Origin of the sequence: Acinetobacter sp. S4400-12, assembly GCF_024129495.1 — a bacterium.
In the GTDB taxonomy this organism is placed as follows: domain Bacteria; phylum Pseudomonadota; class Gammaproteobacteria; order Pseudomonadales; family Moraxellaceae; genus Acinetobacter; species Acinetobacter lwoffii_C.
In genome coordinates this window covers 1-57,671 of sequence record NZ_JAMXYB010000003.1, presented here as the reverse complement: position 1 = coordinate 57,671, position 57,671 = coordinate 1, and the positions used below count along the sequence as shown (strand labels likewise).

Genomic DNA, 57,671 nt, shown 5'->3' with positions numbered 1-57,671 from the left:
AGAAAAAAGAAATTTCCCATTCGGTGTCCTAAATGATGGCAAAATCAGGCAATACTAGGTCGCGGGTTCACTTGAAATAAAAATTGAAAAAGCAAAATATTTTAACAAAACAAGTTTAATCTGCTTTTATTGAAAATTGAGTTAAGTTTTTTTGCAATTCTTACAAATGCCGATTTAATATACACCCTAGAACCCCTCTTTACTTTCCTTCTGTTTTGAAATCTTCTCCCATGCATCAAACTGTTAAAACCATCTTTCGCCTGTGTTTTGCTGCGGTTATTTTTATCGTTACGCTTTCCCTTGTTTTGACCTGTTTTATCAAGGTCCGGGACATCATGAATGCAGAACAGCACTATCAGCAAGCCACCCCTCTTTCCTTGAAAAGTGATCCTCACACCCAGTACGTGCTGCTGTCCAATAATCAAAAACCGGACAATACGATTTTTATTTTGATCGCCGGAAATGGTTATATTGCCAAAATCAGTTGTGATCATTATCCGGCTTTATGTACGGATGATTATAACCAGTCGCACACCCGTCAGATTCAGACTATTGATTTAATTAAAGCCGGTAATTTTTTCTATATTAAAAATATTCAGTACCGGGAGAGCCGCAGTGGTCAGGTGAGTCACTTTAATTACTCTCCGCAGGAGCTACAGCAGTTTTATAAAAATGATATTTATCATTTAAAGTTTATCGTCGTAGTGGTGGCTTTATTTGCTTTGGCCGCTCTATTTGTAAGTCTGAAAATTTTAAGAAACTTCCGGCAGTTTCTCAACAAATGAAACAAGGGAATCAGCATTCCCTTGCTCTTCGTCATTAGATCGCCTGATTAAAGGTATCACAGTTGGCCAGTTGACCAGATTTCAGACCGGTATTAAACCAGTGTACACGCTGTGCACTGCTACCATGCGTAAAACTATCAGGGACTACTTGTCCACGTGCCCGCTTTTGTAAATAGTCATCGCCAATTTTATGTGCTGCGTCCATCGCTTCTTCCACATCTCCTGCCTCAAGAAACTGGGTGCGCTGCTGATTATGATGCGCCCATACACCCGCCAGGCAATCAGCCTGTAATTCCTGTCGTACTGAAAGCTGATTACCCTCAACTTCACTGCTTTGACGGCGCGCCTGCTGAACCTGGGAGGAAATACCTAAAATGGTTTGAATATGGTGTCCCACTTCATGAGCCACTACATAGGCTTGGGCAAAGTCGCCCGCCTGATCCGTACTAGACAGCTCGGTAGTATTCTGTTCACCACTAATGCCCATCTGGGTACGCATATCTTTAAAGAATGCTGTATCAATATAAACCTTCTGGTCGGCCGGACAATAAAATGGTCCCATGGCAGATTGTGCAGTACCACAACCTGAATTCACCACCCCATTAAAAAGCACCAGTTTCGGCGGCACATATTGTTGATTCAGCTGCTGCTGAAATACCTGATTCCAGGTATCCTCAGTATCGGCCAGCACAGTGCCCACAAAATCTATCGCTTCCTGCTGCTCAGGCGTAGGATGCTCCAAGCCTTGGGTTTCAGCCGGCTGGGATTGGGAGGTTACTTGCTTGGTGGCTTGATAGGCTTGTTGAGGATCAACACCAAAGAATTTCCATGCCACAAAAGCCACTATCAACCCTAAAATACTGATGCCGCCCGCTTTAGCCCCACCACCACCGCGACGGTCTTCCACATTCGTACTGACACGACGTCCTTTCCAGCGCATAGGAATTTTCCTTTTTTTCTAATTCACTGTATGTTATCGAATTTATAAGGATTATGCTTGTTTTGATTTGGGCCAAATTTTCTGAATCCCAGCCACCACACCCAGTACAACCAAGCCAGCTATAAAGCCAATCACCAAGTTAATCAAGGTCGGTGTTAATGCTCCCACAATAGTACCCACCGTTGGAATATGCTCAGCATAATCAACCGAGCCTTCCATGAAATGATGTAATAAAGGTACCCCGTGACTAATAATGCCACCACCTACCAAAAACATGGCGATGGTGCCTACAATAGTTAGGGTCTTCATCAGTTTTGGTGCAAAAGCCAATAAGCCACGCCCAATACTTTGCTTTACTGAAGAGGCTTGCTCTGTTAAATACAGCCCTAAATCATCAATTTTGACAATCATTGCCACAAAACCATACACACCGACGGTCATCAAAATTGCAATGACTGACAGCACCATCACTTTGGTACCAAAAGTAGCTGTAGCCACTGTTCCTAATGAAATCACCACAATTTCCGCAGACAAAATAAAATCTGTTCGTACCGCCCCTTTAATTTTGTCTTTTTCAAACGTCACCAGATCGGTTTCTATGGTGGCTAATTCTTGGCTAGCAGCTTCTCTGGTTTTGGCTTTTTTGTGCTGTATGCTATGCAGGACTTTTTCCACGCCCTCATAACAAAGAAATAAGCCACCTATCATTAGCAGTGGTGTAATCAGCCAGGGAGCCACTACACTAATCAGCAGGGCAGCAGGAACAAGAATAAGCTTATTGACAAATGAACCTTTGGCAACAGACCACACCACCGGAAGTTCACGGTCTGAACGTACCCCACTGACTTGTTGCGCATTGAGAGCTAAATCATCTCCCAACACCCCTGCCGTTTTTTTCGCTGCCATTTTGCTCATGACAGCCACATCATCCAGGACCGTAGCAATATCATCTAATAATATAAGTAAACTGCTCGCCATATTTATTATCCTTATCCTATTTCAAATTATTTTAATCACAATTCTAAAAAAAGATTGTATTCACTTGTTTAATTAATAAGATTTTTTTATTCAGGCTTTTTAGTGGCTGACATTCAAAAACAGAATGCCGTACAATATTGCCATTCATTCATATTTAGAAGTCATACTGACTACCCTTTTGGAATAAAAAATGAGTAATCAAGATAATCGTCCAGTGATCCTGACTGGCGACCGTCCTACCGGACAACTTCACCTCGGTCACTTTGTCGGTTCATTACGCTCACGTGTCGGCTTGCAAGACTCTCATCACCAGCATTTATTACTCGCTGATGCTCAAGCTCTGACCGATAATGCAGATAACTTTGAAAAAGTACGCCGCAATATTATTGAAGTCGCAACGGATTATCTGGCAGTCGGGATTGATCCGACCAAAACCACAATTTGTGTTCAGTCATGCTTACCAGCCTTGAATGAACTGACCATGCTGTATTTAAACTTTGTGACGGTTTCCCGTCTGGAGCGCAACCCGACCATTAAAGCTGAAATCCAGCTGCGTGGTTTTGAACGTGATATTCCGGCAGGTTTCCTGTGCTATCCGGTAGCTCAAGCGGCCGATATTACTGCATTTAAAGCCACTGTCGTTCCAGTCGGTGAAGATCAGATTCCGATGATCGAACAGACCAACGAAATCGTACGTCGTTTGAACCGCCAGATTGGTCATGAACTCTTACCAGAATGTAAAGCTCTGCTGTCTAACATGAGCCGCTTACCAGGTTTTGACGGCAAAGCGAAAATGTCAAAATCTCTGGGCAATACCATTGTGCTGGATGCCTCAGATAAAGACATTAAAAAAGCCGTAAATGCCATGTATACCGATCCAAACCATCTGCGTATTGAAGATCCAGGCCAAGTGGAAGGTAATATCGTATTTACTTATCTGGATGCGTTTGACCCAAATAAAGAAGAACTGGAAGAGTTAAAAGCGCATTATCGTCGTGGTGGCCTGGGCGATGGCACCGTGAAAAAGCGTCTGGAAGGGATTCTTAAAGAATTGATCGGTCCGATCCGCGAACGCCGGATAGAGCTAGCGAAAGATCCGGATTACATCATGGATATCCTGAAAACCGGTACAGACAAATGCCGTGATATTACTCAGGCCACACTAGATGAAGTAAAAGCAGGCCTAGGCGTATTCCGCTTCTAATTCATGCTGCAGGTTTAAAGAAAAGCTCTTCCCCAGGAAGGGCTTTTTTTTACCGCCTAAATCACCACTGAGCTATGGGTTTACCCACATATTCTCCATAATTTTTACCTTATTTAACATCTATTAACATGAATACTGATGAGTCATCTTAGGTTGGGCTTTACTATAAATCACATAGAAGGAATCAAGCTTAACTCTCTCCACAGTTAGTTTTGGTTTGTTTAAAAGGACATTCCTTTTTCTACGCAATGACAACCCCAATCATTGCGTTTTTTTTGTCTGTTATTTTTATAGGCGTGTATGGGCTAAAAAATCCAGCCCGATTGGCAGGATTTTTAAAGCTCAAGTCTTAAAAATTAATACTTAAATAAGCCATGCTCCACAGTAATTTCAATGCTTGAAGATACTTCGCCATCCGGCTATTGACGTCAGAATCACCGAGCCAAGCATTCATTTTAAGTGGCAGATCCTGACGAATACAATAGCATGAGATCAAGTGCCTTCATTTCATCATCAAAAGCAAAGGCAGCATTGTTTTCTGCGCTACGCTCTGACTGGTTGACCTTAGCCAACAAGACGTCCTGATAAACGGTTCATCCGCTCAAAACGAATCTCGGCACCTGCGGAAATCATTTTTCAGCTTCACCATAATCGCTCATGTTAATTTTCAGCGATTAAACTGTGGTTTTTTACTCAGGCAACAAGTCCTATTTTCCCAAAAAATAACCCACGCGAAGGTGGGTTATTAGAATAGATCAGCTATTAATTTTTATGACGCATATGCGGGAATAAAATCACGTCGCGGATACTTGGTGCATTGGCGAACAACATAACCAGACGGTCAATTCCAATCCCTTCACCTGCTGTTGGAGGCAAGCCATATTCCAGCGCTTCAATAAAGTCAGCATCATAGTGCATGGCTTCATCATCGCCAGCATCTTTCTCAGCCACCTGTGCCTGGAAGCGTTCTGCCTGGTCAATCGGGTCATTTAGCTCCGAGAAACCATTGGCCAGCTCACGACCACCAATAAAGAATTCAAAACGGTCTGTAATATGCGGATTATCATCATTACGACGTGCCAATGGAGAGGTCTCCGCTGGATATTCCGTAATAAAGGTCGGCTGACGCAGTTTAGTTTCAACAGTTTCTTCAAACACAATTGTTTGCAATTTACCCAAACCAAAACCAGGTTTCACCTGCTCTTTTAATTCCTCTTGAACAAATTTTGCCAAGAACTCACGATCATTGACATTTTCAGGCGTGAATTGCGGATTATGCTCAAGAATGGCATCGAACATCGAAATTTTCTTGAATGGTCCTTTGAAGTTATAAACTTCATCACCATAAGGCACATCAGTTGTACCCAGAATATCAATTGCCAGCTTTTCCAGCATTTGTTCGGTCAATTCCATCAGGTCTTTATAATCTGCATACGCCTGGTAGAATTCAATCATGGTGAATTCCGGATTATGACGTGTCGACACCCCTTCATTACGGAAGTTACGGTTAATTTCAAACACACGCTCAAAACCACCGACCACCAAACGCTTTAAGTACAGCTCGGGTGCAATACGCAAGAACAGCGGCATATCTAGGGCGTTGTGATGGGTTTCAAACGGACGTGCAGATGCTCCGCCTGGAATCACGTGCATCATTGGTGTTTCGACTTCCATATAACGTTTTTCAGTCAGGAAGGCACGAATCCCTGAAACCACCTTGGCCCGAATTTCAAAGGCTTTACGTGTTTCTTCATTAACGATCAGGTCAAGATAACGTTTGCGATACTTAACTTCAGTATCATTCAGACCATGGAATTTGTCTGGCAGTGGACGCAGAGATTTGGTCAATAATTCAAATTGTTCGATATGAACATAGAGATCGCCTTTTCCAGAACGGCCAATATAGCCTTCTACTGCGATGATATCCCCCAGATCAAGTCCTTTGATGGTGGCCAGTACATCTGCAGACAGCTCTTTACGGGCAACATATAGCTGGATACGACCGGTCATGTCCTGGATCACGATGAATGATCCACGGTTTAACATTACACGGCCCGCAACTTTGACATATACCTTTTCACCAGCTTCAATTTCTTCTTTAGATTTATCAGCAAACTGGATTTGCAAATCTTGTGCATAATGCTCGCGCTTAAAGGTATTTGGCCACGGACTCTTGCCATTTTCTTGAGCTTGGCTTTCGATTTGCTTTAACTTGGCATGACGCTGTGCAATTAAATCGTTTTCGGAAATGATTTGTTCAGAAGTCGATTGAGCGTTATTTTGCGTCATCTCTGCCTCGAATAAAAATAGTTGAAAAATAGAAGTTACATAGAATAGCAGATTCCCCGGTCGAATCGTAGCTTAAAGACTGGGTGGAATTGGCTTTTCTGAAGAAAATTTGCAGTATATAGCTCTTTTTATTTTTTCTCTTTATCGCTTTTTAGTCCGGCTCTCGTTCATTTTTGAAAGCGATTTCTTCTTTTATTAAAGCCAAGCTGCATATATTCAATAGCAGCCTCGATTGCGGCGGCTATCTTTCCTGAAATTAGACCAATAGCTAACTGTTTTTTATGCTGCCAGCTTTTAAGCTAGTACCCAGATTGAAACTCATCTTTCAATCACGAACTAATGACTTTGGCATGTCGGATAAGAATGAGTAAAAAATATGTCTAAAATCTTATTTTTGCATGGCTTGGACTCTTGTAAAAAATCTTCGAAATTTCACGCAATTAATACAACACAAAAATACTGTATTGATGTGGATTACCGTAATCTGAGCTATAGCTCCGTGGCCGATTTTTATCATGACACTATTAAAATGATTAAGCCGGATATTCTGGTTGGCCACAGCCTGGGAGGATATTGGGCACTCAAAATGTCACAGGCCCATCAACTTCCCTGTATCGTAGCAAATCCGAGTCTGCAACCAAATTTCCGTGATGATTATCCGATCATTTCTGATCAGGATTTACAGCATGATATTCCACAGTTTGCCTATCTTGAACTGGGCGATGAGATCCTGGATATGCATGCTGTACAGATCTGCCTGGAAGACTATATGCAAATTCAGGCAATTGAAGGGGGTCATCATCGTCTAGCACACCCCGAACAGCTCAATCAACTGATTCAGGAAATCGAAAAGCACTTTATCAGGCAATAAAAAAGCTCCTCGTTCATCCGCCTTCCCAAAACTGGACGGTTTGACTGAGGAGCTTTGATCTGGAAATCCAGATCTATTTAACTTAAGCCACCGCAACCTTAGGTTGAGATTTATCATCCAGTACTGACCAGATCTCTAAGCCCAGGTTTCCATGCGAATCAGGCAAATCGAGAAAAACACTAGCACCCAGTACTTCATGCTGACATTTTTTAGCCAGTTCATTTACTGCCTTTAATGTACCGCCAGTCGCCAGAACATCATCTACAATAATGATTTTTTGTGGCTCAATTTCAGCAGACATTTCCAGACGGTCCACCCCATACTCCAGGCTATACCCCACCCCAATCACTGGAGGCGGTAGCTTGCCAGCTTTACGCACTAACAATAAGCCCTTTCCTGTACGCTGTGCCAATAAGCTGGCCAGTACAAAGCCACGCGCTTCTACGGCTAGAAAGCTATCTACTGCTGCCAGTTTGTCGGCCGGAATGCTCTCGATCAACGCATCAGTGAGTTGACTAATATCGCTGGTGAATAAAGGTGTCAGGTCAAAGAAACAGATCCCCGGTTTTGGGAAATCCTGAACAGTACGAATGTTAGACCACAATGAAGTAGACAAATTGCTCATGGGAGATTCTTAAACATGAAAATGAATAGTTGTATATTAGACTAAAGGGTCAAAACAAACAAGGACAAACGCCTAAATATAAGACAATATTAAATTATAAGATTTTGATATTAATAATTTAATTTATTTTTTAAAAATATTTTCTAAAATCGTGCAAATTGATTAAAAATACATCAAGTCAGAATACTTCAAGAAATATACAGTCTCCTGAATACTTTGGTGGGTTTTGATTTTAGGCTGAATCGTGCTGCTCTGACCGTATGCTTGAAATACAGATTTAGCCCTTTCATCGATAAAATTTGGCCTGAGTTGCCATTCCGATCTTAATTTCACTGTTTAAACTCTTATTCGCTTTACTTTCTGAACGGAACTGCGTAAAAATTTAGCCCAATATGTTCACTATTAAAGTCATATTATTTTAGAGTCGTGCACGTTATAGTTTTTAGCTGACTCCTACAGTTGGTCAGTTTTGGAGAGTTACATGAAAAAATATCAATGCATCGTATGTGGATGGATTTACGACGAAGCACTGGGGTGGCCTCAGGATGGAATTGTGGCCGGTACCAAATGGGAAGATATTCCAGATGACTGGACTTGCCCAGATTGTGGCGTATCAAAAGCTGATTTCGAAATGATTGAAGTCTGATCATGTCCTCTTAAAGACCATGCTGAATGGTCTTTTTTTATGTCCTTTAAAAAATTTATAAATTTAATTTTAGAAAGTCTGGAGAATATTATGCATCCTATCGTCATCATTGGTTCCGGAATGGCCGGTTATGCCGTCGCACGTGAATTTCGCAAGCTTAATCCAGACCATGAACTTGTTATGATTTGTGCTGATGATGCGATCAATTATGCAAAACCGACTCTTTCAAATGCACTGGCAGGGAGCAAGGCACCTGAGCAGATTCCTTTAGGGGATGCTGAAAAAATGTCGGTACAACTCAATATGCAAATCCGGCAACATACCTGGGTAAAAGCGATTGACCCAGAACAGCATCAGCTACACTTAGAAAAAGATGGACAGGAAAGTCTGCAACCTTACTCAAAACTGGTTCTGGCGGTGGGGGCTAATCCAGTACGTTTGGCAATTGCCGGCGATGCCAGCGACGAAATTCATGTGGTTAACAACCTGAACGACTACAAAGCATTCCGCCAAAATCTGGCCAATCGTGAAGACAAACGTGTGGTAATTCTAGGTGCTGGTCTAATTGGCTGCGAATTTGCCAATGACCTGCAACATACCGAACATCAGGTGACTGTTATTGACCTTGCACCTCGACCACTGGGCCGCCTTTTACCTGCGCATGTGGCTGAAGTGTTCCAGCAGCATCTTGAAGAAACAGGTATACATTTTGTGCTGGCTACCACAGTTGAAAAAGTCTCCAAAATGGACAATGCAGATTATCTGGTCACGCTGGCGAATGGTCAATCACTGGTCGCCGATGTGGTTCTGTCTGCGGTAGGCTTGCAGCCAAATATTTCTGTCGCGAAAAAAGCTGATATTCATAGCAGTCGCGGGATTCTAACCAATGCCCTGCTAGAAACCAATCAGCCGGATATTTATGCTGTCGGAGACTGTGCTGAAGTAAACGGCATCCTGTTGCCTTATGTCATGCCCATCATGCAACAGGCACGTGCTCTGGCCAAAACCTTAAATGGCGAGCATACCGCAGTGCATTATCCTGCCATGCCGGTTGCAGTAAAAACACCAGCAGCACCATTGACCGTATTAGCTGCACCTGCTGAAGTCAATGTGACTTGGGAAACGGAAGAGCTGGAAGATGGCATGATTGCCAAAGCAATAGATGTAGAAGGTGTATTGCGTGGTTTCGTATTATTAGGGGCGACAGCAGCCAAGCAACGCCTGACCCTGAGCAAACTTGTTCCTGACTTGATTCCAGCAACTCTTTAGATGTTTAATATATGAAGGACGTTTTTTAAACGAAATGTCCTTTAATTAGGAAGCTTATCATGCATAGTGCGCTGCAGTTTAACCACTCCCCTTATACATCTTTTATGCGTGAAACCAAGGTTGATCTTGGTAATGGTATTGAATTACATGTAGAAGTAGGCGGAGAACCGGATCACCCCCCTATTTTGCTGATTATGGGACTCGGTGCACAGATGCTGTACTGGCCTGACTTTTTCTGTAAATCGCTGATTGATCAGGGCTATTATATCGTTCGTTTTGACAACCGCGATATTGGTCTGTCATCCAAGATCCATCATAAAGGTCCGCGCTTGAATACCTTTAAAATGATGAGCCGTTTTATGCTCGGTCTGGGCAATCAGGGAGCACCTTATAACCTGTATGACATGACTGAAGATGTTAGCCTGCTGATCGATAAACTGGAGCTTGGACAGGTCTATGTGCTGGGCGCTTCGATGGGCGGCATGATTGCACAGATTCTGGCAGCCCGCCACCCGGAGCAGGTCAAGAAACTCGGCCTGCTGTTTACCAGCAATAACCAGCCGCTATTGCCTCCTCCTTTTCCAAAGCAGCTCTTTAGTTTAATTGACAAACCGGCCTCAACAGATGAAGATGGCATCGTAGATCATAGCCTGAAACTGTTTAAGCTGATCGGTTCGCCGGGTTATGTCAATCACGTGGAAGCGATTCAGACAGCCCGCAAGTTGTATAAACGGAGTTACCATCCGGCGGGTGTACTTCAACAGTTTTTAGCAATATTATGTACAGGTTCATTGCTGCAACTGGACAAGCAAATCAAGCAGGATACCCTGGTGGTTCATGGGGCTCGTGATCGATTGCTACCTCCTAGTCATGGCAAGGCTGTTGCCAAAGCAATTCCAGGGGCTAAATTTGAATTAATTGAAGGAATGGGGCATGATATCCCCCCTCATTTTATTCCACATCTTAGCGAATTATTTGCTGATCATTTTAAATCATAAATATTAGGACACTATGGCTGCATTACCATCCCTAAGACAGCTGTCATACCTTGTAACACTGTCAGAGACGCTGCATTTTACAGAAGCTGCTCGCCGTTCATTTGTGACCCAGTCAACCCTGTCTGGTGGTATTATGGAACTCGAGCGTTTACTGGGTGGCGTACTTGTTGAGCGCGACCGTCAGAATGTACGTTTAACTCCTCTTGGTGAGCAAGTGGTTGCACGTGCTCGTGTTCTATTAGCTGATGCCCAGGACTTGATGCGTTTAAGTCGTGAGATGAGTGAACCCCTTACCGGCGATTTGCATCTCGGTGTCATTCCAACCATTGCACCGTTTATTCTGTCGCAATTACTGGATGAAGTTCATAAACAGTTGCCAAAAATCCAGCTGCATCTGCATGAAGCACAAAGTGAGAGGATTGTAGAGAAACTGGAACACGGCAATCTGGACATGGTGGTACTGGCACTGCCTTTTGATACACGCGGCCTGAAAGTAGCCGAGATTAATAAAGAAAATCTGTATCTGGTGCACCATAAGTCTGATCAAGCTTCGGCTCAAGCAGATAAGCTAGAAAATCTGGATCTGTCACGTCTGATGCTGCTTGAAGAAGGTCACTGTTTACGTGATCATGCACTCAGTGCCTGTCCGATCGGCGAACGTAAAAATGATCATCGCTTAAAAGCCAGCTCTTTACCGACACTAATCGAAATGGTTTCTGCAAATCTTGGTTTTACCTTGCTGCCTGAAATCGCGCTATATAGCAGTATGATCAAGGCCAATCCTGAGTTACAAGTTAAAGCCATTCAGGCGGCGCCTAGCCGGACCTTGGCCTTAGTGACTCGCAAAAGTACACCGCTACAAAGCGAGTTCGACATGCTGCTACAAATTTTGCAAAAGATTACCCAGCACCCGGCGGACTAAGACAAGATTCATTATCTGTACATAAAAAGGAGCTTACATCGCTCCTTTTTTTATTGGAACAAGATTTAATAAACCAGAATCTCTGATAAAAAACAAAAGAGACTGTATTTACAGTCTCTTTTTATCCGCTGCTTTATTTAAAAATTTCCAGCAGTTCACGCTGGGCATTATGCAGCTTTTCTCCTTCGGCTGGCTGGGCGCGAATCCAGGTGCCATCGCCTTGTAACAGCCAGGCTTGCTGGTTATCTTTCAGATAGTTCAGTAAACCTTGCTGATAAATCCGCTTTTTTAAGGCTTCATCTTCAACGGGGAAACAGGCTTCTACCCGGTTAAACAGGTTACGATCCATCCAGTCGGCACTTGAACAATAAATTTGTGCATTGCCATTATTAGCAAAATAATAAACCCGCGTATGTTCCAAGAAGCGGCCTACAATCGAACGTACCCGAATATTTTCCGACAGGCCTGCCAAGCCAGGACGCAGGCTGCAAATTGAACGGATAATCAGGTCAATCTGTACCCCTGCCTGAGATGCTTCGTAAAGCTTATTGATCAGCTGCATCTCGGTAAGCGCATTGACTTTGACAATAATCTGCGCTGGCTTGCCTGCCTTGGCATGGGCAATTTCATTATCAATATAGTTAACTAACTGGGCATGCAAGGTGAATGGTGCATGCAGCAGCTTTTTCAGCTTGGCCATTTTCCCCATACCGGTCAGTTCCTGGAAAATGCGGTGTACATCTTCACAGAGCTCTTTATCCGTTGTTAATAAACCGTAATCGGTATAAATCCGCGCATTACCCGCATGATAGTTGCCAGTTCCCAGATGTACATAACGGACCAGTTTGTTATTTTCCCGGCGCACCACCAGAATCATTTTGGCATGGGTTTTATAGCCAACAATCCCATAGACCACGACGGCCCCGGCTTCCTGCAAAACATTGGCCACAGCAATATTGGATTCTTCATCAAAGCGAGCACGCAGCTCAATTACCGCTGTTACCTCTTTGCCATTTCGTGCAGCCTCTGCCAGCACCTGGACAATTTCAGAGTCGGGACCACTACGATACAATGTCTGTTTGATGGCTAGTACTTTCGGATCACGCGCTGCCTCACGCAACAAAGAAATGACAGGGGCAAAAGACTCAAAGGGATGATGCAGCAAGATATCCTGCTTTTGCATGGCACTGAAAATATTTTCATATTTTCTCAGTGCTTTGGGAATGATCGGAGTATGTGAATCATAACGTAAATGGGGACGTTTAAAATTCGATAGCAGACGCGCCAGATTGACCGGCCCTGCCACTTTATACAGCTGCTCTTCTTCCAGATCAAATTCGTTGAGCAAATAATGATAAATATGCTGCGGACAATTTTCTGTCACTTCCAGACGTACGGCACGACCAAAACGGCGAGAACTGAGTTCGCCTTTCAGCGCTTTGGCCAAATCTTCCACATCTTCATTTAAGGCCAGATCGGCGTTACGGGTCACGCGAAATTGATAACATCCCGTCGCGGTCATACCGGGGAACAGATCGGACACATGCTCATGAATAATGGCGGAAAGCATGACATGATGTTCCTTGCCATCTGTCAGCTCATCTGGCAAACGCACGACACGCGGCAATGAACGTGGCGCAGGCACCACAGCCAGATCAATTTGACGGCCAAAGGCATCTTTGCCTTCCAGCGTAACAATAAAGTTCAGTGACTTGTTTACCAGACGCGGAAATGGATGTGCCGGGTCTAGACTGATGGGTGTCAGGACAGGCGCAACCTGCTCCTGAAAATACTTTTTGACCCAGGCTGATTGAGCCGGGGTTAACTCGCCACGGCGCAGAAAACAAATATCTTCTTCGCGTAATTTTGGTAAGATTTCTTCATTTAAAATACGGTATTGACGTTCAATTGCAGCATGTGCCGTCTTGGAAATCTGATCCAGTACCTGCTTGGGCGTCAAACCATCCGGGCTGCGACTTTCATTGCCCAGATCAAGCTGCTCCATAACTCCGGCAACGCGAATTTCAAAAAACTCATCCAGATTGCGCGAAAAAATCAGCAGGAAGTTCATGCGTTCGAGCAAGGGGTGTAAAGGATCGACAGCCTGTTCCAGTACACGTAAATGGAAGTCCAGAATAGACAATTCACGATTGATGTAACGATCATTATATGTATATTCAGTCGGTGCCGAAGTGGTTGTGGCTGCCGTATTCATATGAAACCTACGCTATTTTAAAATTTTGCTTATCTGCTTTAGTATGCTTCAATTTGATGTCACTTTGATAAAAACGCCCAAAAAAATTAGGCTTTATTTCAAATTATAGACCTAAGGTAATTCGGCATAATTCATATAGCGTTGAATCATACGTTTGCGTGCTTTCAGGGCCGATGAATGGCGATGGTCCTGAAAGTATTTTGGATTGGTCAGAATCGCTGCCAGAAAAACCGCCTGATCACGGCTAAGGCTTTGTGACGTTTTACCAAAATAATGTTTGGCTGCGGCTTCAACCCCATAAATATTGTCACCAAACTCGATTGAGTTTAAATAGACTTCCAGAATGCGTTCCTTGGACCACATGCGTTCCATCATCCAGGTAGCGATCGCTTCCTGACCTTTGCGTACAAAGGAACGCTTATTTATCAAAAAAAGATTTTTTGCCAATTGCTGGGAAATGGTTGACCCCCCTGCCACCACGCGGCCTTCATTCTTGTTACGGTTTAATGCGGTCTGGATACCATCCCAGTCAAAGCCATGATGATGAATAAATTTCCCGTCTTCTACCGTAACAATGGCACGCTTTAGGTTCAGGCTAATTTCGTCATAAGGCCGCCATTGGTGCTGAATGGGCTTGGAAGGCTCAGTCCAGTAATCAATCCGCATCATCATGGTGGTATTCACCGGATTGGTGCGCCACCAGACCAAACTTGCAAAAATCCACAACTGTATAAGTAAAATCACACTGACGATGATTAAAATCGTGCGGATCAGAAAGGCTTTCATGTCAGTGCGTTACTCCTGAATATTTGATTTTTCGTGTTAAGCTTATGCGAAATATACACTCATCGCAAAAAAAATAGCATGTCTAAATACTCTCCACCCACCTCCTATCGTAAACCGGAAGTACAACTCTGGTGGATAACTGCGCTCCTGATTGGTATCAATGTCGGCTTATTTGGCTGGCAGGTGCTAAGTGGCATGGATATTAGCCAGCCTAGTTCCAGAGATGCCATTTCCTGGGGAGCGGACTATGCTCCCTTAACTTATCTGGCGGAACCCATACGCTTGTTTAGCAGCATGTTTTTCCATTTTGGCCTGATTCATCTCATGCTGAATATGTGGGCACTGTATATTTTTGGTAGCGTTGCTGAGCAGCTGTTTGGCCGTTTTTACTTTATTGGGCTCTATCTGTGTGCCGGCCTGATGGGTAGCCTATTTAGCGGTTACATGAACATTCAGGATACTTATGCCTTAATTGAAGGTGGCGTAGCCAATCCCGAGCTTTTACCCAGCGTGAGTGCTGGCGCTTCTGGCGCTGTCATGGGGCTGGGTGCAGCCCTGACGGTCTTGTCCATATTGCCCATACTGCCTCAACAGCGCTTTATTCTGGACAAGAAAACCCTGATCATGATTATGGGCCTAAACCTCGTGATGGGATTTATGATCAGCGGGATTAATAATGCTGCCCATATCGGCGGCATGATCATGGGTGCCTGCCTGACTCTGCTCTGGTATCTGCTACAACGACTGCAATGGGGCAAACTGATGCAACTCATTGCCCTGATTCTGGGCGTGGTCGTGTGTGGCCTGCTCTATCAATATAATCTGGCCTTGCTGGAGCCAATCCGTCCTTTCTGGCAAGACATTCTCCGCCTGATGCAACAGCAGCTGCACATTTAAAGCCACAAAGAAGATGAATCTTACTGGTTCATCTCGCGCAGGCTTTGCAAGGGGGGAATATCGGACAGATAGCTGAGTCGATAACGCCCCACCAGCGCACAAAGCAGCGTCATCAAGACCGGTAAAATCAGCCAGATTTCCCAGTGTGGCTGAATCAGGAGATCCATTTTATAACTGGCAATGGCACTGATGACTTCGGCAAACAAACATGCCACCACGCCAGCAAACAGGCCGATAAAACCAACTTCCAGACTCATCAGGGTTTTTAGTTTGCGCTTGGAACTGCCAAAAGAACGCATTAAAGCCACTTCTCGTTTGCGCTCATCCATGAGCAGATTCAGACAGGCCATCAATACCAGAAAGCCGGACACACTGACCAGCATCGCCAAAATAGTAATGATCTGCACCAGAACATTTACTATGCGTTTGATTTCTTCAAGAATCAGACTGACATCAATAAAAACCGTATTGGAAAACCGCTGGATGATAGAAACCAGTTGATCTTTGTCTGTTTCAGGCACATAAAAACTGCCCAGATAACTGCCGGCATTGGCATCCATGCTCTGGGGTGCAAAAATAAAGAAGAAGTTCGGACTAAAGCTTTCCCACTCCACGGTTCTCAGATTCACCACTTTCGCTTCCAGCCTACCTTCAGGCAGACTAAAGCTTAGTTTGTCGCCGAGCTTGATGCCCAGCTCCTTGGCAGTCTGCGCTTCGACCGACACTTCGCCCGGCTGTTTTAATACCGTTTCGCCCTGAACAATGACATTATCCTGAGGATAACGGTCTGACTGGGTCAGATTCAGTTCACGTCTTAGAGTATTGCTTTGCTTAATCAGTTCAGCGTTAAAAGGCTGGTCATTTTTTGCCACCAGGCGCCCGCGAATATTCGGATAAAGTGGTGTGCTGTTCCAGCCATTCTGTTTGAGCTGGGCTTTCAACTCAGGCATCTCATAAGATGGCAAGCCATACACAAACTGGTTCGGTGTACCTTCAGGCAACTGTTGCTGCCAGCGTTCCAGCAGATCGGTACGCAGTACGGTGAGTACACTGATCAGGCTCAATCCGAGAGCCAGTGCGGTAATTTGCAAAGCCGTCTGATACGGCGTACGGACATAAGCCGACAGGTTAAATTTCAGGTTCCGTAGCAGTTTTAACGTGCTCCAGACCGTAAAATACAGCACAGCACACAACAGGACAATTGCCCCAATCACCCAGGCGGTGAGCACAATATTTTCAGTCAGAATCACGCTAAAAACAATCAGGCCCAAGGTCCCGCACAGTAACATCCATAGCATGGACTGGACCGACTTTTCCTGCTGGCGAATTACCCGAATAGGTGGCGTATTTAACAGCTGAAACAGGCTCGGCATAACAAAACCCAGCAAGACAATCGCACTGGTCAACATGGCAACGGGTAAAGGGCCCAGCAACATCTTCATCACAGAAAACTCAAGTTGCAGGTTGGGAATCAGCTGCAACATTAACTGTAACAATCCATATCCCAGACTGATCCCAATGAGCGTCCCGATCAGCATGGCAACCAGTAGCACAACTCCAAGCAAGGCCAGATAAGCGGCCAGAATCTGGTGCTTGGTCGCGCCTATACAGCGCATCAGCGCGATATGATCCTGATTCTGCTGTACATAACGTTGTGCTGTTAAAGCAATTGCAATTCCGCATAATAAAATGGTCAGGATATTGGCCAATTGCAAAAAGGTATCCAGATTGGCAATCGGACGCATTAAACGGGTATTGCCCTCGCTGGCATTACGTAATTTTAGACTACCCTGCTCCTCAAACTCCTGCCCGTCTACTTCGGCGACTGGTGCATCCATTTTCTCTTTTTTAGATTTTATCTGCTGTTTGAACCAAGCTTCATATTCTTGCGTCTGTTCAGGATTACCAGCCAGCAGCAAACGGTAGTCAATCCGGCTGCCCACCTGAATGGCCTGAGTTCGTGCAACATCTGCCTGAGAGATGATGACGGTAGGCGAAAATCCGGAAAAACCAAGCTCCTGATTGGAGTCTTTTGCAATTTGAGCGGTGAACTTAAATTTTGCATCAGCAATATTCAGCTCATCTCCCAACCTTACATTGAGCAGATCCATCGCTCGGGGACTGAGCCAGATTTCACCGGGTTGAATGGTTGTTTTTGCGGGTTGGGTTTGCAATTGACCACGCAGCGGAAAGGCCTGATCAACCGCCTTGACATTGACCATGACAAACTGTTCATCGGTAAAAGCCATGGTATTAAAGAAGGTTACCTCAGACTGCTGTAAATCCAGCTGTCTGGCCTGATCACGCCATTCTTCTGCCAAAGGTTCATTATCTGACAGCACCAGATCAGCTGCCAGCATCTCCGCGGCCTGCAAAGCGACCGCATTTTGAATCTGTTCATTACTGAACTTCAGCGCAGTCGTGGCACTAATGGCCAAGGTCAGGGCAATAATCAGCAGATAAATACCCGTGCTTTTAAAACTTTGTGTGAGTAAGGGACGAAATAGCTGCTGCATATCATCCTCCGCTGGCATGTTCAACGAGCTGACCATCCAGCAGCTCAAAATGCCGCTGACATTGTTGGGCCAGTTTTGGATCATGGGTCACCAGAACCAGCGTGGTGCCCAGTTCACGGTTGAGCTGAAACAGTAATTGCTCGATCTCATGCGCCGTTTCACCATCCAGGTTGCCTGTAGGTTCATCTGCAAAAATGATTTTAGGTGCACTGACCAATGCCCGGGCAATTGCTACCCGTTGCTGCTCTCCCCCCGATAAGACTTTTGGCGTTTGCTGGGCCTGCCGGTCCAGACCAACTTTTTTCAGCAGCAGCAGTGCCTTCTGCTCTGCCTCGCTATATTTAAAACCCGGCTGCAAACGCAACGGTAACATGACATTCTCTAAAGCTGTCAAATGTGGCAGCAACTGAAAGGACTGAAATACAAAACCGATATTTTTTAAGCGGACTACAGCACGTTGCTCTTCACTTAAATTCGACACCTGTTCGCCACATACCATCAGCTGACCAGAACTGGCCTGATCCAAAGTCGCTAAAACTCCCAGTAAAGTCGACTTCCCCGAACCCGAACGACCAGTAATCGCCACCTGTTCCCCAGCCTGTATGTCTAGTGAAAGATCCTCAAAAATCGTCAGCTGTTTTTGTGAAAGCTGTATCTTTTGTGTCAGCTTCTGGGCAGAAATAATTGCTTGTGGCATGATGGTCGAATCGTAACTGCTTTGAATCATACGTGTCCTATATGAAAGATCGAGTTCAGAAAACCCGTGTATTGCCTTGCCTGATCCTGTGGAGTATATGCCTGATTCCTTTCGGCGTGTCGGCAAAGACCATTATGATTGTGGGTGACAGTCTAAGTGCAGGTTATGGTATTCAACCACAGCAAGGTTGGGTAAGTTTATTGCAAAAACGCTTAGACCAACACTATCCGAAACAGCACAAAGTGGTCAATTCAAGTATGAGTGGCGAAACCACCAGTGGTGCAGTGGCAAGACTGCCTAAACTGTTACAGACTCATCGTCCGGATATTGTCGTGATTGAACTGGGTGGTAATGATGGCTTGCGCGGGCAGCCACCGCAAATGATCCAGAAAAATCTGGCCAATCTGGTGCAGCAAAGCCAAAAAGCCCAGGCCAAAGTGATTGTATTTGGCATGAAAATGCCACCGAATTATGGTCAGGCGTATGGCAGGGCATTTGAAAATAATTATAAAGTGGTAAGCCAGCAATATAAGGTCAAATTATTGCCTTTCTTTATGCAGGGTGTGGCCGGCCATAAAAGTCTGATGCAGCAGGATCAGATTCATCCGAATGCCAAAGCACAAACGATTCTATTGAACAATGCCTATCCCTATATTCAAAGTGCGTTGTAAAATGCATGTTTGAAAGTATTTTCCCGCCTTGTTGACGAGAAAAAAACTCTTGTAAATTAAAGTTAGTTCAACAAAAAAACTCTCCTTTTTTAAAGGAGAGTTCGGAAGACTTAAAAACTGATCTTTAACTCTTAGAAATCAAAAAAAACAACTTCTCCGGTTTCCAGTGAGTATTCTGCTCCCACCACTTTTAACTTGCCTTTGGCAATCAGACCTTCAATCACGGCCGAGCCATGACGCAACTGGTTCACTGAGGCAAAGACATTGGATCGTACTGCATGCTTGGATAGTTTAGCCAGATCATCTTTCAGTTCAGTTTGCAGCAGCGTTTCAACGGATGGACGTACCCGGTTTACAATCGACATCAGATTATTGGATGGTGGACAATCTGGGCAGGTTAAGGTATCAATCGTGGCCTGAATAGCGCCACAATGATTATGACCTAATACCACCACCACCGCACAGTCATAACGCTCCGCGGCAAACTCTACGCTCCCAACCTGTGAGGGTGCTACGACATTGCCTGCCACACGAATGACAAACAGATCCCCCAGGCCTTGATCAAATACCATTTCCGCAGGGACACGTGAATCCGAACACCCCAAGACAATCGCAAAAGGGTTTTGATCCTCTGCCATTTCTGCTCGCTGTTGATGGCTCAATTGCCTTGGATGAGAGGTATCGCCCGTAACAAAACGTTGATTACCCTGTTTAAGACGTTCTAGCGCTTCCTGAGCTGTGAGCATTTTTTACCACCACTGTATTGAGTTGGAATATCTTACTGCTAGATTTTTTGAAAGTCACTTGCAAAAAAAATTAGCTGTTTAATTTTTTTGCAGTTGAATTGTTTCAGCTCTGGCTGGCCATTTATGCAAATCTGGTCACATTTCACCTCATATTTATTGTCTTAAACAAAAAATTCATAGATGAACAATAGCCAATAATCCTTTAAAATAAACCAAAGATGAGAATAGATTCATTCATACTTTTTAAATTTAGAACATGGAAGTATTTTTGGGGGGCGATTTGCCCGATCATTTAATTTGAGGAAAGTAGCAATGACGAAAATAATAAAGTTGCGCTCAAATATGTTTTGTTCGGCTTTACTCAGCCTGAGTCTGACTTTACCTGGACTCAGTTATGCACAAAATTTATTTACCGGAACCAAGACTGAAAAATCAACACAGCTCTTACAGCAATATTTGATCCAGGAACGCCATCAGGCTGGCCTTCAGTCTAAAACACTTAAAATTGGTGATATTAGCTGGAGTTATAGTGAAGGGGGAGCCAAACATAAACCTTCTATTTTACTCATTCACGGACTGGCCGGAACCCGGGATAACTGGAATCGTGTCGCACAGTTTCTTACCCCCTATTATCATGTGATTATTCCTGACCTGCCCAGTAATGGCGAGACCAGGGTTCCTGCCAACTTTGATGTTTCAGTACCGAATGTCACCTCTCAACTGCGCCTGTTTGCTGAAACCTTAGGCATTGAGCAGGATCTGCATGTGGCCGGACACTCTCTCGGCGGCTCTATAGCAACCGTCTATGCTGCACAATATCCATTTGATACCCAAAGCCTTTTTTTAGTCAATAGTGCCGGGATCTATAAACTGGGTAATACCCCTTATACCAAAGATCCACATGCCTTAAAGGATCTGATTGTCACCAAACCTGGAGATCTGGAAGGTATATCCAAACAGCTGATGCAAAATCCGCCTGTTGTGCCCTATCAATTAAAATATGCCCAGGAAAAACTGCTGATTTCACGTTCTGAGCAGACCAGTAAATCCATTGATCAGGTTGTCATGCTCAACCGGATTTATACTCCGGAAAGTTTTGCACGCCTCACCCGGACAGTTGAAGCTCCAACACTTATCTTGTGGGGTAAGCAGGACCGGATTATTAATGTTGAAGTGGTTAAAGAGCTTTATTCTTTGCTTAAACGTGCCGAAACGCCGGTCATTTTAAATAATGTTGGTCATATGCCGATTTTGGAAGCAGAAAAACAGGTTGCCCAGAGCTATTTGCCTTTTCTGGCCAAGACACAGACCCTAAAAAACCCTCTAGCTGATAAACTCATCCCTTTAAACTAAGTTCAGAGATACCATGCAGAAACATCCCATGATTGAGCAATTGATCGATGCCCAGCTTGATTTTCTGGAGCAGACATTTGCTCAGGCTGATACCATTCAGACCGAGTTTCATGAGTTCTATCTCTGGTTCCGTAAACACCCCTTAAAAGAGTTGTGGAGCTGTGAACTGATTAGCCAGTTACTGCAAAAACAGATTTTAGCTACAGCAGCCACAACTTTTCTGGTCGAGCAGATTGCTGAACATATTCGTTTTGCACTGGTGCATCCAGCCAATGACCAGACTAAAATTGCTGATGTTATTCCCGTATTAACCGTTGATAAGATCGCACAATATGTGGCCAGCAAAAGCGGACACCGTCAGCGCCTGATCAAAACCGTGGTCAATAATCCGGCATTTTCAGCCATGATTACGCAATTGATTCAGCACTCCATTCAGGACTATCTTGATAACTCCGTGATTGCCAAAAGTGTTCCCGGCGTTTCCCGTTTCATGAAAATGGGCAAATCTGTTCTGGAAAACGTCACGGATAGCAGCTTAGATGATACCGTTGCCCGTTATCTGCAAAAAAATATTCTGAAACTCAGCCAGATGAGTGAACATGTACTGAACCAGCATTTTGATGATGAAAAGCTGTACCATTTTCAGGCCAATCTCTGGCATAAGGTTAAAGAAATGCCGCTGTCGGTACTGAAAAACTATATTGAAACCCAGGATCTGCCCCATACCGTCGGTTTGGCCCATGAAATCTGGGATCATTTACGACAAACCGAATATATGCAGCAACAGATTCATGATGGAGTATATACCTGGTACATCCGTAATCAGACCCATACTTTTGACCAGTTATTGCGTGACCTGAATATTGATGAAGCCCTGATCCAGCATGAGCTGAATGAACTGCTCGTTCCGCTCATTCAGCTCATGCTTTCCCAGCAGCATCTGAGAACACGTGCCCGTAAATATCTTGAACAGTTTTATTATCGTGAAGAAACCTTAAAAATCTTGAATGTCTAGATAGAAAAGCCGCTTGCAGTTTTTATTCAATTGCCCAAAACCTGCCAATAGAATTCATGTCATTGCATAAAAAAATCCCTCGGCTAACCGAGGGATTTTTTTCGCTTTTTCACTCAAATATTATTTGAAATAAGCGCCTTCTGCCTGACTATGGTCAGTCTGGTCAACCACCTGCATCAGTTCAGGAACATGCTGTTTCAAGGTGGTTTCAACCCCTTGTTTCAGGGTGACATCAATAGCTGAACAGCCTTGGCAACCACCACCGAATTTAAGTACAGCAGTTAAACCATGCTCAGGATCTTCAACCACTTCGACCAATGCACAGTTCCCGCCATGGCCTGCAAGACCCGGGTTAATTTCAGACTGAAGTACGTAAGTAATACGCTCTTCGATTGAAGCATCAGGGCCTACGCGCGGCACTTTTGAATTCGGTGCACGGAAGGTCAACTGGCCGCCAAAACGGTCTTTGTTGTAGTCAATGACCGCATCTAACAGGTACGGAATTGAAGGCGAATCAATAAATGCAGGAAAATCTGGATATTCTTGCTTGTAATCTGTGGGAACAACTTCATCCGGGGCGCTATATGCCATACAACATTCAGCACGCGGTGTACCCGGATTTTCAACAAAAACGCGCACACCAATACCTGGCGTATTCTGTTTTTCCAACAAATCCTTTAAATACTCTTGGGCAGACGGTGTAATCAATAAATTCGGAATATCTTCAACCACTGCAGTGCTGCTGTTCTCAGTCGACATAACAATCATTTCCTCAAGCTGAAGTTACTATTTTAACTGAAGATGCGGGGTAAAGATAAAATTTCAACTAAAATTGTCGGAATTATTATAAAAGTGCTCCCTAAATACCAGATTAATGGCAAGATTGAGCATTATTATTCAGAATGAGAACGACCTGTTATGCTGCATTTACCTTTTAATCATACTGTTAGCCTCATTCTGATTACCTGCATTATTTCTTTTATTGCTTTTTCCAAAGAGCGTGTCATGAACCGCCTGATCTTCTGGCCACCTGCCATTCAACGCGGTGAATATGATCGTTTCATTTCACATGGTTTTATTCATGCAGACGGCACTCACCTGCTGTTCAATATGATTACCCTGTTTTTCTTTGGCAGTATTATTGAAAGTTTTTATCGCCAGTATCTCTATGACCTTGGCTTTGTACTGTTCTATCTGGGCGGTTTAATTGCTGCAATTATTCCTAGCTACCTGCACCATAAAAATAATCCACGCTGGGCAAGTTTAGGCGCTTCGGGTGCAGTGTCTGCGGTTCTGTTTGCCTATATTCTATTTGAACCTTGGAAATTGATCTTTGTGTTTTTTATCCCGGTGCCCGCCATTATTTTTGCAGTCCTATACGTGGCCTACAGCATCTGGTCTGGCAAGCGCGGTAACTCTAATATTAACCACAGTGCCCACCTTTGGGGTGCAGCTTATGGAGTGATCATTACTATTTTGATCGAACCTCGACTCATTCCACACTTCCTGAATAAACTGTCGCAGCTGCCTTTCTAGCATGGTCCTGAGCTTGGGGATAGTCGCTACACTTCTATCCCTAGGTAGCAAAATAAATAATCAAATACCTAAATGGCTAAAAATCCTGCTTCCCTAAGGCAGCGTTTTATACAACCCAACCCACCCCAACCCAACTCCAAAATGACTCATTGCGATCACTCTTTCACCGCGCTCAGCACTTCACCTATTTAAATAAAATGATTCAGCTGATCGACGTCACTACTTGACTTGCCCGAGTCTATCAACCTGGCCTCAATTGAAACATCTGGTAATAATTTTGACATATAGGATGGCAGTTATTGCCAACCTCAGCAGCAAGTTCACAGCGATAATGTATACATCTGTATATTAATTATGTTAAGCCACGAGATATTTTGCATGTCCACATCTTTAGACGGTCTACAATTTCCACGCCATACCCAACAACAAAAACCAAGTACCTCCAAAGTCGGACGTGAATTACTGGCTCATGCACTTTCTGCTGTCAATCCGCAACATGCAGCTGCAGTACAATCTGAAAAAAACTGGCGCAAACACTATCCTGTTCATTTTAAACGTCTGGTTGAAAATGGTTTAAAAAATGCTGAAGCAGCTATTAGCATTGCAGAACATGGGCTAAAACAGGCGCATGAAAGTTTTGAGTTTTACCGTGATGGTCAAAAGTATGCTTTGAACCAGGTCATGACGTTGGCCGCCGTCCCGCTGCATACCTTCAAAATCATAGGTCAGTCAGCAGCAGCACCAGAATGGTATGTGCCCTACCAAGGCAAAAAGTTGCATGGACCCGCCTTACTTGAGCAGATCCAGACCTGGCAAGATCAAGGCATTGTCGAAGCCAGCCATGCCCAGGCTCTGCGTGCCTGTGTGGCTCATCCAGAATGGTTCGATCTTTCGGACCGTACCACCGTGTTGTTTGGTGCTGCCTCTGAAGCCGGGCCACTGACCTGGCTGTCCAGATGGAAAGCCAATATTGTGGCCATCGACCTGCCCAATACTCGGGTCTGGGGCAAAATTATTGAGACTGTCCGTCAAGGTAATGCCACACTGTATGCACCCTCAAGTGAAGCTTTAAATACCGATACAGCAGACCACATCCTGAAAGAAAAGCTCGGTGCCAATTTATTAACCCAGATTCCTGAAATTGCCCAATGGCTGGCGCAATTTGAGCAGGATCTGGATTTGGCTGCGATTGCTTATCTGGATGGTGAAAAACATGTGCGTGTATCTATGGCAATGGATGCCATCATGAAATACGTCAGTGAACAAAAAACCAAGACCAGTCTGATGTATATGTGTACCCCAACAGATGTGTATGCTGTACCGCAAGATGTGATTCAGGCGGCCCAGCTTAAATACCAGCAGCGCTCCAAAACCGAAGGTTTGATTGCTAAAGGTATTTCTACCCTGTCCGGCCAGTATTTCTTTAAAAAGAACAATACAGACCTGATTCACTCGGCTCAGGGTCAGGCCTATGGCATTGCGGACTGTCTGGTGGTAGAGCAAGGTCCGAACTATGCTTTAGCAAAACGCATCCAGCAATGGCGCGCCACCTTGGCACGTACCCAGGGTCAACGTGTCAGTATCAATATTGCCCCCTCCACCACAACCTATTCGGTGACCAAAAACCCGCTGCTCAAAGCTGCTTTTAATGGTGCCAGCCTGTTTGATGTAGAGGCTTTTGCCCCTGAAACCACCAATGCCATTATGGCCGCACTCTGGATTCATGACCTGCGCAATCCTGACTCCGTTGCCAATCCAGAAGTAAAACTTGATCATCCTTTAGAATTAATGATGCACGGCGCCAATCATGGCGGTTTATGGCGAGTGGCTTACCTGCCACGCACGGCATTGCCTTTTGCTGCGCTGTATGGTTTTGCAACGGATAAACTGCCGAAAGGATTGTTGGGTAAGTTGAAGAAGTAATTTTTTCTGAAATAAAGATGAAATCAATTTTATTGGTCAGGCGACATGGATGTCGCCGTTAGGCTGTGATATAGGGACATATCATCAGCCTAACAAAAGATTTTTGTTACTTTTGATCTTTCAAAAGTAAGGCTAAGAAATACTCATTTTTTACATTTAGTTGAAATTAGCTATTAATCCTTTTATTGAAAGTACTTTTAGCCTTCTGATTACCCTCACCTCACCCCAGCCCTCTCCCATAGGGAGAGGGAGCATCCCTTATAATTTTGCAAGCCATTGGATAACAAACGGTCTTCTATTTCAGCAAAAAATCACCAATTTTAAGGTTAGAAAATTTTCTCCCACCCATAAAAAAACGCTGCTCCAGCAGCGTTTTTCACATCAAACCTTTTTAGAATACTTTCAATAATAACCAGTACAAACCACCTGATAAACAGATTGTTGCAGGCAGGGTAAATATCCAGGCGGATAAAATTGTTTTCACCATCTGGAAATTCAGACCAGACTTGTTCGCCACCATCGTACCGGCAACGGCAGAGTTCAAAACGTGTGTGGTCGAGACTGGCATTCCCAAACCATCTGCCGCAGCAATGGTTGACATCGCGACAAGCTCAGCAGACATCCCCTGACCATAGGTCATATGCTGTTTACCAATACGTTCACCCACAGTCACGACAATGCGCTTCCAACCCACCATCGTTCCTAGCCCCAAAGCCAAGGCTGTTGCCACTTTCACCCAGGTCGGAATGTATTGCAGGAAAGAGTCCAGATTGTCACGATATGCTGCTACTGTTTTTTCCTCCGCACCAGACATGGCCGGTAAAGCTTCCGCCTTATCCAGACGTTTGAATGTTGTTGTGCTTAAGTACATATCATTACGGAATTCAGATACCTGTGCTTCTGGTACATCCTTAATGCTGCTATAAGTACCCACTTTCTCACCTAAATGGTCTGTCAAACTGGCCAGCGCCGGCACCACTTCAGGTGTAAGTTCCTTGGTTTGAATATACTTGGTAATCACATCACGCGCTTGTGCATCTGGAATATCGGCATGCTCCGGATAGATCAAATCAGCTGTTTGTGCAGATAACTGACCAAAAGACTGGATATGCTGGCTATCAAGATTTTTATTCAGTGAATAAGCCAAAGGTACACAGCCAATCAAAATCAGCATGATCAAGCCCATACCCTTTTGACCATCATTTGAACCATGCGCAAAGCTTACGCCGGTGCAGGTAAAGATCAGAATGGCACGAATCATCGGTGGTGGTGGCTTGTTGCCTTCAGGCGGCTGGAACAGTTCCAGTTGACGCTTAAAGATTTTCTTCACCAGCAGAAACAGGATCGCAGCAAATGCAAAGCCGATTAAAGGCGAAAATAACAGCGCCTTACCCACTTTCATGACTTGCTCCATGTCTACACCTGAAGCCCCTGCACCCGAATTCAGAATATAGTTCATGATGCCTACCCCCAAGATCGAACCGATCAGGGTATGCGAACTGGAAGCCGGAATACCAAGAAACCAGGTGCCCAAATTCCAGAGAATCGCCGCGATCAGCATGGCAAAAACCATCGCAAAACCTGCGCCGCTTCCTACATTCATAATCAGTTCGACTGGAAGTAAAGCAATAATTCCGTATGCTACGGCGCCACTTGCGACCATTACACCGAGAAAGTTACAGAAACCCGCCCACATCACTGCAACAGGTGCAGAGAGCGCATTGGTATAGATCACCGTCGCTACTGCATTCGCGGTATCGTGAAAACCATTCACGAACTCGAAACCCAAAGCAATAAACAGGGCCGTGGCCAGTAGAATCACTGAATAGAGGCTTAAAGCAGGGACATGCGCTAAATCTGCAGACAATTGGAAGCCGATATAAATCAGCGTGGAAATAATAACAGTCAAAAACACCGGCATAAAAAATTTCGGTGTGGGCACATGAACATTGGTTGACTTCTGTACAGAAGCCCCTTGTTGTGCTGAATCTATGGGAGTTTGGTTAGAATTCATGCAAGCAGGAATAGAGGATACAATGATCCCCGTATTGTTCAGTTAAATTGTGACAATTATATGACAGTTTGCCGGCTTATGAAGCAAATTTTTCAGCTTTATTCCGACCAGCGCATATTATTTCATCTGAATACTGCCGCTGATTTTTTATTAAAAATTATTTATTTGCTCCTTCCACCTCTTTTTACCCTTTCCTGCTTTCAATACAGTAAAACGCTGTCATGCGTGAAATATGTTGCGATCCGAATGATGACAAATTTTTTATGGCTGTATCATGCCAAAGAAATATGACAATATTATGAATAAAAGCAGTTGGTTATTCTTTAGATCTTGATCCTCCCCAGCTTTAAGAGTTTGGCCTGCTTCCCGCACCTGTTGCTCTTATCTATAGCTGCACATCTATAGACTTATCAAATTTTTATATCACGCATATCCATCATTCTTAAGTTCATGCAGCAGATATTGGATAACTAATCTGCTAAGATTACACACATTTTTGATTCCTGCTGAGAAAGTCTGCATGTCCACACTTACCACTCTAAAAGAACTTCTTGCCAAGAAAATTCTCATTATCGATGGTGCGATGGGTACCATGATCCAACGTCACAAACTGGAAGAAGCGGATTATCGTGGTGAGCGTTTTGCAGATTGGGCACATGACCTCAAAGGTAATAATGACCTTTTAGTGCTGACCCAACCGCAAATTATTCAAGGTATTCATGAAGCCTATCTTGAAGCGGGTGCTGACATTATTGAAACCAACACTTTTAACGGTACGCGCGTTTCCATGTCGGATTACCACATGGAAGAGCTGGTGCCGGAGATTAACCGTGAAGCGGCACGTCTGGCCAAAGAAGCCTGCGCCAAATATTCAACGCCTGAAAAACCACGTTTTGTAGCCGGTGTACTGGGTCCAACCTCACGTACCACCTCTATTTCTCCAAATGTAAATGACCCTGCGTTCCGTAACATTACCTTTGATCAGTTAAAAGTGAATTACATCGAATCAACCAAGGCGTTGATTGAAGGCGGTGTAGACATCATCCTGATTGAAACAGTATTTGATACCTTAAATGCCAAAGCTGCCATCTTTGCAGTTAAAGAAGTCTTTAAAGAACAAGGCTATGATCTGCCAATCATGATTTCGGGCACGATTACCGATGCATCGGGTCGTACCCTGACAGGTCAAACAGCAGAAGCCTTCTGGAACTCGATGCGTCATGCAGAGCCTTTATCGATTGGCTTTAACTGTGCACTGGGTGCAGATGCCATGCGTCCACACGTCAAAACCGTGTCTGACGTAGCCGATACCTTTGTTTCAGCGCATCCGAATGCCGGCCTACCAAATGCTTTCGGTGGCTATGATGAAACCCCGGAAGAAACTGCGGCATTCCTGAAAGAATTTGCTGAAAGTGGTTTGATTAATATTACTGGCGGTTGCTGTGGTACCACGCCGGATCATATCCGTGCCATTGCCCAGGCGGTTGAAGGTATTCGCCCGCGCCAGCTGCCAGAAATTGCACCTGCTTGCCGTTTAAGTGGTTTAGAGCCATTTAATATCACCAAAGATTCATTATTTGTGAACGTGGGTGAACGTACCAACGTCACAGGCTCGAAAAAATTCCTGCGTCTGATTAAAGAAGAAAACTTTACTGAAGCATTGGACGTGGCCCGTCAACAGGTGGCAGCCGGTGCACAGATCATTGACATCAACATGGATGAAGGCATGCTGGATTCACAAGGTGCCATGGTGCATTTCCTGAATCTGATTGCGTCTGAACCCGATATTTCACGTGTGCCGATCATGCTGGATTCCTCTAAATGGGAAATTATTGAAGCTGGTCTGAAATGTGTACAGGGTAAAGCGGTGGTTAACTCGATTTCCCTCAAAGAGGGTTATGACGAGTTTGTTGAACGTGCCCGCCTCTGCCGTCAGTATGGTGCTGCCGTGATCGTGATGGCCTTTGATGAAGATGGTCAGGCTGATACTGCTGAACGTAAAAAAGAAATCTGTAAGCGTTCATATGATGTGCTGGTCAATGAAGTCGGCTTCCCGTCTGAAGATATTATTTTTGACCCGAACGTCTTTGCCGTAGCGACCGGTATTGAAGAACACAACAACTACGGTGTGGACTTTATTGAAGCGACTGGCTGGATTAAACAGAATCTGCCAAATGCGATGATTTCCGGCGGTATCTCCAACGTCTCTTTCTCTTTCCGTGGTAACGAACCAGTACGTGAAGCGATTCACGCGGTATTCCTGTATCACGCGATCCAGAAAGGCTTGACCATGGGGATCGTCAACGCGGGTCAGCTGGCAATTTATGATGATATTCCTGCCGAGCTGAAAGAAGCGGTCGAAGATGTGGTGATGAACCGCAATCAGGGTGAAAGCGGTCAGGATGCGACCGAGAAACTGCTGGCAATTGCTGAAAAATACCGGGGTCAAGGCGGCGCGCAAAAAGCCGAAGAGAACCTGGAATGGCGTAATGAAAGCGTAGAAAAACGCTTGGAATATGCCTTGGTGAAAGGTATTACCACCTATATCAATGAAGATACTGAAGAAGCCCGTTTAAAATCTGCACGTCCACTGGATGTGATCGAAGGCCCATTGATGGCGGGTATGAACGTGGTCGGTGACCTGTTCGGTGCCGGCAAAATGTTCCTGCCTCAAGTGGTGAAATCCGCGCGTGTGATGAAACAGGCAGTTGCATGGCTCAACCCGTTCATTGAAGCAGAAAAAACCCAAGGCGAAGCCAAAGGTAAAATTCTGCTGGCAACCGTAAAAGGTGACGTACACGACATCGGCAAAAACATTGTGGGCGTGGTACTGGGCTGTAACGGTTATGACATCGTTGATCTGGGCGTAATGGTGCCTTGCGAGAAAATTCTACAAACCGCGATTGATGAAAAAGTCGATATTATCGGTTTGTCGGGCCTGATCACGCCATCATTGGATGAGATGGTTTTTGTCGCCAAAGAAATGCAGCGTAAAGGCTTTAACATTCCATTAATGATTGGTGGTGCAACCACTTCTAAAGCTCATACTGCGGTGAAGATTGCTCCGCAATATCAAAATGATGGTGTGCTATATACCGCTGATGCTTCACGTGCAGTCGGTGTAGCGACACAACTGCTTTCTGCGGAAATGAAGCCTCAACTGCTGGCCGACTATGCTGCGGATTATGAAAAAATCCGTACCCGTCTTGCCAACAAACAGCCGAAAGCGGCGAAGCTGTCCTATCAGGCTTCTATTGAAAATGGTTTTAAAATTGACTTCAACAAGAATGCCCCGGCAAAACCAAACTTCATTGGTTCACAGAGCTTCACCAACTATCCTTTAGAAACCCTCGTTGAGTATTTTGACTGGACACCATTCTTTATTTCCTGGAGTCTGGCAGGCAAATTCCCGAAAATTCTGGAAGATGAAATTGTCGGTGAAGCCGCGCGTGACCTGTTTGCTCAAGCACAGGAAATGCTGCAAGACATCATCGAAAACAAACGTTTTGATGCACGTGCAACCTTCAGCATTTACCCTGCGAACCGTACGGGTTCAGATACGGTTACTGTCGTGGATGAAGCTGGTAAAGTCACTCATACTTTCGAGCACTTACGTCAGCAGTCCGACAAAGTAACCGGCAAAGCCAACTACTCTTTGGCTGACTTTATTGCCCCTAAAGATGTGGCGCAGGATTACTTGGGCGGCTTTACCGTGTCGATCTTCGGTGCAGAAGAGCTGTCGCAGGAATATAAAGCCAAAGGCGATGACTATAATGCCATTATGGTTCAAGCCCTGGGTGACCGTTTTGCTGAAGCCTTTGCCGAACATTTGCACCAGCGTATCCGTAAAGAGTTCTGGGGCTACCAAGCCGATGAGCAATTGACCAATGATGAATTGATCAAAGAGAAGTATGTCGGTATTCGTCCCGCACCGGGCTACCCGGCTTGTCCTGAACATTCTGAAAAAGCGCCATTGTTTGACTGGTTAGATACAACCGACAAGATTGGTACGTACTTAACCACAAGTTTTGCAATGTGGCCACCTTCATCAGTGAGCGGTTTCTATTATGCCAACCCTGAAACTGAATACTTTAACGTGGGTAAAATCTCTGGCGATCAGCTGGAAGATTATGCGAAGCGTAAGGGCTGGACACTGGATGAAGCAAAACGCTGGTTAGCGCCGAATTTGGATGATTCAGTGAATTAATCCACCTCGCCCCTTTCATCAAGGGGAAAAAATCCAGTTGAGATTTGAAAAGAAAATCCCCCTCAAATGAGGGGAATTTTTTTATATTTGATCATCCTTCCTTGTTTTAAAGGAGGTATTTCGTATATCAATTGAACTCCTTGAACCAAGCGCCTATTTGACCTTGGTTTTACGGATCATTTTATACAGCATGCCTGGCGATAAACGCGACACCCAGGTTCCTAGCACTTCTTTACGACCGCCGACAACAATATATTCCTCGCCCTTCATTAAGGCTTTGACAGTTATTTGGGCAAACTCCTCGGCGTCCAAGCCATTTGCCGTCGCTTCATTATCAAAGCCCTGAGCTTTGCCTTCTCCATTCAGGGCGTTAATCGACACATTGGTTTTTACAAAGCCCGGGAAAATTACCGAAACATCCACACCATCCTCCGCGACTTCAGCACGTAAACTGTTAGCCCACATATGAATCGCTGCTTTGGCCGCTGAATAAGAAGCACGGTATTGGGTTCCCAGCAGGCCGGCCACACTGGAAACAAAAACAATCCGGCCAGATTTTTGCTGTAAAAAAGTCGGCAATACTGTTTTGGTCAAAAATACCTGTGAGAAATAATCCACTTCCATAATGGCACGCTCAGTTTGCATGCTGGTATCCAAGATCAGCGCACGTTGACTCAGCCCGGCATTGTTAATCAGCCAGTCAATCCGGCCTTTTTCGCTCAGGACCTGCTCATAGGCTTGGCGCACCTGGCTTTCATCAGTAATATCAGCAGTAATAGCAAGATGCTGGTCCGGATTAAGTAAACTGATACGGACTTTTTCCAGTTCTTCATAACGGCGTGCCGTCAATATGACCTGTGCCCCCTGCATCGCACACTCCTGTGCAATTGCTTTACCAATCCCCGAGGATGCCCCGGTAATCCAGACGACCTTGTCTTTTAAATTTTCCAGCTTTGCCATTGAATCCCTCTTATCTTTAATAATATTCGCTGTGTATTTAGAGTTTGCTGCCCTTGAAATGGAATGCGCTATAAACCAGCTTGAGCAGATCGAGTATGACTAAGTTTCATACCGAAATCTGCGAGAGTTTTAACTCCATGAGCAAGAACCAAGCATCGCGTTGTTCATAGTGCAAGAGGACGAGTATATTTTTTGCCGCTATCTCTTGATGAGTCATTCATTTAGAACAACGCAACTTCATGCCTCATGTCTCATCTCAGCTATAAAATCTTGCGAGATATATCACTCACGTCGCAACCGTAGATGAAGGGTTAACAAACCCTCACTTCATCTTCCAGAAATGCTAAAAAATGCTCGAAATAATGACTCATGGTATGCACATCATAGATGCTTCCCAGCTTATCAAAACGCTTATAACCGAGCTGCGTGGTTAAATTAATCACACCATTCAGGGTTTTATCAACTACCACATTAAATTTCAGGATACTTTTGGGCTGACGTACCAAATGGGTGACACCCTGATCTACTACTTCAATGAAAGCTTTTAAAGCCAGTGATACAGCATGCTGATTGCCGGCTTTCATATCATAGGCATAACTGAGCAAGTCTGTCACCAGATGCGGTTCAACCGGATAATGCATAAAATAATCCCCTTCATTTTCATGCATTAGGTCATACAAATAATTAACCAAAGGCAGCAGCCGCTGATTGGCAAAAAATGAAACAGACCATGGCATATATTTATGAATGGTATCGAGAATCTGCTGAATTACCTTTTCTGACTCATGATCCTGTGAAGTGGACAGACGGGCAACCTGCCCGAAAACTTGTTCGATAATTTCACAGGCCATATCCGCCAGATTTTCTCCCAAAGGTTTGGCCAGGCTGATCTGATCTCCAGCATTTAACCGGGAATGAAGCTCTCTAAAACGGTGATGAGTTTCAGGCTGAAGTTGTAGATAAATGTTATAGCTCATCTGGGTTTCCTCATATCCGAGTCGTATTCTTGTCATTTGCGATGAGTCGCCTTTTATTCCGTTCTACCATAGGGTCATCAATCTCTCAAGCAGTCCGGTTAAAGTTTGCATCTGCTTGGACTGCCGCAGTCGTTATTTTTTTTGCTACAATAGCTACAATTTTTCATCTACTTTTGATCTGTTCGAACTATGACTGATTCAGCGCAAAATATTGCTACAACTTACGATCCGACTGAGATCGAGAAAAAATGGTACCAAACGTGGGAAGAGCGTGGCTATTTCAAGCCCTCTGAAAAAGGTGAATCATTCTGTATCATGATTCCACCGCCAAACGTCACCGGTAGCTTGCATATGGGTCATGGTTTTAACAATGCCATTATGGATGCCCTGACCCGTTATAACCGCATGTCTGGCAAAAATACGCTTTGGCAGCCAGGAACTGACCATGCCGGCATTGCCACCCAAATGGTGGTGGAACGTCAGCTCGGTGCAGAAGGTATCAGCCGTCATGATCTGGGCCGTGAAAAGTTCATTGAAAAAGTCTGGGAGTGGAAAGAACAATCAGGCGGAAATATTACGCATCAAATCCGTCGTCTGGGCTCTTCTGTGGACTGGTCACGTGAACGCTTCACCATGGATGATGGTCTATCCAATGCAGTCAAAGAAGTGTTTGTAAAATTGCATGAAGATGGCTTGATCTACCGCGGTAAACGTCTGGTTAACTGGGATCCAAAACTACAAACTGCGCTTTCTGACCTTGAAGTTGAGTCGGATAAAGAAGAAGCAGGTTCACTGTGGCACTTCAAATACTTCTTTGAAGATAAGTCACTTCGTACCCACGACGGTAAAGACCACATCGTGGTGGCAACCACTCGTCCTGAAACATTGCTCGGTGATACAGCGGTTGCGGTTGCGCTTGATGATGAGCGCTATGCGCACTTGGTAGGTCAAAACATCATCCTACCAATTACTGGTCGTGCGGTTCCAATTGTTAAAGATGAATATGTCGACAAAGAATTCGGTACAGGCTGTGTAAAAATCACCCCTGCACACGACTTCAATGACTATGAAGTGGGTAAACGTTGCGAATTGCCAATCATCAACATCTTCAACAAAAATGCGGAAGTGTTGAGCGATTTTGAATACATCGCAAAAGCGGGCGAGCAAATTTCTAAAACCATTCCTGCCCCTGCGGACTACATTGGTTTAGAACGTTTTGAAGCACGTAAAAAATTGGTCGCTCAAGCAGAAGCAGAAGGCTGGTTAGACCAAATCCAACCATATACTTTAAAACCACCTCGTGGTGACCGTTCAGGTGTCATCGTAGAACCGTTATTGACAGACCAATGGTATGTGAAGATCGCGCCACTTGCCAAACCTGCCATTGAAGCGGTTCAAGACGGCCGTATCAAGTTCGTACCTGAGCAGTACAGCAACATGTACATGGCGTGGATGAACAATATTCAAGACTGGTGTATCTCGCGTCAATTGTGGTGGGGTCACCGTATCCCGGCTTGGTACGATGCTGACGGCAATGTATTTGTGGGTCGTGACGAAGCTGAAGTACGGGCGAAAAACAACATCCCTGCTGACGTTCAGTTAAGCCAAGATGAAGACGTACTGGACACCTGGTTCTCATCTGCTCTTTGGACATTCTCGACTTTAGGCTGGACCGGCGATGCGAAAAAAGATGCTGAGAACTATTTCTTAAATACCTTCCACCCGACTGATGTACTGGTCACTGGTTTTGACATCATCTTCTTCTGGGTTGCCCGCATGATCATGATGACCATGCACTTCATGAAAAATGAAGATGGCACCCCACAAGTACCGTTTAAGACTGTATATGTACATGGTCTGGTACGTGACGGTGAAGGTCAGAAGATGTCTAAATCTAAGGGGAACGTGCTTGACCCGCTAGATTTGATTGACGGTGTGGATCTTGAAACTTTAGTACAAAAACGTACAACAGGTTTGATGAACCCGAAACAGGCAGCGAAGATTGAGAAATCAACCCGTAAAGAATTCCCTGAAGGGATTCAGTCTTACGGTACTGACGCGGTTCGTTTCACCTTCTGTGCGCTTGCCAACACCGGTCGTGACATCAAGTTCGATATGAAACGTGTTGAAGGTTACCGTAACTTTGCCAACAAGATCTGGAACGCAACCCGTTTTGTGATGATGAATGTTGAAGGTCAAACCATTGGTTCAGAAGCACGTCAAGACCTATGGGAATTGCCTGAACAATGGATCGTCAGCCGTCTGCAAAAAGCGGAACAAGCGGTGCAGACCGCATTTGCAACCTACCGTTTAGATCTGGCTGCGCAAGCGATTTATGAGTTCATCTGGAATGAATACTGTGACTGGTATGTGGAACTCACTAAACCAGTTCTAAATGATGAAACCGTATCTGAAGAGCGTAAAGCTGAAGTGCGTCGTGTTCTCCTTGCGGTAATGGAAACGTCTTTGCGTTTGGCTCATCCGTTGATGCCTTATCTGACAGAAGAAATCTGGCAAACGCTTGCGCCGAAACTCAACATTTCTGGCGAAACCATTATGTTGGCGCAGTACCCTGTTGCTGAGCAAGCGTTAATCAATGACCAAGCTGAAGCGGACATGCAATGGCTGCAAGGTTTGATTGGTGCGGTACGTAACATCCGTGGTGAGATGGGTCTAGGCAATGCACGCTTGTTGCCTGTTCTGCTTCAAAACACTACTGATGCTGAAAAAGCACAAATTGCACGTATTGAACCATTGTTCAAGGCATTGGCTAAAGTTGAAAGCATTACCTTCCTTGCAGATGCTGAACAACCACCATTGTCTTCTTCATCTGTAGTCGGTCATGTGTCTGTATTCGTTCCAATGAAGGGTTTAATTGACCCTAAAGCGGAATTGGGTCGTCTACAAAAAGACTTCGACAAGGTTCAAAAACAGCATGACCAAATTGCAACTAAGTTAGCCAATGAAGGTTTTGTGGCCAAAGCACCTGCTGCTGTAGTTGAAGGCGAGAAAGTGAAGCTTGCTGAGTTTGCTGATCAGCTCGCGAAGATTAAAGCGAATATGGAGCAAATTGCGGCGCTTTAATGCTGTAGGTTGATTCAAAAAAATCCCCTTATTTGAGGGGGTTTTTTATTTATCCCTCCAGAAAAACTCCATATTTTTTATGTGCTTCTCTAATTGCCTTTTCAGAATATTTTTGCAATAGAAGTTTAAAACCATCATTATCATTACTACCCCATTGATCTTCCATATTAGAATAAGAATTTTTAAAATATTTCTCCATATCTGTTATTAACATCACATCTCTTAAAAAACCGATGTAACTATTTTCACTAGAAAATTTGTAATTTTTAGTGGCTTCCCTAATTAATCTATCTAACTCATTTAAAGTCTTGATTCCAAAATCTTCTATTTCTTTAATTATTTCGGAAGTTACTAATTCTGCAGAAAAGCTATTAACTGTAATCAGATGTGGATACTTATCATCGAGCAAGGAGCAAATACCGATAGTTGTTAATTCAAACTCTATTTCATTATTATCTTCTTTTATATCAATTGTTTTTGCATAATTTTCAATTTCCACTGTAAGTCTATTAAACTCTAAATCAGCAGATTCTAATAGTCCTGACAAAAGCTTGAAACGACGATTTAAATGTGAAGGCAGTTTACCACCTAGTTTATAACCCCGGTCATGTTCTATTTCTGCCCATGCATGCTCTAGAGCTGTCCTCACCTGAATTTCAAAGCATAATCCTTTATAGGCTGAGAATTCAGGCATTTTTTCCCTACTTTCTCCGACATCGCACACAAAATGAATAGAACGATAACCTACTCTCTCTTCACCTAAGTTTTCAGACTTATTTACACTGTCCGCTTTATGGATGTTAAACATCGATTCAATAAGGGTACAAACTTTTTGTACATCTGATTCAATTAATGTAATCACACGAACACCAGCCAAATCAGTCATTGAGGTTGGGCTATAATCCTTCTCTGAAAGCTTATCTTTAATTTTTTTGAGAAAACTTTTTTTAGTTTTATGCCGATACGGAACATCTACAAAACTAATCTTTTGTGAAATTAAGGAGTTTTTTAAAGTTACAGCAATAATTTCTGCTAATCCTTTGTATGGATCAATATTATTGTCATACCATAGACCATGATCTTCTTTAGTTTTGACTTCAACTTTAGAATTCACTACATCCCCCTAAAAAATTCTTAATTATATGTTTTTATATCATTTTAAGATGATTCAATCACGGTATTTTTAATAACCCTCACCCCAGCCCTCTCCCAAAGGGAGAGGGAGTGTCATTTGATTTAGTATCTGCACAACTTTCACAATGGAGTTCCCTCTCCTTTCAGGAGAGGGTCAGGGAGAGGTGCTTTTAAATTTTTTTCATTATTAATTCTTCCCTCATCCCCCGCCTTCTCTCATAGGGAGAAGGAGCTTTCATTACTAATCTTTTTTCAGTTGTGAACACACATTCCACAAATCCCCCAACACCACATCCGTCCCACTCAACACATCATGATTCCAATACCGCACAACGGTTAAACCCAACGCCTCTAAAAACTTGGTGCGTTCAGCATCATATCCAATCGCATCATCCATTCCATGCTGACTCCCATCCAACTCAATCACTAAACCAACTTCATGACAATAAAAGTCCACAATATAAGGTTTGATCACATGCTGACGCCTAAATTTTAAGCCCATAAACCGCTTGGCACGTAGGATTTGCCACATCAGATGTTCTGCATCGGTGGCAGAGTGGCGCATGTATTTGGCGAATTCTAATAATTGGGGATCTATTTTCATTTTTATTTCCCTCTTAAATTTATTGTCATTATACGATACACAATGAAGTTCCCTCTCCTGAGCAAGTTTTAAAGCGCTGCTTTAAAACGAAGCGCAAGTGATGAGTAGCACTGCTACGCAAGGGAGAGGCGAATCTAAAAAAACAACCCTCACCCCCTTGCAGAATGTTGTTCCTCATCCCAAAGGGAAAGGGAGAAAAGCATTAAAGCACGCCATGCTCCAACAACATCTCCAACCCACTCTCTTTCCCCATAAAGCTCAGTCTTTGCTTTTCTGCTTTCAGCTGTTGCTTGACCGCAGACACATCCGCATCAATCTGCTTATATAAGTCCGTAATATTCAATCGCCCTTTCGACTTCTGGACTGCAATTTTGGCTTTATTTGACCAAACGAGCGAGTCAATCAACTCCTGAATCTGCATCTTTAATGCTTGGCTTTGCGCTTCCAACGCATGTTGGTAAAACTTGACTTGCTCTGCGTTTAAACCCTTATTTGCACCAGTTTTACTTTGTTCCACTTCAAGCTGAAGTTTCAGTAAACAGAACAAATCTTCCTGTTCATAGGCTTCATTGACACGTTGTAATAGTTCAGTCTTTTCAACTCTTTTAGATTCATCAGGTTCGCGGTCAGGATGAATAATCGAAGCAATTTTTAAATACACGGTTTTAAGTGACTGGTTTACTAACTTTTCGGCTTGGGTTTGTTTATCTTGCTGACGCTTTAATTTGGCTTGCTCTTTTGCTTGTTGGTATTGGTCATTATTCCAATCTTCATCAGCGGGAGATTCAATATTTTCAGATTGATCAAAACTGTCTATATTTTTCTTTTTGGTTTTTTTCTTTGAATATTCATCTGCCTGCTGATAATAAGCATACATATTTTCTACTTCATCTAACTGCTTTTGACTCAGCAAATGAGAACATTGGAGTAAACGAGCAAGCGTTTGGATTTTATCTTCCACCACGGCGCGATCTGACTTGCTTAAATCATAATAAATTAGGCTATTCCACAGTATCTGCATTTGCTCATACAGCGTGCTATATAACTCGCGATACGCAGGCAGGAGCGCCTTTTGACTATAGACACGAATTTCATCTTTAGCAGTTTGCCATGCCAGCAGTAGCCGCTTTTGTTGCTCAATCTGATCAATCAGCACATTCAGCTTTCTATGCTGGGGTGAGGCGTCTAAAACAGCTTGTGGCGTAGTTTTTAACTCAAAAGACATGACATGCAAGAAAAACAGGACAGAGCGCTAAGTTTAACGCTTTTATACCTGAGCTGTATGCCCACACTCGGTACAAATATTCGCCCTATTTGGGCAGTTTTTGTTTAATATCAAGGAATCAATACGACAGGACTTCCAGTCATTATTGTACTGAAAAGGAGATTCAGATGCCGACGCAAGCAGATTTAATCTTTAATCAGGAACTTGCCGCATGGGTGCAAGCGATTGGCTCTGTAATTGCAATTTTTGTGGCGATTAGTGTGCCCTTGTATTTAAACCATTTGGCACAAAATCGTGATGATGCCCTGCAAGACAAGCAAAAACAGAAATACTTTGTCACCTTGCTCCCTACCCTCTATCGTATTCGCCGTTATAGCTCTGAATTTATTCAACAAATGCAGTCACATCAGCAAAGTACCCAGAATATCCTGCAAACGCTGGAAACTGAATATCTGGAACTAATTCCAGTTTTTTCCAAGGAACTGCATATCTTTGTACATAGTCAAATTTATGACTCCAACCTGAATCAACTGGCATTTGAACTGTTTCATTCTGAAGAGATTCTGCAACAACATTTATTGCAGCCGCAGGATCAAAAACAACTCAAACATCAAGCTTTACTTAGCAAGCATAGCCAGCATATTCACGATCTAAGTCATCAACTGATTATGCAGATTGAAAAAATTTATGCCCTACAGGATTAAACTTATTTTCAGTACTCGGTTAGATCAATAAACTCACTCAATAAAATTTATATTGCGATCTAAATCTGAAATTCGCTTTATTAAGTTAATGTTTTCTGTATTCAAAAGCTTACATAAACACAGAGCAAATAAACGTGTCAGATTGCTAGACTCTAAACCAATAATGAGATGCAGAGACAGCTTATATGGATTGGGCCACGATCTTTATCCACGATACCACCTGGGAATTTGCCACTGAAATTGTGGTGCGCTGTGTGTGTATGTTTATCATGATTATTCTATTTTTACGGCTGACCGGTAAACGTGGCGTACGGCAACTTTCGGTATTTGAGCTGGCCATTATTTTGTCCCTCGGCTCGATTGCCGGTGATCCGATGTTTACCAAGGATCTGCCCCTGATTCAGGCACTGCTCATTATGAGTATTATCATTACTATGTACCGCCTGACCACATGGCTGATGATGAAGTATCAACCCTTTGAAGATTTGCTCGAAGGCAAACCGATTTATATCGTTGAAAATGGCAGATTGGTGGTCGAAGAAATCAAAAAAGGTAAAATGTCACATGATGAATTCTTTGCTGAAATGCGTCAGCAAGGTATCGAACATCTGGGACAGGTCCGTACCGGACTACTGGAAACAGATGGAAAGTTCAGTATCCTATTTTTTAAGCCAGAGGATGTTCGACCTGGCTTACCTCTTTTCCCCAAAACCTGTATGACCATTCAAGACGTGAAGCCAGAGCAGCTTTACGCCTGTATTTACTGTGGACAAGTTCAGCATCTTTCTCATGTAGAACAGATCTGCCCACGTTGTACGAGCGCGGATTGGACAGAAGCCATGAACAGTTATCGCGTCACTTAAAGTAGACCGATGTTTCAGATAAATTAAAAATTCTGATTATGGCCGAGCTTTGTATAAGAGATATACCCTCTTACGCTCACAGAAAGGTCATGCTTGTTCATCATACGAACCACCCACAATGTCTAAAGTAAGATATAAAGTTGCCTAATTCCAGCGCTTACTCAAATAAAAACTCCAAATTAAAACTTGTATTTCAAGCCTGTAGCAATCCCCAGGCTTTATTAAAGATATCTTCTCGTCAAGGAAGTTTTAAAAAAATCCCACCGAGTGGTGGGATTTTTTTAAAACTTCAGCTTATCAATTAGAAGCTATATTTGCTCATTAAACCAATACGGTTATCTTTGAATTTTTCATTATTAAAGGTTTTACGCTCACCATTGACATACTCAATACCAAACTCAAGCGGTTTAACTGGTGAATACACCAGGTTTAACCATGCTTGTTGTACTTCTTTGTTTGCAGTCTTATTGAGCTCTGCATAGTCTGAGTCTTTATCAGCAAACAATGCACCATAACCTAGTGAGGTTTTTAAGTTAGGTAAAATGCTGTAGGTTAAGCCCGTTTGTACCGCCCAAATTTCATTTTGCTCAATATGACGGTCATTTTCATCATCCATAAATGCAGCATTGGCATCGGTACCATACAAAATACCGTTTACACCTTTGGTATAGCTGACATCTAGCGTCGCTTTTAAAGGATCAAGCACTTGATACGTTGTACCTGCTGCTAGACCCCAACCTGTTTTACGCTTGTTGATATCTTCATCTTTATACACTTCAACTAAAGCACGCGCAGATGCATTACCTTTGTTGTCATCAAAGTTGTGTGCCAATTTAGCGGTTAGTGTTGGTGTGCTTGATTTAATATGTTCAACACTTACTTCTTTGCCTTCGGCATTTAATTTACTGTGTACAGCAGTTGATTTTGGTTTTTCTGCCGCCAGGAACAATTGTGTTGCCGGTGTCAAATCAAAACCATAACGAACCATTGGTATACGTGTAGTACCCCCACCGACGTTGGTGCTGAAGTCAATCATAAACGGGGCGTGATTTGACAAGAAGTTAGATTGGGTTTGACCAATCAACCAGTTTTCATAGGTTAAATATGCGTGACGTATACGGAATGAATCACTAGACCCTGCGAAATCGCTTTCAAGTTTACCGCCCACCTCTGCACCGTTGACATTGGTTTTAAAATCTAAGCCAATTCGTGTTGTTTTTGCTGTTGCGACGAGCTTATCTCTGGTTTGACCATTGGTTTTAGCAACGTCAGAGAAATCTCCTGCTGAACCTTCAATGATATAGTTCGCATCACCACGAACGAAACCATATAGCTTCACTTCGGTATCTGATTTTGTAGCTAGCGCTTTCGGTGCAGCTGCTGATAGTTGGGGTGCCGCTTTAACCTGTTCAATCTGCACGGCTTGATTTTGCTGAACTTGTTGCTGCTGTACGACTAATGCTTTTAATGCTTCAATTTCTTGACGCAACTGCTTAATTTCTTTTTGCTCTTGTGTTTCAGCATGTGCAACCGTCCCCATCATTAAGGTGGTTACTGCAACTGCTAATCCTTTAGCTAAAAACTTTCGTGTTAAAACTTGACTCATTACATTCTCCATATTGAACAAACGTTCATTGGCTTTGAAAGCTTGCTGATTCCCAAAAACCTAAACCCTGTTGAATATCTATAATTATAAACTGACTTATTTGATTATCTCGCGAGATAACTCCTGAACAATATGCAGGGTTAAAACATCATCCTGATCACATCACCTGATTTTACTGGATTTACGTTTTAACCTGCCTATATAACAAGTCGTTTGAAAACATCAGGAATTTAACAATTTTTAACTCAGTTTGAAATCATTTTTATCTCATACTTTTAGCTAAAATATGTATTAACGACATTTTTAAAATATATTGATTATTTTTAATACGGATTTAATTGATGCTTTGCAATGATTAGGATTTCTGCGTTGTTCTACACCACAATATGATCGGCCATAATAGCAATACACTGATCCATGCAATATAGGTTAAATACTGTGTATACCCCAGATAATCTCCTAATATCCCGCTCAGGCTATATAAGCCACCACTCACTGTGGCCATCACCGAAACTTGAAAAGTAAAATCCGTACCCGCCAGATGCTTGCGGCTGTATTGCATGATCAAGGTCAACATCACCACCAAAAGCATGGCAGACACCATATCTTCTGCGGCATTTATGGCATAAATGACCCAATGATTGATTGGTAGTTGTGCTTCATATTGTCCGGCTAACCAGGCATAAGCCATCAGCGTCAATATTTTAACTATTGAAAAAACTAGCAGACTTCGCGGTCGAGACCAGTATTTCAGACACCAGCCCGCCAACCCTGCGCCGAGCAAGGCAGCAAAAGCCCCTAACATGGTCACGTAGATACCAATCTGGCTCAGGCTCAAGCCCATATCAACCATTAAAGGTTTTAATAACGGCCCGGATAATCCATCGGCTACCTTAAAGGTGAGTAATACCAGCAGCCATTTAGCCAAGGTGGAATCCGAGCAGAAATATCGAAAATAGGTTTTAATTCGAATTCGGGTCGAAGCCGGCACTGTTTCGGATACAGCTAAATGGTGCAAGGGTTCTTTAAATTTTAAAATCGGCAACGTATTTAGAAAAACCAGTGCAGCCAAGAATAAAAAAGTGCTTTGCCATTGCAGTAAATCCAGAAACAATAAAATGGCCCCGCCACCCACAATAAAACCCAGACGTGAGCCAATCACCTGAAAAGTATTGCCCCAATGCTGCTGTTCATTTTTCAAGATATTAACTGCCAGCGCATCGGTAGCAATGTCCTGAGTCGCACCAACTCCATTCATCAGTAGCAATGCGGTAAAAAAGGCCAGTAGATACAATGGCTGGTTTAAAGCCTGAATAGGTAAAAAAGACAGACCTATTAATACGGCAACTGACAGCAATTGCAGTGGAATAATCCAGCTTCGATAATGCCCTTGGGTTTTAACTCCGTAACGGTCAACCAGCGGCGCCCAGAAGACTTTAACCGACCAGGGCAACATGAGCAGACCAAAGCCCCCGATATGCGCCAAAGACACGCCCTGTGCTCGCAGAATCACGGGTAAGGCATGAGTCATAAACCCAACTGGAAGTCCCTGCGCCCAATATAGGGAAAACAATAAAATATAAGTATTCCGCATATTTAGACTAGGTCCCCGAAAGATAAAATGCACCAAAGGCATTAAAGAATGCTATATATTTTGCCAATGATCCAGATTTTACAACAGTCTAATATGATCAAAAATAAAGAGAAATGAGTTTCAGGAAGAAACGCTGATGACCATGACACGCTTTCCCACCCTTCCTCCGCATGTTCCTTCTCGCGGTAGCAAACTGAGCCGGAGCTTTTTTAAGCAGCTATTTTTAGCCCAAGGCTGGCGAATCGAAGGAGAATTTCCGGATTTGCCTAAAGCAGTTGCTATTATTTCGCCACATACCTCCAATATTGATGCCTGGTTGGGGTTTAATGCGCTGCTGGGTCTTGGAATCCAGATTACTATTTTTGGGAAAGACAGCTTGTTTCGTACTCCGTTGAAACCGATTCTGGAGTGGGTGGGTGTGGTGCCAGTCGTCCGAAGTAGCGCACAAGGACAAACCCGGCAGATTGTAGAGATTATTGAACAGTCCGAACAAATCTGGATTGGTATGGCGCCTGAAGGCTCTCGCAAGGCACCGGAAAAAATCCGTAGCGGTTTTTATTATATTGCCCAAGAGGCACAGCTACCGATTGTCATGTTCTCTTTTGATTATGACCTCAAGACCATCCATATCTTGGGTGTTTATCATCTGACCGGTGACTATGAATACGACCTGGAACAGATCTATCAACATTATGCAGGCAAGTTCTCGGCAAAAAATCCGGCCTGGGTGGCGAAGCCGTTACAAAAGCTTTTGAAAAAAGGCTAGGCAAAAACCAATTTTTTTGATGTGATAGCCTCAATTTTGTTGATTTAACCGTCATTTTCTACAATGAAATTCGCTCATTATGCTTTTATTGGCTGTCTTGGCCTAAGCTTGGCTGGCTGTGATAAAGCCAGTAAAACTCCGACTGCTACGACTCCGATTAAAGCGCGCGAACCGGTGGTCGCCGTTGCGCTTGGCGGCGGCGGAGCCAAAGGCTTTGCCCATATCGGGGTGTTGAAAGTCCTGGAGTCACATGGTATTAAACCTAAAATTGTCACTGGCACCAGTGCCGGAAGTTTTGTCGGCAGCCTGTACGCTAGCGGTAAGTCTCCTTATCAATTACAACAAATTGCCCTGAATTTTAAAGAATCCGATATTCGGGATTTAACCCTGAACCGGCAAGGAATTATTGCGGGCCAAAAACTTCAGGATTACGTCAATAGCCAGATTGCGAACAAACCCATTGAACAGTTCCCGATCCGTTTTGCCGCAGTTGCTACCCGGTTAGACAATGGACGTAAGGCAGATTTTATTAAAGGCAATGCTGGACAAGCCGTTCGTGCCTCTTGCAGTATTCCGAATGTCTTTGTGCCTGCAGTCATTGGCGGCAAAAAATATATTGATGGCGGTCTGGTCAGCCCGATTCCGGTTAAAACGGCCAAGGATATGGGCGCCGATCTGGTGATTGCCGTAGATATTTCTGCCCGGCCGGACAGCAGCAAAGCCATCAATATGTGGGGACTGCTGGATCAAACTATTAATATCATGGGACAGCAAAGTATTAATGAAGAGCTGAAACAAGCGACCGTGGTGATTCAGCCGCAAGTGGGCCATATCGGCACGCTTGATTTAAAGTCCAGTAATGCCACCATTCTGGAAGGTGAAAAAGCCGCCCAGCTGAAAATTCGCGCCATTGAAAAAGCCATTCATGATTTCAAACAGTCTCCGGCTGCATTTAAACCGCCACGCCCTGCCAGATTCTGATCCACGAGTTTTTTTATATTCATCTGTGGCAGCATCTGTTACATTGGAGCAAATCATATAAAGATGATGATTAATTAAATACTTAGCGATATAGGTCACGATATGGAATTAGTTCTTGAACCTTGGCACTGGTTTGTATTAGGGATTCTGCTGATCCTTTCAGAATTACTCTTGCCTGCATTTGCTGCCCTATGGTTCGGGATAGGTGCCCTCATGGTCGGTATTCTGTACTGGATGTTCCCGATGATGGGTCTGACCACCCAGCTCCTGACCTGGATCGTGCTTTCGGTTCTGTGTACGCTACTCTGGTTCAAATTTATCAAGCCGCTTTCAACCGACAAGACCAAGGCCGGATTGTCACGTGAAGCCACGATTGGTCAAATTGGCATGGTCATTCAAACCAATATGGAGCATGGGCAAATCCGGGTACGCTTTCCCATGCCGGTATTAGGCTCAGATGAATGGAATTGCCGGGCACTGGATAAGGTACAGGTCGGAGATCGTGTTCGTGTCGTAGAAATTCTCGGCAATGACCTGGTCGTACAACCCCACAGCACTCATTATCAAAATGAAAAAGGTGAATAAGCTATGTCTAGTGGCTCTATAATTGTTCTTGCATTTTTAGCTTTTGTTGCAATTACCATCTTTAAAGGTGTGCGTATTGTTCCGCAAGGTTATAAGTGGATCGTACAAAGACTCGGTAAATACCATACCACCCTGAATCCGGGCCTGAATTTCGTCATTCCCTATGTCGATGAAGTCGCCTATAAAGTCACAACCAAAGATATCGTGCTGGATATTCCCTCTCAAGAAGTGATTACCCGTGATAACGCGGTGCTGCTCATGAATGCCGTGGCGTATATCAACCTGACCACACCTGAAAAAGCCGTATACGGTATTGAAAATTACTCTTGGGCCATCCAAAACCTGGTTCAGACTTCACTACGTTCTATTGTAGGTGAAATGGATCTGGATGATGCTTTATCTTCACGTGACCATATCAAAGCACGTTTAAAGTCCAGTATTTCAGATGATATTTCAGACTGGGGCATCACCTTAAAAACCGTAGAAATTCAAGATATTAAGCCATCTATTACAATGCAGACCGCGATGGAAGAGCAAGCCGCTGCAGAACGTCAACGCCGTGCAACCGTAACCAAGGCCGATGGTGAAAAACAGGCTGCCATTCTGGAAGCGGATGGTCGTCTGGAAGCTTCACGCCGTGATGCGGAAGCACAAGTCGTTTTGGCTGAGTCTTCACAACGTGCCATTGACATGGTGACCTCTGCAATTGGAGATAATGAAATCCCGGTGGCATATTTACTTGGTGAACAATATGTCAAAGCCATGCAAGATATGGCCAAATCTCCAAATGCCAAAACTGTGGTATTGCCTGCCGATATACTCAATACCATCCGCGGCGTGATGGGAAGAAATCATTAAAATGCCCTCTTCCTCTTCTGAAAACAGGCAGCCATCAGGTTGCCTATTTTCCTTTGGGACAAGAAATCTCAGCAAAGAGTGTGAATTTATGGTTAAATTTCGCATTTATTTTGAAATCCTTCGGACTTGGCTGGAAATATACGTCCCGACGTCACTCTGGTCATCATGAAAGTCCTTATTTCGATCTCCTGTGAAAACTCGAAAATGGATATTGTATGAGTCCCCTAAATCCGACCTTAATTACCTTTCTTCTTTATATCGTCGCCATGGTCGTGATTGGCCTGATGGCTTATCGCGCAACCAATAACTTTTCTGATTACATTTTAGGGGGCCGACGTTTAGGTAGTTTCGTAACTGCACTTTCTGCCGGGGCTTCTGACATGAGTGGTTGGCTACTAATGGGCTTGCCAGGTGCAATTTATCTCTCTGGCCTGTCAGAGATGTGGATTGCAATTGGCCTGATCATCGGCGCATGGCTGAACTGGCTACTGGTTGCCGGGCGTTTACGTGTACATACCGAAGTCCAGCACAATGCCCTGACCCTGCCAGATTATTTCTCCAACCGCTTTAATGACCAGAAGAAAGTCCTGCGTATTGTGTCAGCCTTTGTCATTCTGATTTTCTTTGCGATTTATTGTGCTTCAGGCATGGTCGCCGGTGCCCGTCTGTTTGAAAGTATGTTTGGCCTGTCTTACAGTACAGCTCTCTGGATCAGTGCGATTGCGACCATCAGCTATGTGTTTATTGGTGGCTTTCTGGCTGTCAGCTGGACCGATACTATTCAGGCTGGCCTGATGATTTTTGCACTTTTATTGACGCCAATTGTGACCTTGCTGACGTTCTCCGATCTGTCACAGGTCACGTTGGCGCTGGAAGCTGCCCGTCCACAAGCCATGAATCTGGTGGGTGATCTGAGTACCGTAGCCATTCTTTCACTGATGGCATGGGGCTTAGGTTATTTTGGCCAGCCGCATATTCTGGTGCGCTTTATGGCGGCAGATTCCGTCAAGTCGATTCCGAATGCACGCCGTATTGGTATGACCTGGATGATTCTTTGCCTGAGCGGTGCAGTCGCAGCCGGTTTCTTTGGTATTGCTTATTTCCAGGCTCATCCAGAATTAGCCATTGTTGTGAGTACCAATCCTGAAACAGTATTTATGGAACTGACCAAAATCCTGTTTAATCCATGGATTGCCGGTATTGTGCTGGCTGCAATTTTGGCCGCTGTCATGAGTACTTTGAGCTGCCAGCTTCTGGTCTGTTCAAGCACCCTCACCGAAGATTTTTATAAGTCTTTTCTGCGTAAAAATGCTTCACAAAAAGAGCTGGTCTGGGTCGGCCGTTTAATGGTGCTGCTGATTGCCCTGCTTGCCATCTGGATGGCGGGTAATCCTGAATCTAAAGTACTGGGCTTGGTGTCTTATGCCTGGGCCGGTTTTGGTGCAGCCTTCGGCCCTCTGATTATTCTGTCACTGTTCTGGAAGCGCATGACTTTAAATGGCGCTCTGGCAGGGATGATCGTCGGTGCTGCTATGGTTATTCTCTGGAAAAACACACTCGGCATTACTGGTCTGGGAGTTATTCCAGCTGGAATCTATGAAATTATCCCCGGCTTTATGTGCTCATGGATTGCGATTGTACTGGTGAGCCTGATAGACAAAACCCCAACTGCCGCAATTACTACACGTTTTGAAGAAGCAGAACGTCTGTATAACCAAAGCAAATAATTGGGCGATTCATTAAAAAGAGGACGTTAAGTCCTCTTTTTTTATAGATGGGTTTTCATCTGTCTTGGCACAATCTTTCCAACTAGCTTTTACGATGGAGCAGGAACTGGGTAATGTGCATCAGTTCCTCAGCTTCCCCTTCAAAATGAGCCAAAGCAGTCAATGCCTGATCATGTAATTGCTGGGCATAAGTTTTGGCCTGCTCCAAACCCATTAGGGCCGGATACGTCGATTTCTCAACCTGTTCATCCTTGCCTGCGGTTTTACCCAACACTTCGGTGTCGGAAATAATATCCAGAATATCGTCCTGCACCTGGAAGGCCAAACCAATGACCTGTCCAAATTCACGCAGTTTAGGAATCGCCAGATCGGTTCCTTCAAAGATTGTCACTGCCGCCATCATGATTGCTGCGCTGATTAAAGCACCGGTTTTATTACGGTGAATGGTTTCTAAAGCCTCTTGATCAATTTTCTTGCCTTCAGCCTGTAAATCAAGCACCTGACCATTGACCATTTTTGAAGAGGCCGTTGCTAAAATCTGCATCTGCTTCAAGACAATTGATGACTCGACAGCCGGTCCCTGATCAAACAGGCGGCTACCCAGAATTTCAAAAGCCATGGACTGCAGAATATCTCCGGCCAACAGCGCTGTATCTTCACCATAGGCCACATGACAAGTCGGCTGCCCACGGCGTAACAGGTCATTATCCATACATGGCAGGTCATCATGGGCCAGTGAATAACAATGAATAAATTCAATCGCAACAGCCGCACGGCGTACCGCAGCAGTATTCTGGTTGGGCTTTAGGGAGGCGGTGGCATAACACAGGGCTGGACGTACCCGCTTGCCGCCAAGCATCACGGCATGATGGACTGCCGACTTTAGCGGTTCAGGAATGGCAAAAGCCTCTAAAGCGGCCAGTAAGTCATGGTGAATCCGTTGTTGTGCTTGAGTTAATGCATGGGTTGATACGTCAGTAATAGATGACACATTCGCCTCGAATACGTAGTCCAGAAAAATAGAATGACAAGCGGCTAAACGCCTGTGCGCTTATCAGGCATTGTACCTAGAATTACTTTGAATTTTCAGCTTTAAATCGACCTGTTGTTCTGTAATTTCTGGATTAATACAAGATAGATCCAGGAAAGCACTTCTTCTGACCCATAAAAACCCGACGCAGGGCCAGAAGGTTACTTAGGCGATTTGAAAAAAGCATTAAGATAAAACATCTTCAGGCACCCGCACCCAGCCTTCCATCAGCACACGCGCACTACGGCTCATGATGGCCTTTTTTACCTTCCATTCACCATTTTCCTGAACTGCTTGTGCGCCGACTCTTAAAGTTCCTGAAGGATGGCCAAAGCGAATCGATTCCCGTTCTCCCCCACCGGCAATCTGGTTTAGTAATGTCCCCGGAATTACAGCAGCCGTTCCAATTGCGACCGCAGCTGTACCCATCATGGCATGATGTAGCTTCCCCATAGATAAGGCCCGTACCAGAATATCGCTATCCGCTTCGGTGACTTCTTTACCGCTAGAAGAAATATAAGTCTTTGGTGCTGCAACAAAAGCAATTTTCGGCGTGTGTTGACGGGTTGCAGCTTCACTAATATCCTGAATCAGTCCCATCTGCTTGGCAGCATAAGCACGAATGGTTTCAAACTTTGCCAGTGCAGCGGCATCATTATTAATATGCTCCTGTAACTCGGTGCCGTTATAGTCCAGATCTTCAGCCTTTAAAAATACGGTTGGAATACCGGCATTAATCATGGTGACTTCAAAGCTGCCAATATTTGGCACGTGCAGCGTTTCGGTCAGGTGCCCTGTCGGAAACATTGAGCCACCTTCGGCATTGTCGTCCGCCGGGTCCAGGAACTCAATCTGCACCTCAGCCGCCGGGAAAGTAACTCCATCCAGTTCGAAATCACCCAATTCCTGCACTTGGCCATTCTGCATGGGCACATGCGCAATAATCGTTTTCTGGATATTTTCTTGCCAGATTCGGACTGTACATATTCCATTTTCCGGGATACGTGCCTGATCCACCAGATCATTGGAAATCGCAAATGCACCTACTGCTGCGGTCAGATTGCCACAATTGCCACTCCAGTCAACAAAAGGTCGATCAATCGACACCTGTCCAAACAGATAATCTACATCATGATGTTCTTGCTGGCTTTTGGACAGAATCACAGTTTTACTGGTACTTGAACTTGCTCCCCCCATCCCATCAATTTGTTTGCCATAGGGATCAGGACTGCCAATGATACGCAGCAGGAGCTGGTCACGAATTCGGCCCGGCTGCCGGGCAGCAAGCGGCAAGTCATCCAGCTTAAAAAATACGCCTTTACTCGTACCTCCACGCATATAAGTGGCGGGAATCTTGATCTGGGCTGCAAAACTCATGAATGCTCTCTTCCTTTGATTTGTCTTAATTTGTCGTTGTTTTCTTTAGATTATTAGATCTCTAGGTTTTAACTATAGTAGGTTTAAGCCACAACACTACCAAGCCCGACCTTAGTATAAAAACCGGCCATCAAGCCATTCGGTATATATCCTTCAAGGATTCTCACCTATCACAGTCTTCCCCTTCAAACTCACCTGAAAAGGCTGCCATGACTCTACGACTTCATCCCGGCAATAGATACTCAGTTTTATCAACAAGATGATAAATAAAAAAACAGGCCGTAGCCTGTTTTTTTATTGCTGAGATGAATGTTTAGAAACGGAAGCTTACACCCAGTTTGGCAACTGGTAGCCATTCATACTCGTTGTCATTACGAATTTCACGCTCTTCAGCATCAAGCGCCTGCCCCAAGGTACGGCCATCATCACCCACCAAACCTAAGGCAGCTTGGTTAGCATTTAAATTAACTGTTGGATTGCCATTATAGTAGGCACCCACTTCACCGAATACCCCCCAACGGTTGGTAATTGCTGGTGAGAAACCAATCCCTACATACGGTGCAAGATTGTTTTTATAGGATAAATCACCGTCAATACGAACATCTGTATTGCCTGCATTAAAGCGTGATCCATCTACTTTAAATGATGCATTAGTTCCTGGACGACGCTCTAGGCCATAATCATTATCAATATAACCTACACCCGCGGCCATATAGAACCAGTTGGCCCAAGGACGGATTTCGGCATTTAAATAGGTTAGGTTATTGTCCATATCCAGATCGTATTTCGAGCCATTGATTGACAAGTCATCAGACCAGGAAACATCTCCGCCGTTATAACCTAAGGTTACACCTACATATGGGTTCACACTCCATGAAAGTGCGCCACCATAACCGGTCGTTCCGACTTCAGCACGAACAGAAGCAGGTTTAAAGAAAGAAAAAGAGGCCACACCCTCATCTGTCACAACTGTCTCATCAGCCGCCATTGTAGAGCCTGCTGCTACCGCTAAAACGGATACAGCTAAAGCTTGATATAAAGATTTCATTATTTCTCTCCTTAAAAGAACTTTTTTTTGATCATTAGTTATGTGATGAGCTCAATATAAAGGAGTTAATGAATATTTTTTATGCAAGTTTTGCTTAGCTTTTGTTGTTTTTTGATACAAATTAGTTTTTCTTGTTGAATGGTAAGTGTTTTTTAAACAATGTTTGTACACATTAAAAATAAAGAAATTATACTTATCACTTTACTTTTTAAATTAGCCATCACCTTGCCGAGTTTTTACTTTTTTCCCAAAAATATAGTGTAAAATATTGGAAATTTTTTTCGGAAGGAAACTCATGCTTCAGCTTTCAACAATCATTGAGCAAGCGTTTGAAGGCCGTGCAAATTTTAGCGCAGCAGATTGTCCTACTGAAGTCCGTCAAGCAGTAGAGGACGTAATTGCTGGTCTGGACAATGGTACTTTACGGGTCGCAGAAAGAATCAATGGTGAATGGATAGTTCATCAATGGATAAAAAAAGCAGTCTTGTTATCATTTAAATTAAACGACAATCAACCGCTGGAAGCTGGTGACCTTCGTTTCTATGACAAGGTAGATACCAAATTTACCGGCTGGACCGAAGAGCAGTTTAAAGCAGCGGGTGTGCGCGTCGTTCCTCCTGCTGTAGCGCGTAAGGGTTCTTATCAGGCAAAAAATGTGGTATTGATGCCTTCTTATGTGAACATTGGTGCTTATGTTGATGAAGGCACCATGGTGGACACGTGGGCTACCGTCGGCTCATGCGCACAAATTGGTAAGAATGTTCACCTGTCAGGTGGGGTAGGCATTGGGGGGGTACTTGAACCACTTCAGGCAGGCCCAACTATTATTGAAGATAACTGCTTCATCGGTGCGCGTTCTGAAATTGTAGAAGGTGTGATTGTAGAAGAAGGTTCCGTTATTTCCATGGGCGTATTTATTGGTCAGTCTACCAAAATTTATGACCGTGCAACTGGCGAAATTTACTATGGTCGGGTTCCTGCAGGTTCTGTCGTAGTATCGGGCAGCCTTCCTTCTAAATGTGGTACATACAGCCTGTATGCTGCAATCATCGTGAAAAAAGTAGATGCCAAAACTCGGGCTAAAACCAGCCTAAATGACCTACTTCGTGAAGATTAAGATGTAATCTGCTGCGGAACATTTATTGTTCGTCGGGGCCTCAACCGCTCCTCGTCTCTACGGTTAGCAATGATCGTAGGGATTTTTATTTTTATACCTAATTATTTTTTCAGTGGTTAATAGTGTTATGAATATGCTTCGATCTTCTGCTATTCCTGTTTCTGATCCGTCTGCGGGTTTACGCATTACGGAGATCTTTTATTCATTACAAGGTGAAGCCAATGCGGCTGGACTGCCAACGGTATTTATTCGTTTAACCGGCTGTCCGTTGCGCTGTACCTACTGCGATACCACCTATTCTTTTGAAGGCGGTGAACGTCAAGCTCTGGATGATATTATTCAGACTGCACTCGCTTTTAAAACCCCTTATATTTGTGTAACAGGTGGTGAACCCTTAGCGCAGCCCAATGCCCTGCCCTTGATGCAACGTCTGGCAGATTTGGGCTGTGAAGTCTCGCTTGAAACCAGCGGTGCACTCGATGTGTCAAAGGTAGACCCGCGTGTATCTAAAATTTTAGACTTAAAGACCCCAACTTCAGGTGAAGTTTCACGAAATCTGCTTTCTAATCTGGACCATTTAAGCCCGCGTGATCAGATCAAGTTCGTCATTTGTAACCGTGAAGACTATGAATGGTCAAAACAGCAGGTAGAGCTCTATCAACTGGAGCAGAAAGTCAGTACAGTTTGGTTTTCGCCCGCATTTGCGATTGAAAAAGGTTCGGTACACTTGCCAGCACTGGCACGTGATTTAGCCCAATGGATTTTGGAAGACCATCTCCCGGTTCGTTTCCAGCTGCAACTTCACAAGTTGTTATGGAACGATGAAACAGGTCGTTAATTTTTTATAAAGTTATTTTTGGAGTATCAGTTATGCGCCCTCGTGCCATTGTATTGTTATCTGGCGGATTAGACTCAACAACCTGTCTGGCTTGGGCGCAGGCACGGTATGAATGTATTGCGCTAAGCTTTATGTACGGTCAGCGCTCTACCACCGAGCTGGACGCAGCACGTGCCTTGGCAAAACGTGCAGGTATAGAACACCGTGTAATTAATATTGATTTAGGTAACCTGGGTGGCTCAGCCCTGACTGATCCTAGCCTTGAGATCCCGGATCAGGAACAGGAAGGTATTCCTATTACCTATGTACCTGCACGCAACACCATCTTCCTCTCTTATGCCCTGGCAGCGGCAGAAGTCTTACACGCTGAGGCCATCGTAATCGGAATTAATGCAGTGGATTATTCGGGCTATCCAGACTGCCGCCAAGAGTTTATTGAAGCTTTTGCCAACATGGCTCGCCTTGCCACCAAAGTCGGTATTGAAGGTCAGGCGCTCAAATTTGAAACACCTTTGTTACATTTATCCAAAGCAAATATTATTCGCTTAGGTCTGGAACATGGCGTAGACTACAGTCAAACGGTATCTTGCTACCAGGCAGATGACCTAGGACGTGCCTGTGGAAAATGCGACAGTTGTCGTTTACGCAAACAAGGTTTTGCAGACGCAGGTGTTGAAGACCCGACACGTTATATACCGTAAAGACAAGGTAGAATATATGAAAATGTTAAAATCAAGTATCGTTCTTTCAGCGATCGTTTCAGCTGCGGCAATGTTTACAACGGCAACTCATGCAGCTGAAGACAAATTACAACAAGCTTATAAAAGCACCAATGTTAAAGCTGCATTGATCAATGTTTGTAAAGATGAAACTGCTAAAGGCAAAAAACTGACTGCTGCTGAAGTGAGCAAGTATTGTAGCTGTGCTGTAGAAGCAGACGGCAAGCTGACCAATGCTCAAAAATGGGAAATCCAAAGTACGATTAACCAGAAAAAAAGCCCGGGTACTTTAGCGTTTGTACAAAAACAGAATAAAGATCTGCAAGCATGTTTCGGTCCGCAGCTGACTGGTAAATTGAAAAATTTAACTGAAGAAGCGATGAAATCTGCTCAGGCAGCAAAGAAATAATCCGTCCAGATTATTTGCTAGAATAAGCCACAATATGTGGCTTATTTTTTTGAAAAATCTATAGAAATTGGAGTAGTCATGTCTGAGATCAGTTTACTTGACCAGAATTTTCCTGCAACGACAGGTGAAATCAATTTAGCTCAACTGGATACACCATGGCTGGTGATTTATTTTTATCCCAAAGATTCTACCCCCGGCTGTACCACTCAAGCGGTCAATTTTTCATGCCTAAAAGATCAGTTTGATGCTTTAAATACCACAATTATTGGTATTTCACGTGATTCGGTTAAAGCCCATCAAAACTTTACTGAAAAGCAAAATCTGACGATTAATCTGATTAGCGATAAAGAAGAAGTGTTATGTAATCACTTTGATGTGATCAAAGAAAAAAATATGTATGGCAAAAAAGTTATGGGTATTGAACGCTCAACTTTTATTTTCCATAACGGCATATTGCTTAAAGAATACCGCAAAGTGAAACCTGCAGGTCATGCTGAGCAGGTGCTAGAGGATTTAAAAGCCCTTCAAGCGGCTTAACTTGCTCTCCTCCCCTAAAAAGGCATGAAGTTTCTCTTCATGTCTTTTTCTTAGATTCATGCTCCCAATAGACTTTATTTAATAAAGAAATCGCAATTGACCACATCACGCAGCCGATCAGTATATCCAGTATCTTCCAGGCTTGAGGGCGATGAAAAGCCGGTTGCAAATAACATGCCGCATAGCCCAGGCTAAAAAAGAATACGAAGGAGGCAGTGATTCCTCCCAGAGCAAAATAAAGTTGTGCATTTGCATATTGGGTGGAGATAGACCCCATTAATATCACAGTATCTAGGTAGACATGCGGATTCAGCCAGGTCAGTATTAGACAGATGCATAGGACTTTATATAAGACAGGCTCTGCATCTTGGTCTGATATTAAGCGCTGCTCACTTTTCCAGGTCTGATAAAAATGTTGTGCACCATAGATCAACAAGAACGTCGCACCCAAATACTTGGCAATGTTCAGCCAATGCGGATATAACAGCATCAGCTGTGAGAAAACTAAAACTCCAGCTGAAATCAGGATGGCATCTGATAATGCACAGCAGAGACAAATGGCAAAGATATGCTACTGTTTCAATCCTTGTTTCAACACAAAAGCGTTCTGCGCACCAATGGCAATAATCAGGCTAAAACCAATGGCTAGCCCCTGTATATAGGCATTTAACATCGACATGTCATTTCATTATAAAAATGCCATCATTATCCATATCCGACTTTTGAATTAAATACTTGGATTCTCAAATGAAGTGCAACAGAGATTAAATTATTGGAAGGAAGCAAGATGAGCTAGCATTTTGCTTCCGACCGACCAAAGTCAAA

General features: G+C 43.9%; 49 protein-coding genes and 1 pseudogene (1 of these 50 running past the window's edge). 27 read left to right on the top strand and 23 right to left on the bottom strand.

What is annotated here, in order from left to right; genetic code table 11:
- Nucleotides 1-20 carry the beginning of a cation:proton antiporter gene (locus tag NI461_RS02635; RefSeq protein WP_253156461.1) on the bottom strand. Its footprint begins 1,480 nt before the window's first position, so the window shows 20 of its 1,500 coding nt (coding positions 1-20); it begins with the start codon at nucleotides 18-20; the stop codon falls past the left edge of the window.
- Between the two features lie 210 nt (nucleotides 21-230).
- On the opposite strand from NI461_RS02635, the gene NI461_RS02630 reads away from it, so the two are divergent.
- Nucleotides 231-785 carry a hypothetical protein gene (locus NI461_RS02630; RefSeq protein WP_151203278.1) on the top strand — a complete coding sequence of 185 codons (555 nt, stop codon included), beginning with the start codon at nucleotides 231-233 and terminating at the stop codon, nucleotides 783-785.
- A 34-nt stretch (nucleotides 786-819) separates the two neighbouring features.
- On the opposite strand, the gene NI461_RS02625 is transcribed toward NI461_RS02630, so the two are convergent.
- Complete coding sequence (locus NI461_RS02625; protein WP_253151173.1) at nucleotides 820-1,725, bottom strand: neutral zinc metallopeptidase; 906 nt, start codon at nucleotides 1,723-1,725, stop codon at nucleotides 820-822.
- 51 nt (nucleotides 1,726-1,776) lie between these two features.
- The gene (locus NI461_RS02620; protein WP_253151175.1) at nucleotides 1,777-2,703 is read right to left on the bottom strand and encodes a DUF808 domain-containing protein; all 927 of its coding nucleotides are present in this window, start codon (nucleotides 2,701-2,703) and stop codon (nucleotides 1,777-1,779) included.
- Nucleotides 2,704-2,893: 190 nt separating this feature from the next.
- On the opposite strand from NI461_RS02620, the gene trpS reads away from it, so the two are divergent.
- A complete protein-coding gene (gene trpS / locus NI461_RS02615; protein WP_151203275.1) occupies nucleotides 2,894-3,907 on the top strand; it encodes a tryptophan--tRNA ligase in 1,014 nt (337 codons plus the stop codon).
- Nucleotides 3,908-4,669: 762 nt separating this feature from the next.
- Here trpS and lysS read toward each other — a convergent pair.
- Nucleotides 4,670-6,196, bottom strand: coding sequence for a lysine--tRNA ligase (gene lysS, locus NI461_RS02610; protein ID WP_151203274.1), 1,527 nt, complete (start codon nucleotides 6,194-6,196; stop codon nucleotides 4,670-4,672).
- Between the two features lie 376 nt (nucleotides 6,197-6,572).
- Here lysS and NI461_RS02605 point away from each other — a divergent pair, with 376 nt between their 5' ends.
- Entirely contained in the window at nucleotides 6,573-7,067 is a 495-nt protein-coding gene (locus tag NI461_RS02605; RefSeq protein WP_253156460.1) for a YqiA/YcfP family alpha/beta fold hydrolase, read from the top strand.
- 82 nt (nucleotides 7,068-7,149) lie between these two features.
- On the opposite strand, the gene NI461_RS02600 is transcribed toward NI461_RS02605, so the two are convergent.
- Nucleotides 7,150-7,692: an adenine phosphoribosyltransferase gene (locus NI461_RS02600; protein ID WP_253156459.1), complete on the bottom strand. Its 543-nt coding sequence runs from the start codon at nucleotides 7,690-7,692 to the stop codon at nucleotides 7,150-7,152.
- Between the two features lie 481 nt (nucleotides 7,693-8,173).
- On the opposite strand from NI461_RS02600, the gene rubA reads away from it, so the two are divergent.
- From rubA to oxyR, 4 genes are all read left to right on the top strand, one after another.
- Complete coding sequence (gene rubA, locus NI461_RS02595) at nucleotides 8,174-8,338, top strand: rubredoxin RubA (protein ID WP_151203271.1); 165 nt, start codon at nucleotides 8,174-8,176, stop codon at nucleotides 8,336-8,338.
- A gap of 90 nt (nucleotides 8,339-8,428) precedes the next feature.
- Nucleotides 8,429-9,607: a rubredoxin reductase RubB gene (gene rubB / locus NI461_RS02590; RefSeq protein ID WP_253156458.1), complete on the top strand. Its 1,179-nt coding sequence runs from the start codon at nucleotides 8,429-8,431 to the stop codon at nucleotides 9,605-9,607.
- A gap of 59 nt (nucleotides 9,608-9,666) precedes the next feature.
- Nucleotides 9,667-10,605 carry an esterase EstB gene (estB, locus tag NI461_RS02585; protein ID WP_151205948.1) on the top strand — a complete coding sequence of 313 codons (939 nt, stop codon included), beginning with the start codon at nucleotides 9,667-9,669 and terminating at the stop codon, nucleotides 10,603-10,605.
- A gap of 13 nt (nucleotides 10,606-10,618) precedes the next feature.
- Complete coding sequence (oxyR, locus tag NI461_RS02580) at nucleotides 10,619-11,527, top strand: LysR family transcriptional regulator OxyR (protein ID WP_253156456.1); 909 nt, start codon at nucleotides 10,619-10,621, stop codon at nucleotides 11,525-11,527.
- A 133-nt stretch (nucleotides 11,528-11,660) separates the two neighbouring features.
- On the opposite strand, the gene ppk1 is transcribed toward oxyR, so the two are convergent.
- On the bottom strand, nucleotides 11,661-13,742 hold the full coding sequence (gene ppk1 / locus NI461_RS02575) for a polyphosphate kinase 1 (RefSeq protein ID WP_151204866.1): 2,082 nt from the start codon (nucleotides 13,740-13,742) through the stop codon (nucleotides 11,661-11,663).
- 111 nt (nucleotides 13,743-13,853) lie between these two features.
- Nucleotides 13,854-14,528: a monofunctional biosynthetic peptidoglycan transglycosylase gene (gene mtgA / locus NI461_RS02570; RefSeq protein ID WP_151204867.1), complete on the bottom strand. Its 675-nt coding sequence runs from the start codon at nucleotides 14,526-14,528 to the stop codon at nucleotides 13,854-13,856.
- Between the two features lie 78 nt (nucleotides 14,529-14,606).
- Here mtgA and NI461_RS02565 point away from each other — a divergent pair, with 78 nt between their 5' ends.
- Nucleotides 14,607-15,425, top strand: a complete 819-nt coding sequence (locus NI461_RS02565) for a rhomboid family intramembrane serine protease (protein ID WP_253156454.1) — start codon at nucleotides 14,607-14,609, stop codon at nucleotides 15,423-15,425.
- Between the two features lie 20 nt (nucleotides 15,426-15,445).
- Here the strand turns inward: NI461_RS02565 and NI461_RS02560 are convergent, their stop codons facing one another.
- Together NI461_RS02560 and NI461_RS02555 are read right to left on the bottom strand one after the other, a co-directional pair.
- Nucleotides 15,446-17,941, bottom strand: a complete 2,496-nt coding sequence (locus tag NI461_RS02560) for an FtsX-like permease family protein (RefSeq protein WP_253156452.1) — start codon at nucleotides 17,939-17,941, stop codon at nucleotides 15,446-15,448.
- A gap of 1 nt (nucleotide 17,942) precedes the next feature.
- Nucleotides 17,943-18,668, bottom strand: coding sequence for an ABC transporter ATP-binding protein (locus NI461_RS02555; RefSeq protein ID WP_151205943.1), 726 nt, complete (start codon nucleotides 18,666-18,668; stop codon nucleotides 17,943-17,945).
- Between the two features lie 11 nt (nucleotides 18,669-18,679).
- On the opposite strand from NI461_RS02555, the gene NI461_RS02550 reads away from it, so the two are divergent.
- A complete protein-coding gene (locus tag NI461_RS02550; protein ID WP_253156547.1) occupies nucleotides 18,680-19,309 on the top strand; it encodes an arylesterase in 630 nt (209 codons plus the stop codon).
- 131 nt (nucleotides 19,310-19,440) lie between these two features.
- On the opposite strand, the gene NI461_RS02545 is transcribed toward NI461_RS02550, so the two are convergent.
- The gene (locus NI461_RS02545; protein WP_151204872.1) at nucleotides 19,441-20,055 is read right to left on the bottom strand and encodes a carbonic anhydrase; all 615 of its coding nucleotides are present in this window, start codon (nucleotides 20,053-20,055) and stop codon (nucleotides 19,441-19,443) included.
- Between the two features lie 312 nt (nucleotides 20,056-20,367).
- Between NI461_RS02545 and NI461_RS02540 the strand changes: the two genes are divergently transcribed.
- Both NI461_RS02540 and NI461_RS02535 read left to right on the top strand, forming a co-directional pair.
- The gene (locus tag NI461_RS02540) at nucleotides 20,368-21,408 is read left to right on the top strand and encodes an alpha/beta hydrolase (protein WP_253156450.1); all 1,041 of its coding nucleotides are present in this window, start codon (nucleotides 20,368-20,370) and stop codon (nucleotides 21,406-21,408) included.
- Between the two features lie 13 nt (nucleotides 21,409-21,421).
- Nucleotides 21,422-22,423 (top strand): hypothetical protein, encoded by a 1,002-nt coding sequence (locus NI461_RS02535; protein ID WP_253156448.1) that lies wholly within the window; start codon nucleotides 21,422-21,424, stop codon nucleotides 22,421-22,423.
- A 120-nt stretch (nucleotides 22,424-22,543) separates the two neighbouring features.
- Here the strand turns inward: NI461_RS02535 and nfuA are convergent, their stop codons facing one another.
- On the bottom strand, nucleotides 22,544-23,182 hold the full coding sequence (gene nfuA, locus NI461_RS02530) for a Fe-S biogenesis protein NfuA (protein WP_151204875.1): 639 nt from the start codon (nucleotides 23,180-23,182) through the stop codon (nucleotides 22,544-22,546).
- A gap of 159 nt (nucleotides 23,183-23,341) precedes the next feature.
- Between nfuA and NI461_RS02525 the strand changes: the two genes are divergently transcribed.
- Both NI461_RS02525 and NI461_RS02520 read left to right on the top strand, forming a co-directional pair.
- Nucleotides 23,342-23,959: a rhomboid family intramembrane serine protease gene (locus NI461_RS02525; protein ID WP_253156446.1), complete on the top strand. Its 618-nt coding sequence runs from the start codon at nucleotides 23,342-23,344 to the stop codon at nucleotides 23,957-23,959.
- A gap of 378 nt (nucleotides 23,960-24,337) precedes the next feature.
- On the top strand, nucleotides 24,338-25,882 hold the full coding sequence (locus tag NI461_RS02520) for a hypothetical protein (RefSeq protein ID WP_253156444.1): 1,545 nt from the start codon (nucleotides 24,338-24,340) through the stop codon (nucleotides 25,880-25,882).
- A gap of 391 nt (nucleotides 25,883-26,273) precedes the next feature.
- Here the strand turns inward: NI461_RS02520 and NI461_RS02515 are convergent, their stop codons facing one another.
- A complete protein-coding gene (locus tag NI461_RS02515) occupies nucleotides 26,274-27,896 on the bottom strand; it encodes an inorganic phosphate transporter (RefSeq protein WP_253156443.1) in 1,623 nt (540 codons plus the stop codon).
- 520 nt (nucleotides 27,897-28,416) lie between these two features.
- On the opposite strand from NI461_RS02515, the gene metH reads away from it, so the two are divergent.
- On the top strand, nucleotides 28,417-32,103 hold the full coding sequence (metH, locus tag NI461_RS02510; RefSeq protein ID WP_253156442.1) for a methionine synthase: 3,687 nt from the start codon (nucleotides 28,417-28,419) through the stop codon (nucleotides 32,101-32,103).
- Nucleotides 32,104-32,256: 153 nt separating this feature from the next.
- On the opposite strand, the gene NI461_RS02505 is transcribed toward metH, so the two are convergent.
- The gene (locus NI461_RS02505) at nucleotides 32,257-33,063 is read right to left on the bottom strand and encodes an SDR family oxidoreductase (RefSeq protein WP_253156441.1); all 807 of its coding nucleotides are present in this window, start codon (nucleotides 33,061-33,063) and stop codon (nucleotides 32,257-32,259) included.
- Nucleotides 33,064-33,374: 311 nt separating this feature from the next.
- Nucleotides 33,375-34,040, bottom strand: a complete 666-nt coding sequence (locus tag NI461_RS02500; RefSeq protein WP_253156440.1) for a hypothetical protein — start codon at nucleotides 34,038-34,040, stop codon at nucleotides 33,375-33,377.
- Nucleotides 34,041-34,229: 189 nt separating this feature from the next.
- Between NI461_RS02500 and NI461_RS02495 the strand changes: the two genes are divergently transcribed.
- Entirely contained in the window at nucleotides 34,230-37,124 is a 2,895-nt protein-coding gene (locus NI461_RS02495) for a valine--tRNA ligase (protein WP_151205933.1), read from the top strand.
- Nucleotides 37,125-37,173: 49 nt separating this feature from the next.
- On the opposite strand, the gene NI461_RS02490 is transcribed toward NI461_RS02495, so the two are convergent.
- From NI461_RS02490 to NI461_RS02480, 3 genes are all read right to left on the bottom strand, one after another.
- Nucleotides 37,174-38,238, bottom strand: coding sequence for a GTP pyrophosphokinase family protein (locus NI461_RS02490; protein WP_253156439.1), 1,065 nt, complete (start codon nucleotides 38,236-38,238; stop codon nucleotides 37,174-37,176).
- 261 nt (nucleotides 38,239-38,499) lie between these two features.
- Nucleotides 38,500-38,862: an endonuclease domain-containing protein gene (locus NI461_RS02485; RefSeq protein WP_151205930.1), complete on the bottom strand. Its 363-nt coding sequence runs from the start codon at nucleotides 38,860-38,862 to the stop codon at nucleotides 38,500-38,502.
- 202 nt (nucleotides 38,863-39,064) lie between these two features.
- On the bottom strand, nucleotides 39,065-40,087 hold the full coding sequence (locus tag NI461_RS02480; protein ID WP_151205929.1) for a molecular chaperone DnaJ: 1,023 nt from the start codon (nucleotides 40,085-40,087) through the stop codon (nucleotides 39,065-39,067).
- 167 nt (nucleotides 40,088-40,254) lie between these two features.
- On the opposite strand from NI461_RS02480, the gene NI461_RS02475 reads away from it, so the two are divergent.
- Nucleotides 40,255-40,791: a hypothetical protein gene (locus tag NI461_RS02475; protein WP_151205155.1), complete on the top strand. Its 537-nt coding sequence runs from the start codon at nucleotides 40,255-40,257 to the stop codon at nucleotides 40,789-40,791.
- Nucleotides 40,792-40,976: 185 nt separating this feature from the next.
- Nucleotides 40,977-41,654, top strand: coding sequence for a DUF421 domain-containing protein (locus NI461_RS02470; RefSeq protein WP_253156438.1), 678 nt, complete (start codon nucleotides 40,977-40,979; stop codon nucleotides 41,652-41,654).
- A gap of 301 nt (nucleotides 41,655-41,955) precedes the next feature.
- Here NI461_RS02470 and NI461_RS02465 read toward each other — a convergent pair whose 3' ends face one another.
- Both NI461_RS02465 and NI461_RS02460 read right to left on the bottom strand, forming a co-directional pair.
- The gene (locus NI461_RS02465) at nucleotides 41,956-43,260 is read right to left on the bottom strand and encodes a DcaP family trimeric outer membrane transporter (protein WP_253156435.1); all 1,305 of its coding nucleotides are present in this window, start codon (nucleotides 43,258-43,260) and stop codon (nucleotides 41,956-41,958) included.
- 355 nt (nucleotides 43,261-43,615) lie between these two features.
- A complete protein-coding gene (locus NI461_RS02460) occupies nucleotides 43,616-44,854 on the bottom strand; it encodes an MFS transporter (RefSeq protein ID WP_253156433.1) in 1,239 nt (412 codons plus the stop codon).
- A 136-nt stretch (nucleotides 44,855-44,990) separates the two neighbouring features.
- On the opposite strand from NI461_RS02460, the gene NI461_RS02455 reads away from it, so the two are divergent.
- From NI461_RS02455 to putP, 5 genes are all read left to right on the top strand, one after another.
- A complete protein-coding gene (locus NI461_RS02455) occupies nucleotides 44,991-45,620 on the top strand; it encodes a 1-acyl-sn-glycerol-3-phosphate acyltransferase (RefSeq protein ID WP_253156432.1) in 630 nt (209 codons plus the stop codon).
- 63 nt (nucleotides 45,621-45,683) lie between these two features.
- Complete coding sequence (locus NI461_RS02450; protein ID WP_151205924.1) at nucleotides 45,684-46,601, top strand: patatin-like phospholipase family protein; 918 nt, start codon at nucleotides 45,684-45,686, stop codon at nucleotides 46,599-46,601.
- A gap of 102 nt (nucleotides 46,602-46,703) precedes the next feature.
- Nucleotides 46,704-47,186 (top strand): NfeD family protein, encoded by a 483-nt coding sequence (locus NI461_RS02445; RefSeq protein WP_151205569.1) that lies wholly within the window; start codon nucleotides 46,704-46,706, stop codon nucleotides 47,184-47,186.
- A 3-nt stretch (nucleotides 47,187-47,189) separates the two neighbouring features.
- On the top strand, nucleotides 47,190-48,044 hold the full coding sequence (locus NI461_RS02440; protein WP_151205570.1) for an SPFH domain-containing protein: 855 nt from the start codon (nucleotides 47,190-47,192) through the stop codon (nucleotides 48,042-48,044).
- 215 nt (nucleotides 48,045-48,259) lie between these two features.
- Entirely contained in the window at nucleotides 48,260-49,771 is a 1,512-nt protein-coding gene (putP, locus tag NI461_RS02435) for a sodium/proline symporter PutP (protein ID WP_253156431.1), read from the top strand.
- 82 nt (nucleotides 49,772-49,853) lie between these two features.
- Here putP and NI461_RS02430 read toward each other — a convergent pair whose 3' ends face one another.
- The 3 genes from NI461_RS02430 to carO form a co-directional block, all read right to left on the bottom strand.
- On the bottom strand, nucleotides 49,854-50,762 hold the full coding sequence (locus tag NI461_RS02430; protein ID WP_253156430.1) for a polyprenyl synthetase family protein: 909 nt from the start codon (nucleotides 50,760-50,762) through the stop codon (nucleotides 49,854-49,856).
- 225 nt (nucleotides 50,763-50,987) lie between these two features.
- Nucleotides 50,988-52,178 carry a 2-methylaconitate cis-trans isomerase PrpF gene (gene prpF / locus NI461_RS02425; protein WP_253156428.1) on the bottom strand — a complete coding sequence of 397 codons (1,191 nt, stop codon included), beginning with the start codon at nucleotides 52,176-52,178 and terminating at the stop codon, nucleotides 50,988-50,990.
- Between the two features lie 313 nt (nucleotides 52,179-52,491).
- On the bottom strand, nucleotides 52,492-53,226 hold the full coding sequence (gene carO, locus NI461_RS02420) for an ornithine uptake porin CarO (protein ID WP_253156426.1): 735 nt from the start codon (nucleotides 53,224-53,226) through the stop codon (nucleotides 52,492-52,494).
- 295 nt (nucleotides 53,227-53,521) lie between these two features.
- On the opposite strand from carO, the gene dapD reads away from it, so the two are divergent.
- From dapD to NI461_RS02395, 5 genes are all read left to right on the top strand, one after another.
- Entirely contained in the window at nucleotides 53,522-54,343 is an 822-nt protein-coding gene (gene dapD / locus NI461_RS02415; protein ID WP_253156424.1) for a 2,3,4,5-tetrahydropyridine-2,6-dicarboxylate N-succinyltransferase, read from the top strand.
- Nucleotides 54,344-54,470: 127 nt separating this feature from the next.
- Nucleotides 54,471-55,181: a 7-carboxy-7-deazaguanine synthase QueE gene (gene queE / locus NI461_RS02410; protein WP_151205365.1), complete on the top strand. Its 711-nt coding sequence runs from the start codon at nucleotides 54,471-54,473 to the stop codon at nucleotides 55,179-55,181.
- Between the two features lie 32 nt (nucleotides 55,182-55,213).
- Entirely contained in the window at nucleotides 55,214-55,882 is a 669-nt protein-coding gene (gene queC, locus NI461_RS02405; protein WP_151205364.1) for a 7-cyano-7-deazaguanine synthase QueC, read from the top strand.
- A gap of 16 nt (nucleotides 55,883-55,898) precedes the next feature.
- Nucleotides 55,899-56,309 carry a hypothetical protein gene (locus NI461_RS02400; protein ID WP_151205363.1) on the top strand — a complete coding sequence of 137 codons (411 nt, stop codon included), beginning with the start codon at nucleotides 55,899-55,901 and terminating at the stop codon, nucleotides 56,307-56,309.
- Between the two features lie 78 nt (nucleotides 56,310-56,387).
- Nucleotides 56,388-56,846: a peroxiredoxin gene (locus NI461_RS02395; protein ID WP_253156423.1), complete on the top strand. Its 459-nt coding sequence runs from the start codon at nucleotides 56,388-56,390 to the stop codon at nucleotides 56,844-56,846.
- A 37-nt stretch (nucleotides 56,847-56,883) separates the two neighbouring features.
- Here the strand turns inward: NI461_RS02395 and NI461_RS02390 are convergent.
- Nucleotides 56,884-57,525: pseudogene (locus NI461_RS02390) on the bottom strand (LysE/ArgO family amino acid transporter).
- Nucleotides 57,526-57,671 lie beyond the last annotated feature (146 nt).

What these genes read in the sequence shown, in the direction of transcription:
- NI461_RS02630 (WP_151203278.1), top strand. Translation starts at nt 231, where the DNA reads ATGCATCAAACTGTTAAAACCATCTTTCGCCTGTGTTTTGCTGCGGTT.
- NI461_RS02625 (WP_253151173.1), bottom strand. Translation starts at nt 1,725, where the DNA reads ATGCGCTGGAAAGGACGTCGTGTCAGTACGAATGTGGAAGACCGTCGC.
- NI461_RS02620 (WP_253151175.1), bottom strand. Translation starts at nt 2,703, where the DNA reads ATGGCGAGCAGTTTACTTATATTATTAGATGATATTGCTACGGTCCTG.
- trpS (WP_151203275.1), top strand. Translation starts at nt 2,894, where the DNA reads ATGAGTAATCAAGATAATCGTCCAGTGATCCTGACTGGCGACCGTCCT.
- lysS (WP_151203274.1), bottom strand. Translation starts at nt 6,196, where the DNA reads ATGACGCAAAATAACGCTCAATCGACTTCTGAACAAATCATTTCCGAA.
- NI461_RS02605 (WP_253156460.1), top strand. Translation starts at nt 6,573, where the DNA reads ATGTCTAAAATCTTATTTTTGCATGGCTTGGACTCTTGTAAAAAATCT.
- NI461_RS02600 (WP_253156459.1), bottom strand. Translation starts at nt 7,692, where the DNA reads ATGAGCAATTTGTCTACTTCATTGTGGTCTAACATTCGTACTGTTCAG.
- rubA (WP_151203271.1), top strand. Translation starts at nt 8,174, where the DNA reads ATGAAAAAATATCAATGCATCGTATGTGGATGGATTTACGACGAAGCA.
- rubB (WP_253156458.1), top strand. Translation starts at nt 8,429, where the DNA reads ATGCATCCTATCGTCATCATTGGTTCCGGAATGGCCGGTTATGCCGTC.
- estB (WP_151205948.1), top strand. Translation starts at nt 9,667, where the DNA reads ATGCATAGTGCGCTGCAGTTTAACCACTCCCCTTATACATCTTTTATG.
- oxyR (WP_253156456.1), top strand. Translation starts at nt 10,619, where the DNA reads ATGGCTGCATTACCATCCCTAAGACAGCTGTCATACCTTGTAACACTG.
- ppk1 (WP_151204866.1), bottom strand. Translation starts at nt 13,742, where the DNA reads ATGAATACGGCAGCCACAACCACTTCGGCACCGACTGAATATACATAT.
- mtgA (WP_151204867.1), bottom strand. Translation starts at nt 14,528, where the DNA reads ATGAAAGCCTTTCTGATCCGCACGATTTTAATCATCGTCAGTGTGATT.
- NI461_RS02565 (WP_253156454.1), top strand. Translation starts at nt 14,607, where the DNA reads ATGTCTAAATACTCTCCACCCACCTCCTATCGTAAACCGGAAGTACAA.
- NI461_RS02560 (WP_253156452.1), bottom strand. Translation starts at nt 17,941, where the DNA reads ATGCAGCAGCTATTTCGTCCCTTACTCACACAAAGTTTTAAAAGCACG.
- NI461_RS02555 (WP_151205943.1), bottom strand. Translation starts at nt 18,668, where the DNA reads ATGATTCAAAGCAGTTACGATTCGACCATCATGCCACAAGCAATTATT.
- NI461_RS02550 (WP_253156547.1), top strand. Translation starts at nt 18,680, where the DNA reads ATGAAAGATCGAGTTCAGAAAACCCGTGTATTGCCTTGCCTGATCCTG.
- NI461_RS02545 (WP_151204872.1), bottom strand. Translation starts at nt 20,055, where the DNA reads ATGCTCACAGCTCAGGAAGCGCTAGAACGTCTTAAACAGGGTAATCAA.
- NI461_RS02540 (WP_253156450.1), top strand. Translation starts at nt 20,368, where the DNA reads ATGACGAAAATAATAAAGTTGCGCTCAAATATGTTTTGTTCGGCTTTA.
- NI461_RS02535 (WP_253156448.1), top strand. Translation starts at nt 21,422, where the DNA reads ATGCAGAAACATCCCATGATTGAGCAATTGATCGATGCCCAGCTTGAT.
- nfuA (WP_151204875.1), bottom strand. Translation starts at nt 23,182, where the DNA reads ATGTCGACTGAGAACAGCAGCACTGCAGTGGTTGAAGATATTCCGAAT.
- NI461_RS02525 (WP_253156446.1), top strand. Translation starts at nt 23,342, where the DNA reads ATGCTGCATTTACCTTTTAATCATACTGTTAGCCTCATTCTGATTACC.
- NI461_RS02520 (WP_253156444.1), top strand. Translation starts at nt 24,338, where the DNA reads ATGTCCACATCTTTAGACGGTCTACAATTTCCACGCCATACCCAACAA.
- NI461_RS02515 (WP_253156443.1), bottom strand. Translation starts at nt 27,896, where the DNA reads ATGAATTCTAACCAAACTCCCATAGATTCAGCACAACAAGGGGCTTCT.
- metH (WP_253156442.1), top strand. Translation starts at nt 28,417, where the DNA reads ATGTCCACACTTACCACTCTAAAAGAACTTCTTGCCAAGAAAATTCTC.
- NI461_RS02505 (WP_253156441.1), bottom strand. Translation starts at nt 33,063, where the DNA reads ATGGCAAAGCTGGAAAATTTAAAAGACAAGGTCGTCTGGATTACCGGG.
- NI461_RS02500 (WP_253156440.1), bottom strand. Translation starts at nt 34,040, where the DNA reads ATGAGCTATAACATTTATCTACAACTTCAGCCTGAAACTCATCACCGT.
- NI461_RS02495 (WP_151205933.1), top strand. Translation starts at nt 34,230, where the DNA reads ATGACTGATTCAGCGCAAAATATTGCTACAACTTACGATCCGACTGAG.
- NI461_RS02485 (WP_151205930.1), bottom strand. Translation starts at nt 38,862, where the DNA reads ATGAAAATAGATCCCCAATTATTAGAATTCGCCAAATACATGCGCCAC.
- NI461_RS02480 (WP_151205929.1), bottom strand. Translation starts at nt 40,087, where the DNA reads ATGTCTTTTGAGTTAAAAACTACGCCACAAGCTGTTTTAGACGCCTCA.
- NI461_RS02475 (WP_151205155.1), top strand. Translation starts at nt 40,255, where the DNA reads ATGCCGACGCAAGCAGATTTAATCTTTAATCAGGAACTTGCCGCATGG.
- NI461_RS02470 (WP_253156438.1), top strand. Translation starts at nt 40,977, where the DNA reads ATGGATTGGGCCACGATCTTTATCCACGATACCACCTGGGAATTTGCC.
- NI461_RS02465 (WP_253156435.1), bottom strand. Translation starts at nt 43,260, where the DNA reads ATGAGTCAAGTTTTAACACGAAAGTTTTTAGCTAAAGGATTAGCAGTT.
- NI461_RS02460 (WP_253156433.1), bottom strand. Translation starts at nt 44,854, where the DNA reads ATGCGGAATACTTATATTTTATTGTTTTCCCTATATTGGGCGCAGGGA.
- NI461_RS02455 (WP_253156432.1), top strand. Translation starts at nt 44,991, where the DNA reads ATGACCATGACACGCTTTCCCACCCTTCCTCCGCATGTTCCTTCTCGC.
- NI461_RS02450 (WP_151205924.1), top strand. Translation starts at nt 45,684, where the DNA reads ATGAAATTCGCTCATTATGCTTTTATTGGCTGTCTTGGCCTAAGCTTG.
- NI461_RS02445 (WP_151205569.1), top strand. Translation starts at nt 46,704, where the DNA reads ATGGAATTAGTTCTTGAACCTTGGCACTGGTTTGTATTAGGGATTCTG.
- NI461_RS02440 (WP_151205570.1), top strand. Translation starts at nt 47,190, where the DNA reads ATGTCTAGTGGCTCTATAATTGTTCTTGCATTTTTAGCTTTTGTTGCA.
- putP (WP_253156431.1), top strand. Translation starts at nt 48,260, where the DNA reads ATGAGTCCCCTAAATCCGACCTTAATTACCTTTCTTCTTTATATCGTC.
- prpF (WP_253156428.1), bottom strand. Translation starts at nt 52,178, where the DNA reads ATGAGTTTTGCAGCCCAGATCAAGATTCCCGCCACTTATATGCGTGGA.
- carO (WP_253156426.1), bottom strand. Translation starts at nt 53,226, where the DNA reads ATGAAATCTTTATATCAAGCTTTAGCTGTATCCGTTTTAGCGGTAGCA.
- dapD (WP_253156424.1), top strand. Translation starts at nt 53,522, where the DNA reads ATGCTTCAGCTTTCAACAATCATTGAGCAAGCGTTTGAAGGCCGTGCA.
- queE (WP_151205365.1), top strand. Translation starts at nt 54,471, where the DNA reads ATGAATATGCTTCGATCTTCTGCTATTCCTGTTTCTGATCCGTCTGCG.
- queC (WP_151205364.1), top strand. Translation starts at nt 55,214, where the DNA reads ATGCGCCCTCGTGCCATTGTATTGTTATCTGGCGGATTAGACTCAACA.
- NI461_RS02400 (WP_151205363.1), top strand. Translation starts at nt 55,899, where the DNA reads ATGAAAATGTTAAAATCAAGTATCGTTCTTTCAGCGATCGTTTCAGCT.
- NI461_RS02395 (WP_253156423.1), top strand. Translation starts at nt 56,388, where the DNA reads ATGTCTGAGATCAGTTTACTTGACCAGAATTTTCCTGCAACGACAGGT.